The following is a 57,671-nucleotide window of genomic DNA, read 5'->3' as shown; positions in this document are numbered from 1 at the left end:
GGAGTCCAGAAGAGCTTCCACTCCTACAGTGGGTTGGACCGGAAACGACGTAGCGTGGAAAACGGCGGAGCCTTTTCCACGCGGATCGGATGTCTAGGCGACCGTGCTAGGCCTGGCTTGGATCGGCCTTCGGTGGCTGGTCGGTTTCGGCGCTCAGCATCTCGTCATGCTCTTCCATCTTCCACGGCAGGCTGCCCGGCGATATGTGCAGGAAGTGCATGTACTTCTCGAACTGATCGAGGATGTCGCTGATGATGTCGGCCTGGTCGTAGCCGAAAATATCGTACTGTTGACCGCCGCGACGCAGGAAAACCTCAGCGCGATAGTACTGTTCATCAATGTCAGGATCTTCGGCCAATGCAAAGGCGGGCATGGCGTAGCCGACCATGCGAATCTCATAGATGAAGTCGACTTGATCTTCTTTGATGACCTCAAGGTAGACCCGCGAATGGGTTTCGTCCGTGTGTACCTGAGCATCCCACTCTTGGGCACTGAGCTCACGCTGCACGCGCCGCATGGCCTTCAGCACGGTGGAGTTCACAAAGCCCTCGACATGGGCTCTGTCGGGGAAGCTGACCATACCGGCGAGGCGCTTCTTCCAGAGTCCCGGTCCGGCATTGCTGGCCAGCCGACTACCCTGCATATGATTCTGCAGGCTGGTTTGATGATGGCCCTCGATAACCAGTGCCCGCCACATGCCCAATGCTGCAAGCAGCATGATGATCGCGAAGGGCAGTGCAGTGGCAATAGTCATGGTCTGCAAGGCGCTCAGCCCGCCCGCCAAGAGCAATGCAGCTGCGACAACCCCTTCGATCGACGCCCAGAAAACACGCTGCCAAATCGGCGTGCGAGCTGCGCCGCCTGCGGCCAGCGAGTCGATGACCAGTGAGCCGGAGTCCGACGAGGTTACGAAGAAGGTGATGATCAGCAGTACCGCAATAAACGAAGCTATCGAGGTCAGTGGCAGCAACTCGAAGAGCTTGAACAAGGCGATGGCGTTATCGGCCTGCACGTCGGAAATTAACGAGGTGTACCCCTCCATCATGATCAGGTGCAGGGCGGTATCGCCAAACACCGAAAACCAGAGGAACGTGAAGATGGTCGGTACGAACATCACGCCAAAGACAAATTGGCGAATAGTACGGCCGCGGCTGATCTTGGCGATGAAGAGGCCCACAAAGGGCGACCAGGCGATGGTCCAGCCGAAGATGAACAGCGTCCAGTTGCCGATCCAGTCACTGCGCGTGTAAGCCTGCAGGTTAAAGGTTCGCTCAATGATGTTATTCAAGTAGCTGCCGGTGTTTTGCAGGAACGTTTCCAGAATGAAGATGGTTGGGCCAACGGCGAAAACGAACAGCATCAAGCCGATGGCCAGAATCATGTTCAACAGCGACAGGTTCTTTACGCCCTTGTCGAGGCCGGCTACCACCGAGCAGATCGCCAAGGCCGTGATAATCACGATGGCGATGATCTGTACCATCGTGCTGACAGGGATCGATGGCCACAGATAGTTGAGCCCCGCGTTGATCTGGGTAACCGACAAGCCCAGCGTCGTGGCAATACCGAAAAGGGTGCCGAGAATGGCGAACACATCCACGATGTGGCCGATCGGCCCGTAGATACGTTCGCCAATGAGTGGATACAGGGCAGAGCGCATCGACAGCGGCAAACCATGGCGGAAGGAAAAGTACGCCAGCACCAGCCCGGTTAGGCCATAGATGGCCCAGATATGAAAGCCCCAATGAAAGAACGCAATCTGCATGGCCTGCTTGGCCGCATCCACGGTCTCCGCAGCTCCCGCGGGCGGCGATGCGTAGTGCAAGACCGGCTCAGCAACGCCGAAGAACAGAAGTGCAACACCGTAGCCTGCTGAGAACAGCATCGCGAACCATGCGGGGAAGCTGTATTGCGGCTCCGCATGGTCCGGGCCCAGTTTAATTGCACCCCAAGGCGTCAAGGCGATGCCGACGACGAACACGAGAAAGAACGCCACGGAAAGCATGTAGAACCAACCGAAGTTGGTGGTTATGAATGCCAACGTGGTATCGAACAATTCTCCAGCCAGCGCAGGATTACTAATGGTCCCGATCACCAGCAGTAGCGTGATGACTACTGCCGGAATGAAGACCGGAAAAAGGATGATGGCTCTTGGCAGCTTCTTGTCTGCTTCCATAATTTAGGTCTGGTTCCCTTAGCGAATAGATGGAGCCCCCACTGCCTACTTAAGCGGAGGGAGCAAATTGCTATCAGTAGATAGACGCTTATCTAACGCGAAATACTCACCAGATTATCTAGGTGGAAGGCTGATCTTGCCCTCTGCGGGCGTAGTCGGAGGATGAAATCCCGAAGGGCTTGCAGCGTTTAACTACGTTCTTTTTGCCCCGGAAATCATGGCCGAATCAGCGCGCGCACAGCATTGGCAGGCAACCATGCCGTACCGCCATCTTCGAGTCGTAGGGTGAGCGCATCACCAAACGACCAGACTACGTGCACGTCTTCGAGTACACAGTTGGGTGAGCTCGGAAGTAGGGCGCCGCAGGAGGTGTCGCAGTAGGCCGTGTCCAGCACGATGGCTTTTGCCTGGTAATTGCCTAGGCCCAAGGCGTTGACAACGGTGTCCGGCAGCGTAGTCAGCGCGCCGCTGTAGCCGGCCATGAGCAGCGCGAAGAAGGTGGCGAAAAGCATCACGGCTCTCCAACCTGCGACGAAGAGCATTCCGCAAAGCGCTGCAATGAACGCAATTGCCGGCGGTGCAGCCAGCACAACACCCCATTTAGCAGGCCAGTACCAATGCTCCACCACCGGGTACGCTTTGATCCACATCCATACGATGAAGTAGCCGGTGATGACCGTTGGGATGTAGGCGTTCCAGAGGTATTTCCAAAAGCTGAAACGCCCCAGTTCGAAGAGACACTGAATGATCAGCCCTGCGACGAGAAGGATCATGACGGGAGTGAGAAACCCTATCCACTTGAGCATGGATGGCGCCACGAAAATGCTGGCGACCAACGCCGTACCTGCCAGCAAGTACGGTAGAAAAAACGTAAGTCCCATTAACAAGAATACCTTCCGTACCCGCGAATCGCCGCGATAGGGCAGGGCGTACGTGATGTCTTCCTTTATGGTTTTCGTATTGAGAAATCCATAAAAAATCCAAGCGCCAGGCATGAACAGAACTGCGACAAAGGCCCCGACCACCGCGAATCCCAGGCACGACGCCGCCAATAACAAGGAAGAAAACTGAAAAAGATCGAAGCTCGGATAGAAGTGATGCCGGGCGAAATAGGCGAGAAAGATTCCAAACCCGAATGCCGGTGGCAGTACTTTTGCGATCAGCGAGGCATGTCGCCGTAGAAAGGTGCTGGCAAAGGCCAGGATGAAGTCGAGTACATCTTCCGAATCGGTCGCGGGTTGGTCAGTCCATTTTTGCATTGAATGTCGTCCGTGGTGGTTCATGGGGCGCTTATTGCGAGCGCTGTGTCGATAGCGGGGTAAGGGGCGGGCCGAGAGCGCCTTGACAGTCGTCAGGGCGCCGTCGATTTTGGCGGGCTAACGACAGCAATCCCTGTCCACATACGTCTTGTTGCCATTGCGATTGATGTAATAGCAACCGCCTTTCGGACCCTGCTGCAGTGCCGCCCCGCTTGGGCCGCACCCTTTTGCGAGCGAGTCCTGAGGAAGTGTAAGCGCCGCGAGACCCAGCAGCGCTGCAGTGCACATGGGCAGTAGAGATCGAGTTTTGAACAGCGTGGCAAGCTTCATCTTGAGCGCTCCGTAGCAAAGTCTGCGAGCGGACGTTCCCTCGCAGCCAATGCCTTATCGGCAGAACCGCTAATCCCGTTAGCAAGTGGGGTGGAAAACTGCGACGCCTTTTCCACTTGATATAGATCTCTGGGCTAAGTTGATGAATGGCCTGTTGGCGGCAACTCATTGTCTAGGATTCTTAGCGGATACGATCGGCAATGAGCAAAAGCGGGTAGGTCACACTGTCTCGAACGTAGTTGAAGTAGTGACCGAAGCGTTCGGATGGAACTGTTGGACTTGCCGGAGCCACCTATCCGAGATCGAAGTCCGGCTGGGCCAACCAACATGAACGTTGCCATCACTCGACCTCTTCAATCAAAGGCCTTGATCGCATCAGCCGTGACCATCGGCTAAACCGAAAATCCAGCGTGCGCACGTAAGTGCATTCGGTGAAGGTCGGCTTTATGTCTAGAAAAGCGACCTCAAACATTCGTGTTTATTACGGGGGCTGAAGCGATGTCTGAGACCAGGTTAAGTCACGATGTTTTGGAGTCACACCGTCAACTCAACAGCGTATGGAAGATGGTGATTGACGATTTGGGCGATGGTGAAGTGCGGGATGCACAAAACCTATTTATTAGATGGGCAGACAATGCTTTTCCGTTCTGGAATACGTTGGCTAACGCCGAAGTCGGGGAAGACGAACAGCGTTTTCTGTCGTCGCTACAAGACGCCAGCAACTACATGAAGTCTCATAAAGAACCGGGATTTCTATGGTTATTCGAAGACCTCGTTCCTAGCACTTTACGAGAAAAGCTCTCCCACCTCGTAAGTGAAGCAGGCTTATATCTAGGTTTTAACGGCTTTGGAATGGCGGCGGATATAGAGCTCTCAAGCTTAAACGCGGCCCATCCTGAACTCGAATTTGTTCGGGTTAGTACGGATGAGCATGTTGCGGCCTATGCAGATTTAAACTGCCGTGCCTATGACTTTCCCTCTAGCGCATCACTGAACTTTAGCGGTCCGACATTCTGGACGGAGCGAGCGTACGCCTATCTCGGGTTAAGGGACGGCGTACCGGTTACCGCTGCTGCGACGGTGGAATCGAATGGTTGTTTATTTTTGATCTTGGTTGCAACGGCTCCGGAACATCAGCGCAAGGGCTATGGAGGAGCAATAACGAGAAAAGCGATCCTGGAAGGAATCAAGGCGACCGGCTCCCAACATGTGACCTTGCATGCAACAGAAGCCGGCGCGCTGATCTATGAAAAGATGGGTTTTAAAAGAATAACCCCCATTGGTTTCTACGCGCTAAACCGCTGACAGGTGAAAGGGGCCACGCGGTGCGCTGCCGGTTACGACTGTCAACGGCGGCGATTTAGCATCCGACAGCGATTGGATTAACGGCCAGGTTGTCTATGCAAGCGGCGGCATTCCATGAGGAGGCCATCATGAGTCTGATAGCACTTGTTACCGGCGCGTCTAGCGGCTTTGGCCAAATGATCGCACGCGACCTCGCGCGGGCTGGCCACGTCGCATATGCCTCCATGCGGGGCTTAAAGGGAAAGAATGCCGACAAAGTGCACGACAACGCGGAATTCGCGAAAGAACACGGCGTTGACTTGCGCTCGATCGAGCTCGACGTTCAGGACGAAGTCTCGATCGCGACGGCGGTCCAGCAAATCGTAGACGAACAAGGCCGTATCGACGTACTGGTTCAGAATGCCGGCCATATGGTCTTCGGTCCGGCGGAAGCGTTTACGCCTGAACAGCTCGCTCAGCTCTACGATATCAATGTGCTGGGCACCCAACGGGTTAACCGAGCCGTGCTTCCGCACATGCGCAGGGCCAAGTCAGGTCTTCTAGTCTGGGTATCCAGCAGCAGCGTAGCGGGCGGTGTACCGCCCCTGTTAGGTCCTTACTTCGCAGCTAAGGCAGGAATGGATGCGTTAGCGGTGTGCTATGCGAAGGAGCTCGCACCGCTCGGCATTGAGACGTCTATTGTCGTACCCGGCGCCTTCACCAGCGGTACCAATCATTTTGCTAACGCCGGTCAGCCCCACGATGACGCAATCGCCACGGCATATGCGGAGGCATGGCCGATAGGCTTCGCTGATCGGATGCAGAGCGCGCTAAACAGCACCGTACCGGATGATGCCGACCCCAGTGAAGTCGGACGCGCAGTAGTAAATCTCGTCGCAATACCCTGCGGAAAACGCCCGCTACGCATTCATATCGATCCAGCATCCGACGGGGCAGCCGTTACCTTTGCTGTCATGGACCGCGTACGGGAACAGTTCCTAGATCGCATCAGTTTTCCGGAATTGATGCATCCGGCTGTCCCGGACCTACATTCAGGAGCTGACGGTAAGGAAATATGAGGGCCGATCGTTTCCCATACGTGGGCTTGGCTCGAACCTTTCAACTCACACCTGAATGCCAGAATTGGATCGTGCTCGGGCCCAGGTCGCAGTGGCTGCTATAAGGGCACCGTCGCGGCGAACAGGTTTGGCCGTCGACAGACGAAGCGTATTGCCCTCAAGAACCGCCAAGCGCGTTTGCGTCTGTTCCTGCCAATTGGGGAAGAACGCGACGGCCATTTCATGGGTTAACACGGAGGTTTTAGCGTCTACCCAATATCTGCCCGAATAAGCGATGTAGGTGCGGCCAGCAACCGCGTACTCGGTATCCGTACCTCGGTTCAGATCGTCTTGCGCAAAAGGTTGCCTGTCCGGGAGCTGAAGCTGCGCCGACATATAGCCGTCGGGTGTATAGAGCAGCAGCCCCTTCGGATCGCTACCAAAGGGGTAAGCGATCTGGCGGGTTTCCACGTCGAGCTCGTTGTACGAAATAAGCGACCAAGCGCCAAATAACTGCTGGCGGAGCTCAAGTACCGGGGTCATTGATCAGCTCCTACGATTCAATCACGTGGTGACGGCCTCGTAGATAAGTGGCCAACAAAATCGATTCGGCTGGTGGCTGTCTGCGGAAGTAGACGAATGGAAGCAGCGGAAGGAAAGGGCGGTCGGCCTTCTGATCTCACACTAGCGCCTGGCCCATGGCTCGCTGTCGCCACGGACTTGCTCGTGAGCGTTACGGTGGCGACATCCGGTCTCTCACGATGCGCGATTGCGAGGTGGAAAACGGAGGCTTTCCCTTTGATGTGAAATTCCCCCAAACCTCGCCAGGATCACCCACGGACTAATCCGCCTACGAGACTGATGGCCTCGATTTTCAGCCGTTAGGGTGATTCCAGTCCGAGAAGAATGCCTCCTATGCTTTCGAGCCGGATGGGTCATGGAAGTGACCCGTTTCGGTGGAGTGCGAAACGTTCACGGCTAATCGATAAACGTCCCCAAAGCATGGAGAACTCAAATGAGTAAGCTACGACCGCTTGTAGGCATTGTCCTTCTGACTGTCAGCTATACCGCCTTTGCGGATTACCAAAACGCGAGCGTGTTGCAAGAAGGCGACAACAACTCCGCCTCCGTGTCCCAGACGAACGTGGCGCATAGCGCCGCTATCAGCCAATACGGTTCGAACCTGGACACCAACATTACCCAGTCCGACGTGGCGCACCGCGCGAGCATCTACCAAACCGCAGCAATGGACAGCACAACCGACGTAACGCAGTCGGGTGGGTTCAACTTCACCGATATCCACCAGGACTTCGCCCACGACACGACCATTAGCGTCGTGCAGGGCGGGGCGGATAACAGCGCCACCATTACGCAGCTCGGGACGATATATGGTGGTTACAACAACACCATCAATATCGAGCAGACCGGCGCGGAGCTGACCGCCCGGGTTTACCAGGAAGGCAATGACCTGATCACCCGCATCAAATCGGAAGGGTACGGCAATAGCGTCGAGACCAGTCAGCTTGCGCTGACCGGGACCGTGCTGGTCGAACAACAAGGCGATCAGAACAACATCTATTCCCGCCAGAACGGTTATGCAACGCACGCATCGTTAAGTCAGATCGGCTCCAACAATGACATTCAATATGAAATAGATGCCTTCGGAGACGGGGTGTCGAACGCCAGTATCGAGCAGCAAGGTGATGAAAACCGCGTGTCCTATCGAGTAGGCAATGGCCCGGTCGACCTGGCGGTCAGTCAGCTCGGCAATGGCAACGTCATAGAAGGAAATCTGGGGACCGGGGGCAGGGTGGTGGCAAGTCAGGATGGCGATTACAACGTCGCGTCGATTGATAGCGAGATTGGTAGCGTCACGCTTCAGCAGACAGGCAGCTACAACATCGGAACGATCGATACGTCGGGCGATGCGGTCCTTGTTCAAACAGGCTATGCCAACGAGGCGTCTATCGTCAGCGCTGCCACGAGCGGTGTGGATGCGTTGCACTACGCGACCGCGGCTCAGGCGGGCAGTAACAACATTGCGTCGATCGTTCAGCAGTAAGAGATTCCCGGCACTGGAAGAGCTTTCTAGTGCCGGGTAGCGATCTTCGAACTCAAGTAATGCCCTGGTGCTTGGTCTCACCAGCACAGCCGTTTTACTGACGCGCGGGTCATAGCTGCCGGAAACAGGGTTTCAGTACTAACTGAAATAATCTCGAGGGGTGGAAAACGGCGAGGGCTTTTCCACTCCGTACTGCTATCCAGGCTACCTCGCTTATTTCTTCAGAACTTCCATCACAGGCTTGCCTTTCTCGACCACGAAGGTAGACACAACCACGGTCTTGTGAGGACCGTTCTTGAAGCCATGCGGGGTTTTCGGCGGCACGATAGTGGTCATGCCCGGCTTCACCTCTTCATCCGGCTGCCCCTCTATCAGTGAAGTGCCGCCGCCTTCCAATACGTAAACCGACTCGATACCTGGATGCTGGTGCACTGGAATCTGGACGTTGGCCGGAATCTCGATGCGTAGCACGGACGTTGTGTAACCCTCTGGATAGTCCATTTTGGCCAGCAGCGTCCGGGCAACGGCGGTTGGCTTGTCCGCAATGGCGGGCGTTGAGGCGAAAAGTGCTAACAGCGTTAATGCCCCGCCCAGTGCCGCACGGTTGATCGCTAACGCCATGGGTGTACTCCTTTAGATATCTGACGATGAAAGCCTGCGCTTCCTGGGATAAACCTTCTAGCTTTATTAAGCGAGTAGGGTGGAAAACGGCAACGCCTTTTCCACGTGCTACGGATATCCAGTCTATGCCGCTCCTGCGCATACCTGAGCAAAAGTCGGTTCGTGAATAGCGTGCTGAGGATTACCTCGTTCATGTCATGCGGCATGTGATACCGCGCTACTGCATTTCAGATTCATCAAATATTTTATTATTTGCGTAAATCGCCTTCGCTACATAGTAGCGACTAGGCTCTCTAAAAAAGTGCGTCCGCTCAGACACTTCCTGCTTAATCCGAAGCGCTGCTCCAGGGCGAAGTCTTTTTAGTCGTTTGATGGTTGGAAGATCGTTTTTAGGTAATACAAGGACGTCTGATCCTTTAAGCCTTACAAAATAAACAGTGTTGCCGCCGTACTTGTTTGAATAATGATATGTCTCAAGCCTTTCGAATGCGGCCCAATATTCACGTGTTTCGACAGCTTCCGAAACCGAACGGTATAGCAGCGTACCTGCTATAAAAATTAAAAAGGGTAGTAAGGCAATGGTTGCTGTCCGAAATGAAACGGTATTTTGCGTTTGGTTGGGCACCGGCTAAACCTTCGATATAGCAAGAGACTTCTAGCAACAGGTAGCGTAAAAGCGCATTCATAAGGTTGATTTGCCAGGCTAACCCGTGGGCAGGGCCACGATGCCACGCGTTTTGTTATAGGCGTGCCACTGCGCCAATAACCAGCCCCCTTGGCCGGTAAAGCGTTCGGTTGAGCGCACGCAGCGATTGATTCGTTCGAGGCGAAAGTGTCGGAAGCCTCCTCGCAGATCGCACCACGCGGCCAACACCTGAAAGCCGTCGAAGTAGCCCAAGGCCACAGGACGAACCGTACGTTGGGTCAGCGATTTGCGCTCGTCGACATAGTCGATCACGACCTTATGTTCATCGCGAATGGCTTCACGTAGCGACTGGGCGGTAGCGCCTTCATCCACGGCGATTGACCCAGGCCCCGCGAACAACGGTGTTTTCTCTAGGTGCTCCAGTGCCTGAGCGCCAAGTACCGACCTCAGCTTGCCCTGCACGCTTTGCGCCGCCACGCTAAGTGCTGGATCGGTCCTGCGTTCGACCCAGCGTAAACCGAGCAGCAATGCCTCGAGCTCCTCCGAGGTGAACATCAGTGTTGGCAGCAGATAGCCTGGTTTTAATACGTAGCCAAAACCTGGCTCGCCCTGGATATCTGCCCCTTGCCCCTGCAGCGTAGCGATGTCCCGATACAGCGTTCTTAGGCTTACGCCCAAGTCACTCGCCAGCACCTGACCACTGACGGGCAAGCGGTGGCCGCGCAAGATCTGCAGCAATTTCAACAATCGTTCAGTACGTGTCATCGATACATGCTGACAGGAACTGACAGTAGGGTCGACTAACGTGGGTTTTCCAATACAAAGGAAGCCATCCATGAACCATCCCAATCTGCTCATCCTCTACGTCGCCGACCCAGCGACCAGCTGCGCGTTCTACAAGCAGCTTTTACAACAGGAGCCTTCGATCGAATTTCCTAACTTCGCATCCTTCGCACTGGGCGACCGCCTGCATCTGGGACTGTGGTCCGAGCAGGCGGCGAATTTTAAGTCTTCGGGTACTGGCCACCGTATGGAATTTGGGTACATCGTCGAGAGCGAGGCCGATGTCGAGGCGCTGTATACCCGTTGGCAAGCGTTGAGCGTCGAGATCGAGCAACCACTGGCCCGCGCCGTATTCGGGCTGACCTTCGTGGCGCTCGATCCAGACGGGCATCGGCTACGGGTTTGTATGCGTGGTGTCGGGTGACTATCCATTAGCGTTAAGAACCGTTGAGTGGAATCCCCGTAGGCTTCCACCCGACTGCCTCATGTAGGGTGGAAAACGGAGAAGCCTTTTCCACGCGGTGCGGATATCCAGGCTACCTCGCTAAAGTATTACCGATGCGATGGCTTCTTTCGGAATAAGCACTTCAAGAATACATTTGTTAAATTCCGCACAACGCTCAGTCCGCTGGGCAGCGTCATTCAGTACATAAGGCTGATGTTCAACCTTTATTTTCCACGTATCACCTTGGCCCCAAATTATAAATGGCTTTTCAAGTGAGCAGTGATTGTCTTTTTGTAAGCTCTCACCGATAGATTTGCAGTGGTCTGAATTTAAGACTATTTGTTTGGCCTGGTAGTTACCAAGCCCAAGCATAGATACGATTTTTCCTGGTAAAGTTTGTTGCATTCCTGAGAGAATAAATAACATGGCTACAAGAATGGTGCGAAATATCAGCGCTATCCGCCATTCTAATCGAGAGAAAAGAGCTGAGAGTGAAATGGTTACGATAATGGCTATTGCAGAGACAATAAAAGCGCTTTTTGTTTCTAGATTATGAATTTGGCGTAAAGATATGGAAGTTAATAGCCAGGTTAAATTAGAAAAGACGAGAATTAAAGATGAAACAAAACTCTGCTCAACGAAAAAAGAAATTTTCAGTCCATAGCGTAGCTTAAGTATAAATGAAGACGCCAACGTTACTAGCAGGGTGAAGGATGTAGCTAAAATAAAAAAATAAAATAGGCTGTCTAGCTGCGTGGCAAAAAGACATGTGGCAGTTATCGTGAGGGCAAGAGGTACACATAGGTGAAGGAAAATTGCTGCGATTTGGTGAGGAATTTTACTTTCTTGGCTTTCTTTAAGTTCTTTAGATAAAGCGGCTTTTAAATAGGCTTTGTCTCGAAAAGTCGAGTCTGTCCACGCCCAGCCTGGAAACCAAAAACATGAGGCAACGGTTAGAATTAATAGAGAGCCAATCAAAAATGCAGAAATTAGAAGTGATGCTAAATTAAAAAGGTCTAACGCTGGGAAGTACGAAATACTTAAGAAGTACGCAAAGAAAATTAAAAATCCAAAAAAGATTGGTGATCGTTGGATAAAAGGAGTTCTAATTAGTTTTAAGATTTGATCAAGTGCGTTTGAATGACTGTCGCTGGCCAATTAAGATACTCCTCAATCCTGTTGTTGTTAAATATGGTAGGTTGTTTACGAGAATAAGAATGCCCTTTTTAGCTTAGATTAGGTGGGTCAAGAGACTCGTCGAATCTCCTTATGTCGCTCGGTGGATAAGCGAAGCGTTATCCACCCTACAGAGATTAAGCCATCGTGCCCGCCGACCATTCCGTGTTGCCGAACGTAGGATGGAAAACGGCGAAGCCTTTTCCAAGCGCCTCATCCAGGCTACCTCGCTTCGCTGTAGAAGTAAGGTTTTGTTTAAATAGTGCTAGTTGGCCTCCTGCAATAGGTAGAGTTCGTCTTTATAAGCTAAAGGGGCTTCGTAAAGTTGATAAAATCCACGTCCTACAGCTCCCTTGAATTGAATGAGCTTTGGAGGGTTTATGCCGGCGGCGATGATATGTTCGGTAGCAATCCCCGGGTACGGATCAATGTAAATTATTTCCTTTATCCCTAGATGGTATGCTTTTTTAGCGCATAATTCGCAAGGGCTTGCGGTTGTAAATAATTTACCTCCAGAAATACCAGTGCTCCCAAATTTTGCTAGTTGTAGAAACGCATTTTCTTCTGCATGCAGCGCACGAGTGTGAACTTGGTTTCCTGATTTTGACTGGTTGCTGGGTAACGAGTTATTTATGTCTTTAAAACAATATGATAGAGGGCGCCCGGCGGTTGACTCTAAGCTTTTAAGCTTAATGAGTTCCTTGTTGGCATGTTCTCTAAACTCTGAATTGGTTCTTTCATACTGACTGTAAGTAATCTCGTCGAACGAGTGTGCGAGTCCGTCGAGTGAACGTAGATTGCAGGGTACCTGACCTTGTGCTACATCATTCCATCCTATGGATTTGATGGAGTAGTCTGCTTCTGTAACTACTGCTCCGACCTGCCTAGAAATGCATCCAGAGTTACTCTTAGCGGTATGAGCCATTTGCATGACTCTTTCCATCGGCGTCGGCGTAACAAGACCTGGATGCATAATAAGCGCAACATACCAGGTCAACTGTGCACGAAGGATATTGTGGTTAGACAGCTCATTCCTAGGGTTGAATATATGAATGTCCGACGCCTGAATACACTGCTTTACATTTTGTTTGATGAATTCAGAATGTTTTGATTTGTCTTTTCCGGACTCGTGACGGTCCAGATCAAGCAGCTCTTGATGTGAAAATTTATGTACTTCTTGTAAGTATGTCTTTCGGTCTTCGTCAGGTGTATTTATAGATACGAGATAAAACGCTGAATACCGGTCTCTAAAGTATCGAGCCTCGTAGGGATTTCGTATGGCATCAATGACAACAAGGGTGCGATCCTGAGTTTTTCGCAGGATTTTTATGACTCTATTTATAGTTTCAGGTAGGTGAAAAACACTGTCTGGGTTCGCTTGTTCGGATTCTGCGTTCTTTGAAACTCGGCCAACTTTCCTTATCGAGTTTCCCGCTGCTTGATATGCGGATACATATAGGTCGTTGTTTATTTCTTGAAGTTCTTTCTTGAAATCCCTGGTAAACTTTCGGATTAACGTAAGAAATCGTATAAAGTTTTTCTTTTCTGGTTCTGTAGGGTTTAGCTCTAGATTGTGGTTTAAGAGTTTTTGGCTTAAACCCTTAAACTGACGATTAAGTCGATTTTGACTCAAAGCACCAAGCGTCAAGACTTTATCTAATTTATCTTCATCAATAGCTTTTCTGCTAGCGCATTTGATAAAGTCGAAAGCTTCTTCGGTAGATAAATCTAAGATGTATGCAGATATTAGGTCGCTAACTTTTATAGCTATGAATTTATGGTTATTCTTTTCTCGGTATCTTTTTAGAATCTCGTACCGATTTTGGTCAAGGGAGTCGTAAAATGGCTTACCTTTGTATTTTATTTCATCTAGGCTGGGAAGTCGGGTCTCACCGCTCTCTAAAATACTTGCAGCTGTAGTGCATCCGGAGCCAGTTCTCCCAGTTAGGCCTACTACGACAAACTTGCTTCTTTCCATGAAAACGTTTGAAATCATAACATCGTTGTACTTCATATGACTTCTCTCAAAAAAAGCCCCGTTTAAACGGGGCTTAATTATTGGCTCGTAATTATTAATCCCAGCTCAAAGCCCCACCAGTCTGGTACTCAATAACCCGCGTCTCGAAGAAGTTCTTCTCTTTCTTCAAGTCCATGATTTCGCTCATCCATGGGAATGGGTTGGCGGTGCCTGGGTATTCTTCTTTCAGGCCGATCTGGGTGAGGCGGCGATTGGCGATGAATTTGAGGTAGTCCTCCATCATCGCGGCGTTCATGCCGAGGACGCCGCGGGGCATGGTGTCGCGGGCGTATTCAATTTCGAGCTGCGTGCCCTGGAGGATCATCTGGGTCGCTTCGTCTTTCATGTCGGCGTCCCACAGGTGTGGGTTTTCGATCTTGATCTGGTTGATCACGTCGATGCCGAAGTTCAGGTGCATGGACTCGTCGCGCAGGATGTATTGGAACTGCTCGGCGGTGCCGGTCATCTTGTTGCGGCGGCCCATGGAGAGGATCTGGGTGAAGCCGCAGTAGAAGAAGATGCCTTCGAGTACGCAGTAGTAGGCGATGAGGTTGCGCAGGAACTGGCGGTCGGTGTCCGGGGTGCCGGTCTTGAATTCCGGGTCGGAGATCGAGCGGGTGTACTTGAGGCCCCAGGAGGCTTTCTTCGCGACGCTCGGGATCTCGTGGTACATGTTGAAGATCTCGCCTTCGTCCATGCCCAGCGATTCGATGCAGTACTGGTAGGCGTGGGTGTGGATCGCTTCTTCGAACGCCTGACGCAGGATGTACTGGCGGCACTCGGGGTTGGTGATCAGGCGGTAGACGGCCAGGACCAGGTTGTTGGCGACGAGGCTGTCGGCGGTGGAGAAGAAGCCGAGATTGCGCATGACGATGCGGCGCTCGTCTTCGCTGAGGCCGTCTTTGCTCTTCCACAGAGCAATGTCGGCGTTCATGTTCACTTCCTGCGGCATCCAGTGGTTGGCGCAACCATCCAGATATTTCTGCCAGGCCCAGTCGTACTTGAAGGGTACGAGCTGGTTGAGGTCGGCGCGGGCGTTGATCATCTGCTTGTCGCCGACGTGTACGCGGGCGGCGGAGCCTTCAAGGTCATCCAGGCCTTCCTGGATGTCGAGGTCGTTCAACGCGGCTTTGGCACGAGCAACGGCGGAGGAGTCGCTGGCGTCGACGGCACGGGCTTCCTGCACGGCGCTGGCGGCTTCGTGGTCGAGTTTGTCGAAGTTGCCGGCAGCGGCCTGTGGCGCGGCTTTTTGTGGCGCGACGGGGGTGGTGCCTTCTTCAGGTGCGTCGAATTCGTCCCAGCTCAGCATGGTGAGGTCTCCTGGTCGGGGCCGGCGGTGTGGCCGGTCGTGAATGTTGGTTGCGTTGGTGTTGCACGCAAAAAAGCTAATCATGGTGGCGAGGAGGGCAGTTGGCCGGTCTTCGCGGAGCCCGGCGGTGATGCGGCCGGGGGTGGTTCGAATGTGGGCGACGGGGCGTAGAGCCAGTGGGTCGCGGGGTGGTGCGTTTTAGGTGGTTCGGGTGTTTCGTTTTAGTGGTAGGAGCGAGGGCAGAAGCAAGAGCGATCGCCCACAAGTGGGCTCCTACAGAAGAGCGAAGCAATCGCCAGCAAGCTGGCTCCTACAGGGGTTGCTATGACTGAGCGTGAAGCCGGGCGAGTGGTCGCTAGGCGCCTGGCGGAGCGGAGCCCCTGAGCGTACTTGAGTACGTGATGGGGGCCGCTCCGTCGGGCAACGACGCGAACGCGGTCCGGATTCTCGCGTCCTGCCTAACTACTTACTGGCAGGCTTCGCAGTCGGGGTTGTCGATGGAGCACGCCAGGGGCACTGGTGCCGGCTTCGGCTCGGCCGCTTCGACCGGGGCCGGTGCGGCCTGACGGCCTTCGTTGCCACTGCCACTGGAAACCGCGTTGAGCTTGCCGGTGTTGATGGTGGACTTCTCGGTGCTGGTCGCGGCCAGGGCACGGAGGTAGTAGGTGGTTTTCAGGCCACGGTACCAGGCCATGCGGTAGGTCACGTCGAGCTTCTTGCCCGAGGCGCCGGCGATGTAGAGGTTCAGCGACTGCGCTTGGTCAATCCACTTCTGGCGGCGGCTGGCGGCATCGACGATCCATTTGGTCTCGACTTCGAACGCGGTGGCGTAGAGGTCCTTGAGGTCCTGCGGGATGCGCTCGATCTGCTGTACGGAACCGTCGTAGTACTTGAGGTCGTTGACCATGACCGGGTCCCACAGGTCGCGGGCTTTGAGGTCGCGAACGAGGTAGGGATTGATCACGGTGAATTCGCCCGAGAGGTTCGATTTCACGTACAGGTTCTGGTAGGTCGGCTCGATGGACTGCGATACGCCGGTGATGTTGGCGATGGTCGCGGTCGGCGCGATGGCCATGATGTTCGAGTTACGGATGCCGCCTTTGACGCGTTCGCGGATCGGTGCCCAGTCGAGGGATTCGGTGAGGTCGACATCGATGTACTTCTGGCCACGGGCCTCGATGAGGATCTGCTGGGAATCCAGCGGCAGGATGCCTTTGCTCCACAGGGAGCCTTCGAACGTGGAGTACGCGCCGCGCTCGTCGGCCAGGTCACAGGAGGCCTGGATGGCGAAGTAGCTGATGGCTTCCATGGACTTGTCGGCGAAGTCGATGGCGGCATCGGAACCGTAGGCGATGTGCTGCAGGTACAGGGCGTCCTGGAAGCCCATCAGGCCGAGGCCGACCGGACGGTGCTTGAAGTTGGAGTTCTTCGCCTGCGGCACGCTGTAGTAGTTGATGTCGATGACGTTATCGAGCATGCGCACAGCGGTGCGGACGGTCTTCTCGAGCTTGGCCAGATCCAGTTTGCCGTCGACGATGTGGTTCACCAGGTTCACCGAACCCAGGTTGCAGACCGCGATCTCGTCCTTGTTGGTGTTCAAGGTGATCTCGGTGCACAGGTTGGAGCTGTGAACCACGCCCACGTGCTGCTGCGGGCTACGCAGGTTGCATGGGTCCTTGAAGGTCAGCCATGGGTGGCCGGTCTCGAACAGCATCGAGAGCATCTTGCGCCACAGGTCTTTGGCCGGCAGGGTCTTGAACAGCTTGATCTTGCCGTACTTGGTCAGCTCTTCGTAGTACTCGTAGCGCTCTTCGAAGGCGCGGCCGGTGAGGTCGTGCAGATCCGGTACGTCGGAAGGCGAGAACAGGGTCCACTGGCCGTCATCGAAGACGCGCTTCATGAACAGGTCCGGAATCCAGTTCGCGGTGTTCATGTCGTGGGTACGGCGACGGTCGTCACCGGTGTTCTTGCGCAGCTCGATGAACTCTTCGATGTCCATGTGCCAGGTTTCGAGGTACGCGCAAACGGCGCCCTTGCGCTTGCCACCCTGGTTCACGGCAACGGCGGTGTCGTTGACCACTTTCAGGAATGGGACGACGCCCTGGGATTTGCCGTTGGTGCCCTTGATGTAAGAGCCGAGCGCACGGACTGGAGTCCAGTCGTTGCCCAGGCCACCGGCGAACTTGGAAAGCATGGCGTTATCGTGGATCGCGCCGTAGATGCCTGACAGGTCGTCCGGAACGGTGGTCAGGTAGCACGAGGACAGCTGCGGACGCAGGGTGCCGGCGTTGAACAGCGTCGGGGTGGACGACATGTAGTCGAACGAGGAGAGCAGGTTGTAGAACTCGATCGCGCGAGCTTCGCGGTCCGACTTCTCTTCGATGGCGAGGCCCATGGCAACGCGCATGAAGAAGATCTGCGGCAGTTCGAAACGCACACCATCCTTGTGGATGAAGTAGCGGTCGTACAGGGTTTGCAGGCCGAGGTAGGTGAACTGCTGGTCGCGCTCGTGGTTCAGCGCAGCGCCCAGGCGGTTCAGGTCGTAGCCTTTGAGCTTGGAGTCGATCAGTTCGAACTCGGAGCCTTTTTCGACGTAGGCGAGCAGGGCCTTACCGTACAGATCGGCCATTTCGTGGTGAGTGGCGGATTCGGCCACGCCAAGGAAGCTCAGAGCTTCGGCGCGCAGGGTGTCCATCAGCAGGCGGGCAGTCACCTGGCTGTAGTTCGGCTCGCGCTCGACGAGCGTACGGGCGGTCATCACCAGAGCGGTGTTGACGTCCTTCTCGGCGACGCCGTCGTACAGGTTCTTCAGGGTTTCACGCTCGATCAGCGCGCCGTCGACTTCCGCCAGACCTTCGCAGGCTTCGGAAATGATGGTTTGCAGGCGGCCCATGTCCAGCGGCTGGGTGCTGCCGTCGGCCTTGGTGACGCGAATGGTCGGGTGCGGTTGGGCGATGTCGCTGCCGCTGTTTTCCTGCTTGCGCTTGGCGGTCTGTGCTTCACGGTAGATGACGTAGTCACGAGCGACTTTCTGCTCGCCGGCACGCATCAGGGCCAGTTCGACCTGATCCTGGATTTCTTCGATGTGAATAGTGCCGCCGGAAGGCATGCGGCGCTTGAAGGTCGCGGTGACTTGTTCAGTCAGGCGGCGAACGGTGTCGTGGATACGCGACGACGCGGCGGCATTGCCGCCTTCCACTGCGAGGAACGCCTTGGTGATCGCAACGGTGATCTTGTCATCGGTGTAGGCGACGACGGTGCCGTTGCGTTTGATCACACGCAGCTGCCCTGGGGCGGTGGCGTTCAGGTCGAGGCCGTTGTCGGCGGACCTTGGCGCTCCGGCCTGCGGGTTTTCGCGAGTGGTGTCTGTCTGCATGAGGAGGTTCTCCACGTTCCAAATAGAGGCAGGGCGCTTGTGACGCCCCTGTTCATTTCAAAAATTCATTGCCGCGTACTGCCGTCTGGCCAACACGCGTTAATCGGTACGGCGGACGCCGGATATCGACGTCTATGGATTGCTATGGCTATGTACGTCAGATCAGTCGAACACAACCCCTAGTGTTTACGAAGAACGACGTAAAATTGCCTCACCGGTTACGCATGTACGCGCACATGACGCGAAACCGGCCTGAAAATAACGGCTTTCTATACAAAAAATGCCCAAAACCACTTGCCCAACGGCCTGTTGATAGCTTATGGCGCGTCAAGTTCACTATGGGTGAAATTTTGCTAGAGACACCATATGTAGTTGGCGTTTCCCGATGGCGCTACAAGATAGTGGTTGTTCCGATCAGTGGCAAGGTGTCGAAACCCGGTCGGCTTGTGGATAAGTCTGTGGGTTACCTTTGTGTACTTCGCTGTAGCGGGCGCGCTTTCTGGCATCCACCGAGATAGGCCGTTCGTCGTGCCTTTTTAGCGAATGAATATGAAAGTTTGGCGCAGCCCCTACCACTATATGTTGTGTTCGTTTGTCAATCCGTCAATGCGACGCAGAGGGGCTGTTGGCTGCGTTTGTACGGGATGCGGGCGTTGCCGTGTCAGCCACCAGGAGGCAATAGGCAACGCGTAATGGGTAAGGCGGATTTCCGCCGCCAGGAGTAAGCGGCACTTATGGCAGTGGCGGGGAATCGCCATTGGTCACGTATCCACCGCATAAGCGAATGAGCTGGGGCGCCCGTAAATAGGGCTCTCGACGCGATTTCCCAAGTTGGGCACAGCGTTTGCTATCTACACCTTCAGACCGACGCCACCCGTTGGGATAAAACAAATCCTTCCAGAGCAGGAAGGTGTAAGCATTCAGGTCATGTGTGTACGAAGGATTCGAGCGCACGCACCATCGAGGTTCTGCCATGTCCGCTGAAGCCCCCATTCGCCAACCGTTCTACAAGATCCTGTACGTTCAGGTTCTCTTTGCGATCGTCATTGGTGTCCTGATCGGCCACTTCTACCCTGAAACCGGCGCGGCGCTGAAACCGCTGGGCGATGGTTTCATCAAGCTGATCAAGATGGTCATCGCGCCTATCATCTTCTGTACGGTCGTTACCGGTATCGCGGGCATGCAAAGCATGAAAGCGGTCGGCAAGACCGGCGGTTATGCGTTGCTGTATTTCGAGATCGTTTCCACCGTCGCGCTCGTCATTGGGCTCGTGGTCGTCAACATCGTCCAGCCAGGTGCGGGTATGCATGTCGACGCCAGCACGCTCGATGCATCGGGCATCGCGGCCTATGCCGCTGCCGGTGAGAAGCAAAGCACCATCGACTTCCTGATGAACGTCATTCCAGGCACCGTCGTCGGCGCCTTCGCCAATGGTGACATTCTGCAGGTGCTGTTCTTCTCGGTACTGTTCGGTTACGCGCTGCATCGCCTGGGTGACTACGGTCGTCCGGTGTTCGAGTTCATCGAGCGTGTTTCGCAGGTGATGTTCAACATTATCGGCGTCGTAATGAAGGTCGCTCCGCTCGGCGCGATGGGCGCGATGGCCTTTACCATTGGTAAGTACGGCGTAGGTTCGCTGGTCCAGCTCGGCCAGCTGATGATCTGCTTCTACGTGACCTGCGTACTGTTCGTGCTCGTGGTGCTTGGCGGTATCGCGCGCGCCCACGGCTTCAGCATCATCAAGTTCATCAAGTTCATCCGCGAAGAACTGCTGATCGTTCTGGGTACGTCGTCTTCGGAGACCGCGCTGCCACGCATGATCGACAAGATGCAAAAGCTGGGTGCGCAGAAGTCTGTCGTCGGTCTGGTTATCCCCACTGGCTACTCGTTCAACCTGGACGGTACTTCCATCTACCTGACGATGGCTGCGGTGTTCATCGCCCAGGCCACCGACACGCCAATGGACATTACCCACCAGATCACACTGCTGCTGGTTCTGCTGATTGCGTCCAAGGGTGCTGCTGGCGTCACGGGTAGCGGCTTCATCGTGCTGGCGGCTACGCTGTCTGCCGTTGGCCATCTGCCGGTTGCTGGTCTGGCGCTGATCCTGGGTATCGACCGCTTTATGTCGGAAGCGCGCGCACTGACCAACCTTGTCGGCAACGGCGTTGCCACCATCGTGGTTGCCAAGTGGTGCGGTCAGCTGGACGAGAAAGCCTTGCAGAAAGGTCTGGCCGAAGGTCCTGCGGTAGCGGCTGCAACGCCGCCGGAGACACCAGTCACTGAAGCACCGGCTCGCACCTGAGCGAAGCGGTAAAGAAAAGCCCGTCTTTGTGACGGGCTTTTTTTGTTTGGGCGGAGTGGTGGGCCGTTCGTTCGAACCTGGGCTTTCTGTTGGCGCGAGCGGTGCTCGCGATCGCGGGCATGGCCCGCTCCCACAGTTTGGTGGTTTGGACCGGACAGAGCGGCGTAGTTAATGAAACGCGGCGAGCTAGGCAGGTATAGCGATCAGGCTGAGCATGTGCTCATCGATAACGGCGTACTGGCCGGTGACGGTGGTGCCATGGGACCACTCTTTAGAAAGATCGCAGAGCAATTGCAGGTGCACGTCGCCGCTGTCGTCGATGTCGATCACTTCAGCATCCTGAAAATAAAACCGTGTCCTGCAAAGCGGATAGAGCGCTTTGAAAAGGCTCTCCTTGAGCGAGAAGACCAGTGTCGTCAGGAAGGCGGGTTCAAGGGTGCGAAAACGGGCTTGCTCGGTGGGCGTCAATATTTCGCCCGCCAATCGCTGTGCCCGAGAGGAGGTCAGGATCAATTCAAGGTCGGCGCCTATAGAGCGCCAGCTATTAGTTCTTGCACACACGGCCGCCACGCGGCCTTTGCTGTGGGTGATGGATCCACAATAACCGGAAGGCCATTGCGGTACGTTTTCGTCATCGGCTGAAAGCACTTGCGATGGCGAGCCCAGCGCTGCAAGCGTCGTCGCAGCGCAGAAGCGACCTGCTAGGTACTCGGCCTGACGTTTTTTGACCGCGCCGCGGATAGGGTTCGGACAGGGGATCGACAACGAATCGAATGCAGAAAGCTCGAATCGCTCGCTATCTACGGTGACCAGGGTGCAGCCGGCATTCGGCAATACGCGTGGCAACGGCCACTGCTGAGCCGGCGGACTAAGCCAGGGGGGAACGTCATGGGGAGGAGTCATGCCGGCATTGTGCCGAGCCGAGCGGCTAAAGCCAATGCATGACACGACTCGTTGTGGAGGATGTTCGTGCGTTAAAACCTGCCAGGCAGAACGCGCCCTACGGAGCGGGGCGCGTGGAGGGTCTGCTTACAGTGATGCCTTTGGGTCGCTGACTGCACCAGGCGGCGGAACGACCAATGAGTCGTGTCCGGCAACGGTCGTGCCGCGGACGGCTGTCGCTGAGCTGTGCGCCAGCCGCGCGTCCTCTCGCTCGTTCAGGGCTTCCGCAATGGCGCGTTTCGCTGCGCATTTACCGCTAAAGCCGCGTGCTACAGCCATTCCACCCATCGCCAATTGCAGCATGCCGCCGAGGCCGCCTTTGCGAACGCCTTTGCCGAGCAATAGCAGCCCGCCGGCAATCGACGCGGCGCGTTCCCAGCCATGAACGTTGGGATCTACAGGTTTACTCATGTCGTAACTCTCCACATGCTTTTTTTGGAATGTCGTCTCTACGCGCGTATGGTTTCGATCCGAACTTAAGTTCGAACCAGCTGCGCTCGCTCCTGTTCCATTCGCTGGATAACTGGACAGCGCGGGTAGGCGGCGTCCGCAGCCAGAACTTGGCGGGTGCCGCTGGGTCCGAACATCAACACCTACAGTCGCTTTGCCAAGGATCGTCATGCTCGGCTATCTCACACGAGGACAGCGTCCTTTTTCCCTGATCAAACGCACGGTCAACGAATTCATCGATGACGAGATGCCGACGTACGCGGCGGCACTGGCGTACCAGATGTTCTTCTCGCTTTTCCCATTTCTGCTGTTTCTGATCGCGCTGCTGGGCTACTTCGACCTGCAGAATTTCTTCGACTGGCTGCGTGAACAGGCGCGGCTGTTACTGCCCGGCCAGGCCATGGAGCAGGTGGATACCACGCTCGCCCAGCTGCAACAGCAGCAGGCGGGATTGTTCTCCATCAGCATCGTGGTGGCGCTGTGGACGGCGTCTGCCGGGGTTCGCTCGGCTATGGACGCGATGAACAAGGCCTATGACGTCAAGGAAGGACGTCCCGTTTGGAAGCGCGTGCCACTGTCGATCGCGTACACGATCGGGCTGGCGATTCTTCTGCAGCTTTCTGCCGGTTTCATGCTGATCGGGCCGCAGGTGTTGAACTGGATGGCGCACTACGTAGGCCTCGATCAGGTCACGGTGTTGCTGTGGTCGGTCTTGCGCTGGCCGGCGGCGATTGGGTTGAGCGTGTTCGCGGTGGCATTGGTGTATTGGGCTGCGCCCGACGTGCGACAGAAGTTTCGCTTTATCACGCCAGGGTCGGTGCTGTCGGTATTCGTCTGGATCGTCGCTTCCGTAGGATTCGGCTATTACGTACAGAATTTCTCGAACTACAACGCCATGTACGGAAGTATCGGCGCGATTATCGTGCTGATGCTGTATTTCTATATTTCGGCGGCGGTGATGCTGTTCGGTGCGGAGTTGAATGCGGTGATCGAGCATTCCCATCCTGACGGGAAGGATCCGGGTGACAAGGTGCCGGAAGAGGATTTGGAGGCGTCTGTGCGCCGTTGATTTGAGCGCGATAAGTGAAGATGCATAAGAGCGATCGCCCACAAGTGGGCTCCTACAGTAGAGCGCGCTTTGTGTAGGAGCCCACTTGTGGGCGATCGCTCTTCAAGATCTAAAAAAAGCCCGCGTTCCTCATTGCCGGAACGCGGGCTTTTCTTCAACGCACTTACGCCGCCAGCAATGACCGCAGCACGTAGTGCAGGATGCCGCCCGCCTTGAAGTACTCCACTTCGTTCAGCGTATCGATCCGGCAGAGCAGTTCGGTTTGCTCGCGCGAGCCGTCTTCACGGGTGATTTCCAGCCCAATCGGCATGTGCGGGCGTAACTCGACGCCGTCGATACCAGTCAGGGTGATCGTTTCCTTACCAGTCAACTGAAGGCTCTTGCGGTCTTGACCGTCCTTGAATTGCAGCGGCAACACGCCCATGCCAACCAGGTTGGAACGGTGAATACGCTCGAAGCTTTCCGCGATCACCGCTTTCACGCCGAGCAGGTTGGTGCCCTTTGCGGCCCAGTCGCGCGAGGAACCGGTGCCGTACTCCTTGCCAGCGAAGATCACTAACGGCGTGTTCGCTTCCTGATACTTCATGGCGGCATCGTAGATGGCCATTTTCTCGCCGCTGGGCACGTGAATCGTCACGCCGCCTTCGTCTTCCAGCATCTCGTTGCGGATGCGGATATTGGCGAAGGTGCCGCGCATCATCACCTCATGGTTGCCCCGCCGTGAGCCGTAGGAGTTGAAGTCCCGCGGCTCCACGCCGTGTTCGCGGAGATAGCGGCCCGCTGGGCTGTCCGCCTTGATGTTGCCAGCGGGCGAGATGTGGTCCGTTGTAACGGAATCCCCTAGCAACGCGAGGATGCGGGCGTCGTGGATATCCTGTACGCGGGGGGGATCGCCGGCGATGCCTTCGAAGAATGGCGGGTGCTGGATGTAGGTGGAGTCGTCCTGCCAAACATAGGTTTCGGCCTCGGGCACCGAAATCGCCTGCCATTTCTCATCGCCCGCGAAGACATCGGCGTATTCCTTGCGGAACATGGTGGCATCGACTTTCTGTACGGCGTCGGCAATTTCCTTCTGGGTCGGCCAGATGTCGCGCAGGTACACCGGATTGCCGTCTTTATCGTTGCCCAGCGATTCACTGGACAGATCGACCTTCACCGTACCAGCAAGGGCATAAGCCACGACCAGCGGCGGAGACGCCAACCAATTGGTGCGAACGAGAGGATGGACACGTCCCTCGAAATTTCGGTTACCGGACAGCACGGAAGCGACGGTGAGGTCACCTTGTTGCACGGCCTTTTCGATCGGGTCGGGCAGGGGGCCGGAGTTGCCAATGCAAGTCGTACATCCGTAACCCACGAGCTCGAAGCCAAGCGTGTCCAGATACGACGTAAGCCCCGCAGCCTGGAAGTACTCGGTCACGACCTTGGAGCCGGGTGCGAGCGAGCTCTTCACCCATGGCTTGCGCTGCAGTCCTTTTTCCACGGCTTTTTTCGCGACCAGGCCTGCGGCCATCATGACGCTGGGGTTGGAGGTGTTCGTGCAGGATGTAATGGCTGCGATCACGACCGCTCCATCACGCAGGCGATGGGTGCTGCCTTCGTATTCGTAATCGATACCGTCGACCTGATCGGCATTGCCGACTGCTACGCCGCCACCGCCTTCGTTTTCCAATCGGCCTTCTTCCTTGGGCGCGGGCTTCAAGCGCAGGCCGAGAAAGTCATTGAAGGCCGCAGGGACTTTGGGCAACTCGACACGATCCTGAGGCCGCTTCGGGCCGGCGAGGCTGGCTTCGACGGTACTCATGTCCAGCGACAGGCTATCCGTGAAGACCGGCTCATGGCCTTGTTCGCGCCACAAGCCCTGGGCTTTGCAATAGGTTTCCACGAGCTCGATGGCTTCCTGCGGACGGCCGCTCAGGCGCAGGTAATCCAGCGTAATGTCGTCGACCGGAAAGAATCCGCAGGTCGCGCCGTATTCAGGCGCCATGTTGGCGATGGTGGCGCGGTCGGCCAGCGGCAAATCCGCAAGACCATCACCGTAGAATTCGACGAATTTGCCGACCACGCCTTTCTTGCGCAGCATCTGCGTCACGGTCAGTACGAGGTCGGTGGCGGTGATGCCTTCGCGCAACTTGCCGGTCAGTTTGAAACCAATCACTTCCGGGATCAGCATCGACACGGGCTGGCCGAGCATGGCGGCTTCCGCTTCGATGCCGCCGACGCCCCAGCCCAAGACGCCCAGGCCGTTGATCATCGTGGTATGCGAGTCGGTGCCAACCAGGGTGTCGAGGAAGGCGAACGTCTTACCGTCTTCTTCTTTGGTCCAGACGGTACGGCCGAGGTACTCGAGGTTTACCTGGTGACAAATGCCGGTGCCGGGCGGCACGACCTGGAAGTTATCGAAGGCCTTCTGGCCCCAACGCAGGAACGCATAGCGCTCGCCGTTACGCTCCATTTCGATTTCGACGTTTTCTTCGAATGCACTGGGCGTAGCGAATTTATCCACCATCACTGAATGGTCGATCACCAGGTCGACGGGGGATAACGGATTGATCTTTTGTGGGTCGCCGCCGGCTTCGGCAACGGCAGCGCGCATGGCTGCCAGGTCAACGACAGCGGGGACGCCAGTGAAATCCTGCATCAGCACCCGGGCAGGGCGGTACTGGATCTCACGGTCGGAGCGGCGCTCTTTCAGCCAGTCGGCCAGTGCGCTCAGGTCGTCGCGGGTGACGGTGACGTCGTCTTCCCAGCGCAGCAGGTTCTCGAGCAGCACTTTGAGGGACATGGGTAACTTATCGAGGTCGCCAAGCGTCTTGGCGGCGTCCGGCAAGCTGAAGTAGTGATAGGTCTTGCCACCGGCATCGAGCGTCCGTTGGCTTTTCAGGCTGTCCAAAGAGGGCATATCTACTCCTTGTGGCCCGCACGGTCGGGCCGTTCAGTTCGCGGTGTGGCTCGCGCGACGGCAAAGCCACCCATACTTTTTCCTCTATAAACTGGACTGATGACGAAGCGCGCAGGTTCCCGCCTCAGCTATCATGCGCGGCTTTGCGATGCCCCGTTGGAGCCGTCCATGAATACGCTGTTGTTCCATTGCCGCCCAGGTTTCGAGGGTGAGGTCTGCGCTGAAGTCTCCTCGCTAGCGGCGCGTCTGGACGTCTCTGGATATGCGCGCGGCAAACCAGACAGTGCTTATGCCGAGTTCATTTGCCAAACGGCCGAAGAGGCGCAACGGTTCATGGCGAAAGTGCGTTTCGATGATTTGATCTTTCCTCGCCAGTGGGCTCGCGGGATGCACCTGGCCCTGCCGGAGACCGATCGCGTTGGCGTGCTGGTGGAGGCGCTCGAAGCGTGCCCGCCAGTGGGCAGCGTCTGGCTGGAAGTGTTCGATACCAACGACGGCAAAGCGCTTTCGAACTTCTGCAAGAAATTCGAGCGGCCACTCACCACTGCGCTGAAAAAGACTGGGCGTCTCGTCGACGATAGCCGCGCGCCACGTCTATTGCTGACGTTCAAGAGTGGTCGAGAGGTCTTCATTGGCATTGCCGATCCTGACAACGCTGCGCGTTGGCCAATGGGTGTGCCGCGGCTGAAGTTTCCCCGTCGTGCGCCCAGCCGTTCCACCTTGAAATTGGAAGAGGCTTGGCACCATTTCATCCCTAGGGATCAATGGGACCAGCGCTTGGCCCCGGACATGCGCGCAGTGGACCTCGGCGCGTCGCCCGGCGGCTGGACGTGGCAGTTGGTGAATCGCGAGATGCGCGTGATGGCGATCGACAACGGACCGATGGACGTGGATCTGATGGACTCCGGCTTGGTCGAACATTACCGCGCGGACGGATTCTCCTTCCGGCCGCGCCAGGCGGTCGATTGGATGGTTTGCGATATCGTTGAGAAGCCTGCGCGCAATGCGGCATTACTGGAAACATGGATCGGCGAGGGCTTGTGTCGCGAAGCGATCGTCAATCTGAAACTCCCGATGAAGCAGCGTTACGCCGAAGTCGAGCGTCTGCTGCAACGTATCCGAGACGGACTCAAGAGCCGCAATGTGAAAGGGAGCCTGGCCTGCAAGCAGCTGTATCACGACCGAGAAGAAGTGACCTGCCACCTGCGCCGCTTGTGATAACCGAGGAAAGCCGATGACCCCAGAGTTGAATACCCCTGATGCCGTGCTCGATGCCACTGGCCTGAATTGCCCTGAACCCGTGATGATGCTGCACAACAAGGTGCGTGATCTGTCCGGCGGCGCGTTGCTGAAAGTCATCGCGACCGATCCTTCCACGACACGTGACATCCCGAAATTCTGCACCTTTCTCGGGCACGAATTGGTCGGTCAGCAGGAAGAAAACGGCACCTACCTGTATTGGATACGCAAGAGCGAAGGGTGACCTTCGCGCTTCGCCGTAGAGGCGACGGCTGAACGATCACGCATTTCGCTTTTTTGTAGGAGCCAGCTTGCTGGCGATCCTCTTGATCCAACGACATCGGGCCTGCCTGAAGGCCTGATCGCCAGCAAGCTGGCTCCTACAGGGAGGGGCTGGTTTCGTAGGAGGCTGGCTGGGCCTGGGTTTCGGGTAGAAGCCTACCGGGCTGCGATCAACTTGTGGGCGATTAGCGTTCAGGCAATGCGTGTCTAGATATGGATTGGTGTGGCCCCGGATCGCCCATGAGCTGACCGCAACCCAATGGGCGCCTACGAGGGCAAGATCGTGTGGCTGGAAGTGGCGTTTAAGCGACGTCTCGATACCCGATGCAGCCGGACACCTAGCATCGTCGCGGCGCAGGTCAGGCCGGCCAGCAAGCCTAGCCAGAAACCGGCGGGCCCGGACGGCGGCCCCATCCATTCGGTCAATCCCAACCCATACCCCATGGGCAACCCGACAACCCAATAGGCGAGAAGCGTGATCAGCATCGTTATCCGGGTGTCCTGATAGCCACGCAGCGCACCGGCGGCGGTGACCTGGATGGCATCTGATATCTGGTAGAGCGCCGCATAGGCGATCAAGGAGGCCGCGAGCGCCAGTAGGGCGGGATCGGTGGTGTACCAGCGTGCGATTTCATCGCGGAAGACCAGCATGGAAAGCGTGACGACCACTGCGTAGGTCACGCCAGTCGCAATTCCTGTCTTAGCGGCGAAACGCGCATCGCCAGGCGCCTCTTTGCCGAGTGCTTGCCCGACCCTGACCGTCACCGCCATTCCCAATGAAAGGGGAATCATGAACGCCAAGGATGAAAAGCTGAGCGCGATTTGATGGCTGGCTACCACGTTAGCGCCGAGATTGCCGATGAGTAGGGCAATAACGGAAAAGATGCTGGCTTCGGCAAAGATGGCGATGCCGATGGGAATGCCGATCGCAATCAGTTCACGCAGAGCGGTCCAGCGGGGCCACTCGAAGCGCGCGAAAAGGCCCGCATTCCCGTAAGCCGGCCCGCGCCGAACCCAGAACACCATCATGGCAAGCATGCACCACATCACTAGCGCACTGGCGACGCCACAGCCGACGCCCCCTAATGGGGTAAGTCCGAACTTTCCATAGATGAAGACGTAGTTGAGCGGGATGTTGAGTGCGAGCCCAAGTAGACCCACAAGCATGCTGGGTCGGGTGCGACCCATACCGTCGCTGAAACAGCGCAGGACGTAATAGAGCGCCATGGCCGGAAAACCCATTGCGGCCGCGCGTAGATAACGCATGCTGAGGTCCGCCAGCCCAGGTTCGATTTCCATCCAGTGCATGACCGGTTTTGCCGAACAGAGCAGGGCAGCTGCACTGCAGCCCAAGGCTAACGCGAGCCATAGTGCTTGCCGCACGAGCGGGCCGATGCGGGCATCCTGCTTGGCGCCGTGGTATTGCGCGACCTTGGGCGTAGTTGCCAGCAAGATGCCCGTCATCAACAGGTAGGTCGGCATCCACAGCGAGTTGCCCAAGGCGACCGCGGCCAGATCCGTGGAGCTGTAGTGGCCTGCCATCAAGGTATCGGCGAAGCCGATGGCCGAGGACGCGAGCTGCGCGATCACCAGTGGGATGGCTAGACCGTGGAGGGCTTTGAGTTCGTCTAGTGCTCGACGAAAACGTTGGCTGACGTACATCGATCCACCTGCGCGGCGCGAAAAAGCGGCGTAGTCTACGCGCCGTCGAGTCATTGCAGAAGCCAAGACGCTTGCGCTGTTTGTCATGACCGTTGATGCCTTCAACGTTGAACTGTATGTGGAACTAGCGCCATGCGTATCGTCGCCGATGAAAACATTCCCTTGGTCGAGACATTCTTTGGATCGTTCGGGGAAATCGTTCGGTATCCCGGGCGGCTGATCAAGCCTGATGATCTGAAGGGGGCCGATGCGTTGCTCGTGCGGTCGGTCACGACCGTCGATGAAGCGTTGCTCGCACAAAGTACGGTGCGCTTCGTCGGGACCTGCACCATCGGCACGGACCACATCGACAAGAACTACTGCGCGGATGCTGGAATTACCTGGGCCAGCGCGCCCGGCTGCAATGCGCGAGGCGTCGTGGATTACGTGCTGTCCACCGTGCTCACACTTGCCGAACGCACCGATACGGACCCCGCCGAGCAGGTGTATGGCATCGTGGGTGTGGGCGAGGTGGGTGGGCGTCTGTGGCACGTGTTGAAAGGTCTAGGCTGGAAGGTGCTTGTGTGCGATCCACTCAAGGCCGATGTGCTGGGAGGCGACCACACGCCGCTGGATGTGCTGCTGGCGCGTTGCGATGTCATCAGTCTGCACACGCCTCTGATCCGCCACGGCGAGCACGCGACTCATGGATTAATGAGCGCGGCGCGTATCGAAGGGCTCAAGCCGGGCACTTGGCTGATCAACGCGAGCCGCGGAGAAGTTGTCGATGGCGCCGCGTTGCGTGCGCGTCTGCAGCGGGACGATGATCTACAGGTCGCGCTGGACGTATGGGAAAGCGAGCCAGCGATCGATCCTGCCCTCGCCCTGCGTTGCGCCATCGCGACCCCGCATATTGCAGGTTACAGCCTGGAAGGAAAGTTGAGAGGAACGGCGCAGATCTACGCGGCGTTCTGCCGCTTTCTCGGGCAACCCGCCACGCTTTCGCTGGAAGATGTAATGCCGCGGCCATGGTTGTCACTACGACTTGCGGCTGATACGCCGCTCGATGTCGCACTCCGTATGACGTGCCGAGCGGTCTACGATCCCCGTGACGACGATGCGATGTTCAGAAACACGCTTGGTCTGCCAGCAGAAGAGCGCAAGCGCGCGTTCGACCGGCTGCGTCGAGATTACCGTGTACGGCGTGAGCTAGAAGGGCTGAAGGTGGAGCTGACGGGAGCGCATGCATCCGGTGATGTTGGGCTCGGCGAGCTGTTGTCGGCGCTGGGGGTGCATTGGCGGCGGGAGTGACGGCAGATTAGCTGCGCGTCGTTGTTCAGCGCACCATCCTTACGGTTGAGTTCGATCGTCCCTGTCTTACCTGTAAGAGCCGCAATCCGCGTGTTCCCGAGGTAGTTGTTCAGACACTGCACTTTTGTAGGAGCCATTCATGGGCGATCCGGTAGCAGCCGCGACGTAAGGATTGAGGTGTTGCTACCGACGCTGATCGCCCACAAGTAGGCTCCTACACGAGCATCGCGTTCTCACGGTAGCTATTTGGAGACTGCGCCTTCGTAGGAGCCCATTAATGGGCGATCCGGTAGTAGCCGCGACGCAAGGGTTGAGGTGTTGCTACCGACGCTGATCGCCCACAAGCCGAGCGCAGCCCGGTGAGCTCCTACAAAAAGCTTTGTCAGTGCTTCGAATCAGCGTTCGCCTTGCCCAGGCTCGTGTCTTCGAGCTCCTCGCAGGCTTGCTGGATCATGTCCTCGGTAATCGGGACCTCTTCGCCGTTGCGGTCGATTACGGAGCCGGTGAGGGTGCAGTTGTAGGTGTCCGAATCTTGCTGTGGATCGTTCATGGGAACTCCTCATCCAGTGTGTTCAGGCGCGAGCGCCGGTGCCGAATGAAAACAGGTCGGGTTTCGCTAGCGCCCAGAGGGCATTCGCGTCCTGTTCAATGGACAGCAACCGCAAGAAACGAGTTCGGGATCTGTGCGGGCCGCGCTGCGGCCTAAGCGACAGCGCGGCGTAGAGAGAGGCTTAGCGGTATTCGCAGAGGTAGGCGGTTTCGATGTCGACTTTGACCTGGAACTTGCTATTGGCGGGTACTTCAAAACGGCTGCCCGCGTCGTAGGTGGTCCAGTCGTCACTGCCGGGCAACTTCACGGTCAGCGCGCCCGATACGACATGCATGATCTCGTGCTGGCTGGTGCCGAATTCGTATTCACCCACGGCCATTGCGCCGATCGTCGCCGGTCCGTTCGCTGTGGAAAAGGCGATGGATTTGACGGTGCCGTCGAAGTATTCGTTGACCTTGAACATTAAACATCCTCGGGATTTGGGTGAAGTAAGCAAGTATGCCCAACGGCGTAGGGCGCGTCACGATAGCGACGGTAGAACGCTCGGTAGCAGCTTGGCGGTGTTACGCGCGTCAGTTAGGGCGCGGTGCTGCTCGCCGAAAAACGAGGTGCCTGCAAGCTCTAATGCGCGGTTGAGCCCAACGGGCTTTTCAAGCTGGCGTATTTTTGCGAATCGCTGCTTCAGGTTGATGTGTGGCAGCTGTGACAGCGTGCTATCGATACCAAGGCGACGCCAGTCGTTGACGAGTTGCTGCCGATCGTAATCGCCCCAGCTGACCCAGGCTTGAAGGCGCCCATGATAAGGCTCGATCCAGCGCTCCAGTTCCTGCCAAACAACGTCCAGATGGGCGGCGCCATCGATGTCTGCCTGTTCGATGTGCGTGAGCTCACGGCAGAAAAGGGTTAGAAGCGGTCGTTGCCGAGGGCGCACGAAGCGTTGGAATCGGTCGAGCTCGGCGCCATCGCGTGTGACGAGGCTAACACCGATCTCGATGATCTCCATGTCTTCGACCGGCCAGCCGCCTTCTTCGGTAGTCGATTCGAGATCAATGACGAGCCAGAGGGCCATGGAATGTCCTGGTAGGGGAGTCGTTTCGTCATCTTTCGAGTGGTAAGGCCATCACGCCGTTCCCAGCCGTGCGCTTTTGCAACGGGACGTGCACGAGCGCATCGATTTGTACGGCGCGTTTTCTGGAGCCGTCTAGACTCAATTGGAATCGTTCATTCGGCGGCATGCACTTATGCCGTTCGGCGGCTGGCGAGTCCAAATCTATGGCTTTCAAAGTCTATCTACAGTGGCGTTCGACGGATGTCGGCAGTTCTTCAATCGTGATAGTTGGGCGGTAGTCATGGAAGAAATAGAGACGAACGTAACGTTCGAGCAGGCGGACACCAGGCCCGCGGTCTGGCAGGTCCTGGCAGTTGATGACGACGCGGATTTCCAGAACGCGATGGCGTTCGCGTTGGCTGACTTGGAATTGCTCGGGGCACCCATCGAGTTGACCCAGGCTTACAGTTACCGCGAAGCCGCGATGATCCTGGGTGAGCGACATGACATCGCAGTCGTATTGCTCGATGTAGTGATGGAAACCGAGGATGCGGGTTTCCGCTTGGTGCGAACCCTGCGGGAGGTCATTGGCAACGCCGAGGCGCGGGTGGTGATGCTAACCGGGGAGCCGGGCATGGCGCCGGCCCGCGCGGTGATGCAGGAATGCGACATCAACGATTACTGGACCAAGAGCGAGCTTAGCAGCGAGCGCTTGTCCACGGTGCTGACGGCAGCGTTTCGCAGCTATTCACAATTGCGTTCCATGTCGCGGGCGCGACGCGGATTGCACACCATCGTCGAGTCCAGCAACGCACTTTTTACCTCTAAAGACACCCGTGAACTGTCCGCGAAGATCCTAACGGAGATTGCCGCGCTGCTTGAGGTCAAGACCGAGGGCATCGTTTGCGTGAGGATGGAAGGCAGCGACAGCGGACAGGACGTGTTGCGCATTATCAGTGCGAACGGACGTTTCTATCGCAACGTGGGTGAACATGTTGAAACGCTGGACCACCCGGTCGTGCGAGATCGCCTCAAGGAAAGCCTGCGTCTGCATCAATCGCTGCGGTTCGAGGACGGCGCGGTGCTGTTGTTCCCCAGCCTGCAGGCGGGCGCCGATTACGCTTGTTATGTGGCGACCGGCCGTACGTTGGACGATACGGAGATGGAGCTGCTGAGGGTTTTCAGCGCGAGCATCAGCCACGGCTTCTACAACGTTTCCCTGTTCAGCCGCCTGGAGGAGATGGCGTACCAGGACGACTTGTTGAAAATCCCGAACCGGAACGCACTTATCCGCACACTGGACATGCTGTTGCGCAGTGATGCGAAAAACGACCATGCACTGCTGCTGATCGATATTGATAACTTTTCAGGTGCAAACACCGCATTCGGTACTGGCTACGGGGACTTTATTCTCGGCTTGGTCGCGAGCCGTTTGCGCGACCATTTCCCTACCAACGTGCTGGTCGCACGTGTCAAAGATGATCTGTTTGCCGTGGTAGGTCCGACCTCCGAGGTGAAGGCTGCGGAGGTCGTCCACTTGTTTCGGCGACAAAGCCGGCCGTACGAACTTGGTCAGGTCTACAGCCTGAGCACCGTTACCCTTGACCTCAAATCGTTCGAAGGCGATGCGAAGGTCGCGTTGCAAGGCGCTCAACTGACGTTGAAGGACAACAAACGGCATGGCCAGGATCGCCATAGTGTCCACGATGCGCGGTTGCTTGCTCATCACGCCGAGTCCTATCGCATGTTACTGGCGCTGCGGGACGCCGCGTCGGCTGGGGGTATTCAGCTGGAATTCCAGCCGCAAGTCGAGCTCGCTTCACGCCGAGTTGTCGGGGTAGAGGCGTTAGCCCGCTGGCGGACGCCCGAAGGCGTCTCGATCTCACCGGCACGCTTCATTCCGCTGGCTGAGGCGACCGGCTACATCCTGCCGCTGGGTGATTTGCTCATGCGCTTGGCAATGGAGGCTGCGAAGCGTCTTGCGGATGCCGGAAGGCCCGACGTGCGCGTAGCCGTAAACGTATCGTCAGTGCAGATGCTGCAACCGGATTTTCTGGAGCGCTTCAACGCGAACCTGCAAGGCAGCGAGGTCTCGGCAAGTCAGATTGAGGTGGAAATTACCGAGTCGGTGGCCATGAATTCGTTCGACGCCATTAGCCGGCAGCTGGAAGGTCTGCGAGAGATGGGCACCACGGTTTCCATCGATGACTTCGGTACGGGATTCTCGTCATTGAATTACCTGCGACACCTGCCAGCCGATCGGCTGAAGATTGACCGCAGCTTCATCGACGAAATAGGGCGGGTAGAGGAGGCGAAGTTAATCGCCGGCGCAGTGATCGAAATCGCGTCTCGGGTGGGTATGGAGGTGATTGCCGAGGGTGTCGAAAACCTTCATCAGCTCGAATGGCTACGGGCGAACGCCTGTTCTGAAGTCCAGGGCTACTTTGTGGCTAAACCAATGCCACTGGAAGCGCTGCTGGATTGGCTGGCTCGCTGGGCGGTGGATGACGGCCGGTCTGTGATGCCATGACGCCGCGGCGATCCGGTGCGTTATCACGCAACCTCGTCGTGTTGTTTCTACCTTGGGCAATTATCGTTCTGGGGATGTGCGGCCTGCTACGTGAGCACTTGCTCGATTCGAAGTTACAGCCACTATGGACCGCGCAAAACGCTGCGTTGGAAGAGGGGCAGATCGCTCTTAGTCGGCGCTTGGCAATTGCGCGCGGCAACCTATCATTCTTGAGCCAACAGCCTTCGGTGCGGGCGTTTCTAGCGTCGGGAGACAGCCCGGTGGAGTCGCCGCACGAGCTCATACACGAGTTCATCGCGACGGCCGACTACTACCGGACGGTCTGGCTGCTCGATCGGCAGGGCAACATTCGGGCGTCAGTCGAAAAGGATGGCAGACAGATGCCAGAGGCACCCCTTTCGGCCGATACCATTCGTGAAATAAGCGAACTGAACTGGGGCGAAGCGTTTTTATCGAGCCTGGGAGGTAGTATCGCGCGCGATCCCGCGACGCCTGAGATGCTATTGGCAATACCGGCTTTCGATGAGGACGGCACACGGCTGGGCGCGATCGTATTCAGCTATCGCGTCGAGCTTATCGCAGGGCGACTACAAGAAATTGCGGCTAATTATGGTGTACCACTTGGTCTGGTGAGCGGGCGGGGACGCTGGATTTTCGGTCCTTATCCCGAGGCGGCAGTGCCGGTTTCCGATGTCGATGGAGATCTACTCGAAAAGGATGCGCCGGAGCACGCTTTTGACGGTCTTCCGGGGAACTGGGCCGTTGAATGGTTCGATCCAGCGTTGGTACTACCCGTCCAAGAAACGCTACAGAACAGTCCTGAAGCGCTTTACCTCGCCTCGGTATTACCTGCGCCTACACTGGCTGCGATCCAGCGTGAGGTGTGGCTGCTCGTTGGCGCGTTGGCAGCGTTCATGTTGCTTGCAGGTGCGGCGGTCGTCGTATTGCTGTCGCAGGCCGAGGTCGCGCGTGATCAGGCCATGCGGGCGCTTGCCGCGCGCAGCGATGAATTGATGGAGCGGAATCTTGAGGTGAACCGTGCGATGGAAACGCTCCATCGCACCCAGTCAGCGCTGGTGCAGGCTGAAAAGCTGTCTTCGCTGGGTACGCTCGTTGCCGGTGTTGCGCATGAGCTGAACACGCCGATCGGCGCCGCAAGCATGGCAGCGAGTTCTTTGCGTGGGGACGCCGAAAAAGCCTTAGCAGCGATCCAGCGTGTAGACGATCGTGACGTGCAGCGCTTTCTCAAGCGTAGCGGCCCTGGTCTGGCCATCGTGCAGACAAATCTGGAGCGCCTTGCGACATTCACTCGCGCGTTCAAGAAGCTTGCCAGCGACCGCGCCAGCACCGAACGGCGTGAATTCGATCTGGCGGAGCTTCTCGACGAAGTGGTGCTGGTGCTAGGGCCGCGGTTGAAGGGCACGCCCCATGTCGTTCGGCGCGAGGTGCCGTCGCCGTTCTTTCTCAACAGCTTTCCTGGCCCCATCAGCCAGATCCTCCAGAACCTGATAGATAACGCCTTGGTGCATGCGTTTGAGCCGGGGGTGAACGGTGAGGTCGAGGTGAAAGCCTGGCACGGTGATCACGGCCATATTTGCATCGATGTCAGCGACGATGGCTGCGGTATGGACAAGGATCAGCTCTCGCGGATCTTCGATCCGTTTTATACGACCAAACGTGGGCGGGGCGGTACGGGGCTTGGGTTGCATATCACGCATCAACTTGCCGTGGGGATTTTGGGTGGGAAGATCGAGGTGCACAGTACGCCGGGGGAGGGAACGCGCTTTCGATTGGAAGTGCCCGGCTAAGCGGTACTGCCATGCCTATATGGCTGGGGTATGCTCTGCGCCCTTTTTTCTGGAGTATCGCCATGCAATGCCGAAGCGGCTGTGGTGCATGCTGCATCGCGCCGTCCATCTCGTCGCCAATACCGGGCCTTCCGAATGGAAAGCCGGCCGGTATGCGCTGTCCGCACTTATCAAGCGAGCTACGTTGCCTGATTTTCAATCAGCCAGAGCGACCGGCTGTGTGTTCGGCATTTTTGGCGGAAGCGGCGATATGTGGCACGAGCCAAGCGCAAGCGCTTGCTACGCTGAAATGGTTGGAGGGTGAGACCGCGACGCCTCCGGCCGCGAGTGCATGTCTAGCATCATGAAAAAAGGCCGCCATTTGGCAGCCTTTTTTCCCATTGCGGGGTCGCTTACTTGCGGTTTTGCAGGTCGACGAACTCGCGCGAGGTTTCGCCGGTATACAACTGGCGAGGGCGGCCGATCTTGTAAGGGCTGGAGAGCATTTCCTTCCAGTGAGCGATCCAGCCGACGGTACGCGCCAACGCGAAGATCACGGTGAACATGCTGGTCGGAATGCCGATCGCCTTCAGAATGATGCCGGAGTAGAAGTCAACGTTCGGGTACAGATTGCGCTCCTTGAAGTAAGGGTCGCTACGCGCAATTTCGTCCAGCTTCATCGCCAGTTCGAGCTGCGGGTCGTTGATGCCGAGTTCGGCCAGCACTTCGTCGCAGGTCTGCTTCATCACTTGCGCGCGAGGATCGAAGTTCTTGTAGACGCGGTGTCCAAAACCCATGAGTTTGAATGGGTCATCCTTGTCCTTGGCCTTGGCGATGAATTTGTCGATGTTCGACACGTCGCCAATTTCATCCAGCATCGCCAGTACCGCTTCGTTCGCACCCCCGTGCGCAGGGCCCCACAGCGCCGCGATACCTGCCGCAATACATGCGAATGGGTTTGCGCCCGAGGAACCGGCAAGACGTACGGTGGAGGTAGAGGCGTTCTGCTCGTGGTCGGCGTGAAGGATGAATATCCGATCCATCGCTTTCGCCAGAACAGGGCTGATCGGTTTAATCTCGCATGGCGTATTGAACATCATGTGGAGGAAGTTCTCCGCATAGTTCAGGTCGTTACGCGGGTACATCATGGGCTGGCCCATGGAGTACTTGTAGACCATCGCGGCCAGCGTCGGCATCTTGGCAACCAGACGCATCGCGGAGATATCGCGGTGCTGCGGGTTCTTGATGTCAAGGGAGTCGTGATAGAACGCGGACAGAGCACCGACCACACCGCACATAATGGCCATTGGGTGCGCATCACGACGGAAGCCGTTGAAAAACGTCTTGAGCTGTTCGTGAACCATCGTGTGATTTTTGATGGTGCTCACGAAGGCGGCTTTCTGGTCGGCGGTAGGCAGTTCGCCGTTCAGCAGCAGGTAGCAGGTTTCGAGATAGTCGGATTGCTCCGCTAGTTGCTCGATAGGATAACCGCGGTGAAGCAGTACACCTTTTTCACCATCGATGTAGGTGATCTTCGACTCGCACGAGGCAGTCGACATGAAGCCAGGGTCGAATGTGAATCGGCCGGTGGATGTGAGGCCGCGAACGTCGATTACATCAGGACCTACGGTGCCGGTAAGAATGGGCAGCTCGACGGGGGCTGCGCCCTCGATGATTAACTGCGCTTTTTTGTCAGCCATGCAGGCCTCCTATCTTATTGCTTCGGAATCATCAGCCAGCCCCCCACGCAGGGCCGGACCCACTATAGATAGATACGTCGCAAAGTCAATTTGCCTGCCTCATCTGCGGTTTCGTGCAACCGCACGGCCCAGACAGGCTTGAGCGACGTCAATGCTTCTTTTCGTCACAGCATGGCGCGGTCTTGTCGCATTGTCATTAGTAACCTAACTGTCTATACTCGGCGACCGATCGCCCGGGGTATCTGAACCCATTAAAAAAGTGATCGTCACTCCTGGGAGATGTGTACCTGACCAATGCGCTCCCCCGACAAATCGCCCTGCTGCCTGAGGGCACTTCAAGTGTGAAAAAAGCCGTGAATAGCCAACGACCTGTAAACCTAGACCTTAGGACAATAAAACTCCCCGTCACTGCTTACACGTCCATCCTTCATCGTATCTCTGGCGTCATTCTGTTCCTCGGCATAGCAGTGCTGCTTCTGGCACTCGATATGTCCCTGGGTTCGGAAGAAGGCTTCGAGGCGGTCAAGGGGTACCTGGCCAGTCCGCTGGTCAAGTTCGTGATCTGGGCGCTGCTGTCTGCGTTGCTGTACCACCTCGTAGCTGGCGTGCGTCACCTCATCATGGACATGGGCGTAGGTGAGACGCTGCAAGGCGGCAAGCTGGGCTCTCAAATCGTGATCGTCGTATCGGCGGTTCTGATTCTGGCGGCAGGGGTGTGGATATGGTAACCAACGTCACTAACTTTTCCCGTTCGGGCCTCTATGACTGGATGGCGCAGCGGGTTTCGGCGATCGTGCTCGCAGCATACGTCGTCTTCCTTCTCGGCTATGTCATTGCCCATCCTGGGCTGACGTTCGCCGAGTGGCATGGTCTGTTTTCGCACACCGCCATGCGTATCTTCAGCTTGCTCGCTCTCGTCGCCCTCAGCGTTCACGCGTGGGTCGGCATGTGGACTATTTCCACCGACTATCTGACGCCGATGGCGTTAGGTAAGGGTGCAACTGTCGTGCGTTTTCTGTTCCAGGCTATCTGCGGCATTCTGATGTTCGCGTTTTTTGTCTGGGGCGTGCAGATTCTCTGGGGTGTGTGATCAATGACCAGCATTCGTACTCTTTCTTTTGACGCCATCATCATCGGTGGCGGCGGTGCTGGCATGCGTGCCGCGCTGCAGCTGTCGCAGTCGGGTTATAAAACAGCGGTCGTCACCAAAGTATTCCCGACGCGCTCCCATACCGTATCTGCTCAGGGCGGCATCACCTGCGCTATCGCTTCAGCGGATCCAAACGACGACTGGCGCTGGCACATGTACGACACCGTCAAGGGGTCGGACTACATTGGTGACCAAGACGCCATCGAGTATATGTGCACGGTCGGCCCCGAGGCCGTCTTCGAACTCGAGCACATGGGACTTCCGTTCTCCCGTACCGAAAGTGGCCGTATCTATCAGCGCCCCTTCGGTGGCCAGTCGAAAGACTTTGGTAAGGGTGGTCAGGCGGCACGGACCTGCGCCGCGGCCGACCGTACGGGTCATGCGCTGCTGCATACGCTCTATCAAGCCAACCTTAAGAACGACACCACCTTCCTGAATGAGTGGTATGCGGTCGACCTGGTGAAGAACCAAGATGGCGCGGTAGTTGGCGTCATCGCCATCTGCATCGAAACAGGCGAAACCGTCTATATCCGTTCCAAGGCCACCGTTCTGGCCACTGGCGGTGCTGGCCGTATCTACGCGTCTACGACTAACGCCCTGATCAATACGGGCGATGGCGTAGGGATGGCGCTGCGTGCAGGTGTGCCGGTTCAAGACATCGAAATGTGGCAGTTCCACCCAACGGGTATCGCGGGTGCCGGTGTACTGGTTACCGAAGGCTGCCGCGGTGAAGGCGGGTACTTGATCAACGCCCACGGCGAACGTTTCATGGAACGCTATGCGCCGAACGCGAAAGACCTGGCGGGTCGTGACGTCGTTGCGCGCTCGATGGTGAAAGAGGTCATTGCAGGCAATGGCGTCGGTCCTGACAAGGATCACGTACTGCTGAAGCTGGACCACTTGGGCGAAGAAGTACTGCACAGCCGTCTGCCGGGTATCTGTGAACTGTCCAAGACGTTTGCGCACGTTGACCCGGTTACCGCGCCGATCCCGGTTATTCCAACCTGTCACTATATGATGGGCGGCGTTGCTACTAACATTCATGGACAGGCGATCACGCAAGACGCCAATGGCAACGACAAGGTTGTCGAGGGTCTGTTCGCGGTAGGTGAAGTGGCTTGCGTTTCCGTACACGGTGCCAACCGCCTGGGTGGTAACTCACTGCTTGATCTCGTGGTGTTCGGTCGTGCGGCGGGTATCCATCTGGAGAAAGCGCTCAAGGAAGGTATCGAATACCGCAACGCTACGGAAACCGACCTCGAGGTGTCCCTCAAGCGTCTTTCCGGCGTTAACGAGCGTACCAGTGGCGAAGACGTTGCGCCGCTGCGCAAGGAACTGCAGAGTTGCATGCAGAACTACTTCGGCGTGTTCCGTACTGGCGAATATATGCAGAAGGGTATCGCCCAGCTCGCCGAACTGCGCGGCCGCATCGGCGAAATCAAGATTGCGGACAAGAGCCAGGCGTTCAACACGGCGCGTATCGAAGCGCTGGAGCTGCAGAACCTGTTGGAAGTAGCTGAAGCTACCGCCATCGCTGCAGAAGTCCGCAAAGAGTCGCGCGGTGCTCATGCTCGTGAAGACTTCGAAGATCGTGACGACGAGAACTGGCTGTGCCACACCTTGTATTTCCCAGGGGATAAGCGCGTTACCAAGCGCTCCGTCAACTTCGCGCCGAAGACAGTTCCAGCGTTTGAACCGAAGATTCGGACTTATTGAGGATGACCACTATGTTGCAAGTTAGTGTTTATCGCTATAACCCCGATCAGGACGCCGCACCGGCGATGCAGACCTTCCAGGTCGATACCGGCGGCAAAGACCTGATGGTCCTCGATGTTCTCGCTCTGATCAAAGAGCAGGATGTTGGCTTTTCCTATCGTCGCTCTTGCCGCGAGGGTGTCTGCGGCTCGGATGGCATGAACATCAATGGCAAAAACGGCCTTGCATGCATTACGCCGCTTTCGGCTGTCGTCAAAGGCGACAAGCTCGTTCTGCGACCGCTGCCAGGTTTGCCAGTGATTCGCGACCTTGTCGTCGATATGAGCATCTTCTACAAGCAGTACGAGAAGGTTAAGCCGTTCCTGCAGAACGACGAGCCTGCGCCTGCGATCGAGCGTCTACAGGCGCCCGAAGAGCGTGAAAAGCTCGATGGCTTGTATGAGTGCATCCTGTGCGCCTGCTGCTCGACCAGCTGCCCTTCGTTCTGGTGGAATCCGGACAAGTTCCTCGGTCCGGCAGCGCTGCTGCAGGCTTATCGCTTCCTGGCTGACAGTCGCGATACGAAAACCGAGGAGCGTCTGGCTGCAATGGACGATCCGTTCAGCGTGTTCCGCTGCCGTGGCATCATGAACTGCGTGAACGTTTGCCCCAAGGGTTTGAACCCAACGAAGGCAATTGGTCACGTTCGCAACATGCTGCTGCAAAGCGGTACCTGATTTTTGGAGCAATACCCGCGGCGCTCTAGGATCATTCCTGGTGTGTTGCGGTCGAAAGGAACCGCTGCCGTAAAACGCGGCGGTTCATGTAAAAGAACATGACGACCAGCAGGGGTATCCGGGACGGCGCCGGACATCGTTGGGAATCGTGGTAGCTTTTCGAGTCAATGCTCTAGGACTCGGCAACGGCTGGCTGCGCTTCACGCCGGTGAGTATCCCCTAATCGAGGGTGATGAAGCATGCAAGAAAGCGATATGCAGCGCATGTGGAGCAGTGCGCACCTATCCGGTGGTAACGCTGCCTACGTGGAGGAGCTCTATGAGCTTTACCTGCACGATCCCAATACAGTGCCCGAAGAATGGCGCACCTATTTCCAGAAATTGCCCGCAAATGGTAGCGCTGCCGCTACCGACGTTTCTCATTCCACCGTTCGCGATCAGTTCGTTCTTTTAGCGAAGAACCAGCGTCGTGCGCAGCCTGTTTCGGCTGGCAGCGTCAGTAGTGAGCATGAGAAAAAGCAGGTCGAAGTACTTCGGCTTATCCATGCCCATCGACTGCAAGGGCATCAGGTCGCGAAGCTCGATCCGCTGGGGCTGGCACAGCGCCCAGTTCCTACCGATCTTTCCCTCTACAGCTACTCTCTTACCGACTCGGACCTGGACACCACGTTCCGCACCGGTGGGTTGGCTATAGGAAAAGAAGAAGCAACTTTGCGGGAAATCCTGCAGGCGCTACAAGAGACATATTGTCGCACCATCGGTTCTGAGTTCACTCACATTGTCGATTCCAGTCAGCGCGAATGGTTTCAGCAGCGGCTCGAAAGTGTGCGCGGTCGCCCTAATTATTCATCGGAGATCAAAGGCCATCTCTTAGAGCGCCTGACTGCAGCAGAAGGTCTCGAGAAGTATTTGGGTACTAAGTACCCAGGTACCAAACGTTTCGGCCTCGAAGGCGGTGAAAGCCTGATTCCGATGTTGGATGAGATCATCCAGCGCAGTGGTTCGTATGGCACCAAGGAAGTCGTCATTGGTATGGCGCACCGGGGTCGTCTGAACGTACTGGTGAACACCTTCGGTAAGAACCCGCGGGATCTGTTCGACGAGTTCGAAGGTAAGAAAGTCGAAGGCTTGAGCTCGGGTGACGTGAAGTACCACCAGGGCTTTTCGTCGAATGTCATGACGCAGGGCGGTGAAGTCCACCTCGCACTTGCCTTCAATCCGTCGCACCTCGAAATCGTTTCGCCTGTGGTCGAAGGCTCCGTCCGCGCGCGCCAGGATCGTCGGGGTGATGTGTCGGGTGACAAGGTGCTGCCAGTTTCCATCCACGGCGATGCGGCCTTCGCGGGTCAGGGCGTTGTCATGGAAACCTTCCAGATGTCGCAAACTCGCGGCTACAAGACTGGCGGTACGGTGCACATCGTCATCAATAACCAGGTCGGTTTCACCACCAGCCGCCAGGACGATGCTCGGTCGACTGAATACGCGACGGACGTCGCGAAGATGATTCAAGCGCCGATCCTGCACGTGAATGGTGATGACCCGGAAGCGGTGTTGTTCGTCACCCAGCTGGCGATCGACTATCGCATGCAGTTCAAACGCGACGTCGTCATCGATCTAGTGTGCTATCGCCGTCGCGGCCACAACGAGGCCGACGAGCCGAGCGGTACGCAGCCGTTGATGTACCAGCAGATCGCCAAGCAGCGCACGACCCGTGAGCAGTACGCCGATGCGCTCGTGCAAACCAGCGCGCTCGCGCAAGACGCGGTACAGGCCCGTATCGATGAATACCGGGATGCGCTCGACAATGGCTTGCACGTGGTCAAAAGCCTGGTCAAAGAGCCGAACAAAGAGTTGTTCGTCGACTGGCGCCCATACCTCGGTCATGCCTGGACGGCGCGTCACGATACCCGTTTCGATCTGAAGACCTTGCAAGAGCTGTCGAACAAGCTACTTGCGGTGCCAGAAGGTGTCGTCGTTCAGCGTCAGGTTTCGAAAATCATCGAAGACCGCCAGAAGATGGCTGCGGGCGGACTACCCATCAATTGGGGCTTCGCCGAAACGATGGCCTACGCCACGTTGCTGTTCGAAGGCCACCCTGTAAGGATGACTGGGCAGGATATCGGTCGCGGTACCTTCTCGCACCGCCACGCGGTCTTGCACAACCAGAAAGATGGCGCGGCGTATGTTCCGCTGCAAAATCTCTTCGAGGGTCAGCCCCGCTTCGATATCTACGACTCGTACCTCTCGGAGGAAGCGGTCGTGGCGTTCGAATACGGCTACGCCACCACGACGCCGAATGCGCTGGTTATCTGGGAAGCCCAGTTCGGTGATTTCGCGAACGGCGCCCAGGTCGTGATGGACCAGTTCATTTCGAGTGGCGAGCACAAGTGGGGCCGTCTCTGTGGCCTGACGATGTTGCTGCCCCATGGCTATGAAGGGCAGGGCCCTGAACACTCGTCGGCACGTCTCGAGCGTTACCTGCAGTTGTGTGCCGAGCAGAATATTCAGGTGTGCGTGCCCACCACGCCTGCGCAGGTGTACCACATGCTTCGTCGGCAGGTGATCCGTCCGCTGCGCAAACCACTGGTGGTATTGACGCCAAAATCTCTACTGCGCCACAAGGCCGCGGTTTCAACGCTGGAAGACCTCGCCGATGGTTCGTTCCAAACGGTTATCGGGGAAATCGACGCGATCGAAGCAGCCAAGGTCGAGCGCCTGATCCTGTGCAGTGGCAAGGTCTATTACGACTTGCTCGACAAGCGCCGAAACGAGGGTCGTGAGGACATTGCAATCGTTCGGATCGAGCAGCTTTATCCGTTCCCGGAAGACGACCTGACCGAGATTCTCGCGCCTTATTCGAATCTCAAGCACGTCGTATGGTGCCAGGAAGAGCCGATGAACCAGGGTGCATGGTATTGCAGCCAGCATCACATGCGCCGCGTCATTGCGGCACACGATAGCTCGCTCTTCCTTGAGTACGCCGGTCGCGCTGCTTCGGCCTCGCCAGCGGTAGGGTACGCCTCGCTGCACGCTGAGCAGCAGGAGAAGCTACTCCAGGATGCGTTCACCGTTTGACGCTTGCGCAAGAGATTATGGGGTGGCCATGTGGCCACCCTCCGTTTTCGAAGTAGAAACCGCACAAAATTAGGACATTAGATAATGGCTATTGAGATCAAAGCCCCTACGTTTCCTGAATCGGTCGCCGACGGCACCGTCGCTACTTGGCACAAGAAACCCGGCGAAGCCGTCAAGCGTGACGAGCTGATCGTCGACATCGAAACCGACAAGGTGGTGATGGAAGTTCTAGCCGAAGCGGATGGCGTCCTTTCCGAAATCGTCAAAAACGAAGGCGATACGGTCCTGAGTGGCGAACTGCTTGGTAAGTTGGACGAAGGCGCGACTGCCTCTGCTGCACCCGCTGCTGCACCCGCGGCCGAAGCACCCGCTGCTTCGTCTTCCGCCCCCGCTCAAGCGCCTGCCGGCGAAGCCGCTGGCGAAGATGCAATTCTTTCACCCGCAGCACGCAAGATCGCCGAAGAAAACGGTATCAATGTCGCTTCGCTGCGCGGTACCGGCAAAGACGGTCGTGTCACCAAGGAAGATGTCGTTGCGGCTGTCGAAGCGAAGAAAAACGCGCCTGCTGCTGCCCCGACTCAGTCCGCCGCTGGTGCGGCTCCTGCACTGCAGGCAGGGGACCGCGTCGAGAAGCGCGTTCCGATGACCCGCCTGCGTGCCAAGGTTGCCTCGCGCCTGGTCGAAGCCCAGTCGTCGATGGCGATGTTGACGACGTTCAACGAAGTGAACATGAAGCCGGTCATGGAGCTGCGCTCCAAGTACAAGGACCTCTTCGAGAAGACTCACAACGGCGTGCGTCTGGGATTCATGTCCTTCTTCGTTAAAGCGGCCGTAGAGGCACTGAAGCGTCAGCCGGGTGTGAACGCTTCGATCGACGGCAACGACATCGTTTACCACGGCTACCAGGATATTGGTGTCGCGGTTTCCAGTGATCGTGGACTGGTCGTGCCGGTTCTACGTAATGCCGAGTTCATGAGCTTGGCCGAAATTGAAGGCGGGATCTCGGACTACGGCAAGAAAGCCAAGGCCGGTAAGCTGACCCTGGAAGAGATGCAGGGCGGCACGTTCACGATTTCGAACGGAGGCGTGTTCGGTTCGCTGTTGTCGACGCCGATTGTGAATCCGCCGCAAACCGCGATTCTCGGTATGCACAAGATTCAAGAGCGTCCGATGGCGGTCAACGGTCAGGTCGTCATCCTTCCGATGATGTATCTTGCGCTGTCCTACGATCACCGTCTCATCGATGGCAAGGAAGCGGTAACCTTCCTCGTCACCATGAAGGACCTGCTCGAAGATCCAGCGCGTCTGTTGCTGGATATCTGATTGCCGTAAGCGGTCAGGGATGCGCCGTTCTCGGCGTATCCCGTTCTGATACGTCTCACCGCATTTCGCTTCACAAAGAGGATTCGCTATGTCTCAGAAATTCGACGTCGTCGTCGTCGGCGCCGGCCCGGGTGGATACGTTGCCGCGATTCGCGCAGCACAGCTAGGCTTGAAGACCGCCTGTATCGAAAAGTACCAGGGTAAGGAAGGCAAGACCGCGTTGGGCGGCACCTGCCTGAACGTGGGCTGCATTCCTTCGAAGGCATTGCTGGACAGCTCGTACAAGTACCACGAAGCGCACGAAGGCTTCAAAGTCCACGGCATCAATGCGGGCGAAGTCACTATCGACGTGCCTGCGATGGTTGGTCGCAAGGACCAGATCGTCAAAAACCTCACAGGCGGTGTCGCTGCGCTGTTCAAGGCCAATGGCGTCACGTTACTGGAAGGTCATGGCAAGCTGCTTTCGAACAAGCGTGTCGAAGTGACTGGCAAAGACGGTAACAGCGAAGTCGTCGAAGCCGAGAACATCATTCTCGCTTCCGGCTCCCGTCCTGTTGACATTCCACCTGCGCCGGTCGACCAGAAGGTGATTGTCGACTCTACCGGTGCATTGGATTTCCAAACTGTTCCTAAGCGTTTGGGTGTGATCGGCGCCGGCGTAATTGGCCTCGAACTCGGTTCGGTGTGGGCGCGTCTTGGTTCCGAAGTAACAGTCCTCGAAGCATTGGACAAGTTCCTGCCAGCAGCCGACGAGCAAGTTGCGAAGGAAGCCTTCAAGGTACTGACCAAGCAAGGACTCACGATTCGCCTCGGTGCCCGCGTGACGGGCTCTGAAGTCAACGGTGATCAGGTTACCGTGAGCTATACCGATGCCGAAGGCGAGCAAAAGATCGAATTCGATCGCTTGATCGTCGCCGTAGGGCGCCGACCGGTGACTACCGATTTGCTTGCTGCTGATTCGGGTGTCGACAGCGATGAGCGCGGCTTCATCTTCGTTGACGATTATTGCGCAACCAGCGTCCCTGGCGTTTATGCCATTGGTGACGTGGTACGCGGTGCCATGCTTGCGCACAAAGCCTCGGAAGAGGGCGTCATGGTTGCCGAGCGTATCGCTGGGCACAAAGCGCAGATGAATTACGACCTGATTCCTTCGGTCATCTACACCCATCCGGAAATTGCATGGGTGGGCAAGAGCGAGCAGGTGCTGAAAGCCGAAGGCGTTGAAGTGAACGTCGGTACCTTCCCATTCGCGGCCAGCGGTCGTGCAATGGCGGCCAATGACACCACCGGTTTCGTGAAGGTCATTGCCGATGCCAAAAGCGATCGCGTGCTGGGTGTTCACGTGATTGGCCCAAGCGCGGCCGAACTCGTTCAGCAGGGCGCGATCGGTATGGAGTTCGGCACAAGTGCCGAGGATCTGGGCATGATGGTCTTCTCGCACCCGACGCTGTCCGAAGCGCTGCACGAAGCGGCGCTGGCTGTGAGTGGTCATGCCATTCACGTGGCGAACCGTAAGAAGCGTTGAAGTATCCGGAGGCAGACGTCTCCGGCGGTAACCACGGCGAGGTGCCCGTCGCATGTTCACGCAACGTGCCGCGGAAAGCTCGCCGGATCTCCCGCACGCCGGGTGATCACAGGTGGCGCGGCATATCCGCAGCGCCGAAATGCGCAATACCTAAACGAAGACGGTAGATAAGCATGAATCTTCACGAATATCAGGGTAAGCAGCTGTTCGCTGAGTACGGCCTGCCTGTATCCAAAGGCTTCGCTGTTGATACGCCTCAGGAGGCCTACGAGGCCTGTGGCCGTATCGGCGGTGACGAGTGGGTCGTCAAGGCCCAGGTCCACGCTGGTGGCCGCGGTAAAGCGGGTGGCGTCAAGCTCGTCAAGAGCAAAGAAGAAGCTAAAGAATTCGCGGCCAAGTGGCTCGGCCAGCGTCTGGTGACCTACCAGACGGATGCCAACGGTCAGCCTGTCGCCAAAATTCTCGTCGAGTCGTGCACCGATATCGACAAAGAGCTGTACCTAGGTGCGGTTGTCGATCGCTCCAGCCGTCGCATCGTGTTCATGGCCTCCACCGAAGGTGGTGTGGACATCGAGAAGGTTGCCCACGACACCCCTGAGAAGATCCTCAAGGCCACCATCGACCCGCTGGTTGGCGCGCAGCCTTACCAAGGCCGCGAGCTGGCCTTCCAGCTGGGCTTGAAAGGTGACCAGGTCAAGCAGTTCACCCATATCTTCGTCGGTCTCGCCAAGCTGTTCCAGGACTATGACCTGGCACTGCTGGAAGTGAACCCGCTGGTGATCAAGAAAGACGGCAACCTGCATTGCCTGGACGCCAAGATCAACATCGACAGCAACGCAATGTTCCGCCAGCCCAAGCTGCGCGCCATGCACGATCCGTCGCAGGACGATGCTCGTGAAGCGCATGCGCAGAAGTGGGAGCTGAACTACGTCGCTCTGGAAGGCAACATCGGTTGCATGGTCAACGGCGCCGGTCTCGCGATGGGCACCATGGACATCGTCAACCTGCACGGTGGCAAGCCCGCCAACTTCTTGGACGTAGGCGGTGGCGCGACCAAAGAGCGCGTGACTGAGGCGTTCAAGATCATCCTGTCCGACAGCAACGTCGCTGCCGTTCTGGTGAACATCTTCGGCGGTATCGTCCGTTGCGACATGATTGCCGAAGGGATCATCGGTGCAGTGAAGGAAGTTGGTGTGAAGGTACCTGTGGTCGTTCGCCTTGAAGGCAACAACGCCGAACTCGGCGCCAAGGTCCTGGCCGAAAGCGGCCTGAACATCATCGCGGCAACCAGCCTGACCGACGCTGCCCAGCAGGTCGTCAAGGCCGCGGAGGGCAAGTAATGAGCGTTTTGATCAATAAAGATACCAAGGTCATCTGCCAAGGCTTCACTGGCTCGCAGGGCACCTTTCACAGCGAACAGGCCATCGCCTACGGCACACAAATGGTCGGTGGCGTAACGCCCGGTAAAGGCGGCACCACTCATCTGGGCCTGCCCGTATTCAATACGGTCAAAGAAGCAGTAGAGACCACCGGCGCCGATGCCTCCGTGATCTACGTTCCGGCACCCTTCTGCAAGGACTCGATCCTGGAAGCGGCCTTCGGCGGCATCAAGCTGATCGTCTGCATCACCGAAGGTATCCCGACCATCGACATGCTGGAAGCCAAGGTCAAGTGCGACGAGTTGGGCGTACGCCTGATCGGCCCGAACTGCCCAGGTGTGATTACCCCCGGCGAATGCAAGATCGGCATCATGCCAGGTCACATTCACCAGCCTGGCAAAGTAGGCATCGTGTCCCGCTCAGGTACCCTGACCTATGAAGCCGTCAAGCAGACCACGGATGCTGGTTTCGGTCAGTCCACGTGCGTGGGCATCGGTGGCGACCCGATCCCAGGTTCCAACTTCATCGATATCCTGAAGTTGTTCCAGGAAGATCCGAAGACCGAAGCGATCGTCATGATCGGTGAGATTGGCGGTTCGGCTGAAGAAGAGGCAGCGGCCTACATCAAGGCCAACGTCACCAAGCCTGTTGTTTCCTACATCGCTGGTGTTACCGCACCTCCTGGAAAGCGCATGGGCCACGCCGGCGCGATCATTTCCGGTGGTAAAGGTACTGCAGACGAGAAGTTCGCAGCGCTGCAGGACGCAGGTGTCAAAACCGTGCGTTCTTTGGCTGACATTGGCAAGGCTCTGGCCGAGCTGACCGGCTGGGAAGTCAAGAAGGCGTAAGCCGTCTCGACTCTGAAAAAGCCACCTCCGGGTGGCTTTTTCATGCGTGAAATTTGGTCAAAAAAAACCGGCTCGATGAGCCGGTTTCTCGCTGCTTAGCGCGCTTACTTGCGGCTAGCACGTTCCAGCATGCGCAGGGCGCGCTCGTTTGCTTCGTCAGCAGTCTGCTGAGCTTTCTGAGCCGCTGCCATCGCGTCATCGGCTTTGCGGCTAGCTTCTTCGGCAGTGGCTTGAGCGCGGGCTGCTGCGTCTTCGGTCGCGGTCAGGCGCGCTTCGGTTTCCGTGGATACGCTGCTGCAACCGGCCAGAACTGCTGCCAGAGCCAAAGCAGAGAATTTCAGAGCGCTGTTCATCGTGTTCCCCTTAGAGGTAATAATGTTTCCGATCGTTATAAGATCGGCGGTTACATACTACCCATAACCCGCATTAAGTAAACTCGATATGTCCAGCGAGAACAGGGTTTATCGCAACGAACGAACCAGAAGTGTTATTGCCGCAAACATAGGTGCGCAATGAATACTCATTCCTTGCCAATATATAGGCGCCTTGATGAAGGATGCCCGCAGAGAGGAGTTTCCGGACGTCCTGCCTATGGCCGCGTAATTGAATTTACCGCTAGAGTATAACCACTCACAGTCCGATGATTGGTGGCGAACAGCCATAAAGCCACCGGGTCTGATCAGTAGCACTGCCAACAACAATAAAAGAATCGAGCGGACGTGTTCCGCCTAGGAAAGATGATGAACGACGCGCTGCCCATTCACCATGACCAAGCCGGTCATCAATTCGAAGTGACTCTCGATGGGCACCGCGCCTATCTCGTTTACATGGATTTAGGTAAACAAACGCTGGACCTTTACCGCACCTTCGTACCTAACGAAATCCGCGGACGAGGGGTTGCTGCGGCATTAGCGGCGGCGGCGTTGGCTTACGCCGATCGCATTGGGTATACGGTCATACCCTCGTGTTCTTATGTCGAGAGCTATCTGGCAAAGCGTGACGAAGAACATAACGCCGCATCCTAGCCGTATCGAAAAGCCGGTGTGCCTTTGGACTGCGGCACACCGGGCATCTCAAAAGGGAAATCAGGTCCTTGGGCGGGTAGGCAATACGCTCTTGAGTTTCGTATGCATGCTGCGCACCGCTTTCTCAGTCGTGTCCCAATCAATGCACGCATCTGTGATTGAAACGCCGTATTGAAGATCGCATAGGTTTTCAGGGATCGACTGGCTTCCCCAACCCAGATGGCTTTCGACCATCAAGCCAACGATCGAGCGGTTGCCTTCGAGAATCTGGTTCGACACATTCTCCATCACCAGCGGCTGCAGGGACGGATCCTTGTTCGAATTCGCGTGGCTGCAATCGATCATGATGTTAGGGCGAATCTTTGCCTTGGCGAGTTGCTGCTCGCAGACAGCGACGCTAACCGAATCGTAGTTCGGCTTGCCGTTACCGCCTCGCAGGACCACATGCCCGTAAGGGTTGCCTTTCGTCGAGACGATCGATACGCCACCTTGCTGGTTGATCCCCAGGAACCGATGAGGTTGGGAGACAGATTGCAGCGCGTTGATGGCGACAGTCAGGCTCCCGTCTGTACCGTTCTTGAATCCCACCGCCGAGGAGAGGCCGGAGGCCATTTCGCGGTGTGTCTGAGACTCGGTCGTACGTGCGCCGATGGCCGACCAGCTGATCAGATCCTGAAGGTACTGTGGTGAAATGGGATCCAGTGCTTCGGTCGCAGTGGGCAGGCCCAGTTCTGCAAGGTCGAGTAGCAGTTGGCGTCCGATATGCAGACCGTCTTGAATCTTGAAGGAATCATCCAAATAGGGATCGTTGATCAGGCCTTTCCAGCCCACGGTCGTTCTGGGCTTTTCGAAATAAACACGCATTACCAGTAAAAGCGTATCGCTGACCTCTTCAGCTAACGCCTTCAGACGTTGTGCGTACTCCTTGGCCGCTTTCAGGTCGTGTATCGAGCAAGGACCGATCACGATGAAGAGCCTGTGATCGCTGCCGTCCAGGATGTTGCGCACCGCTGCACGGCCTGCAGTCACGGTTCGTTCGGCAGCAGTTGTGAGAGGAATTTCACGCTTTAGCTGTTCGGGCGTGATCAGCGTTTCATTGGACGCGACGTTCAGGTCGTCTATCGGTAAATCAGCCATCGTTTTCTCGTCAGGGTCACGGGCCAGCTACCCCCCGTCTAGCGAAGATAGGCCGATGTGTCGGAGCGGGGGAGGCGAACCTTAACGTGTTCCGGCGCGCCAGTACAATGCCCGCCCGACCCGCTGATGGTCACTGGGCGTAGGCGGCAGACCAAAACCGCGTAACGGCCCACATACCTAGAGCGTAAGTCATCGATTGACATGCGCCATGCCGCGGCCCTGCTAAGCTTATCCAAGCGGGGCCGCACCAGATCAGGTGTCGAGGAGGCCGTAATGATTCGATCCATACTGTATGCGACCGATTTGGGGTTTTACGCCCCGTACGTATTACAACATGCGCTTTCACAGTCCCAAGCCTTCAAAGCAGAACTGTATGTGGTTCATGCGGTTGAGCCGTTGGGACTTCTAGCGCATTCGGTCCTGCGGACGTATCTCGGCGATGCGCAGTTGCAGGATCTTCAAGCGCAGGGCCTCGATGCTGTTCTTACGTCTATCGAAGCGCGTGTACTGGAATCTTTCAAAGAAGAGCTCGATAGCATGCAGCAGGGGCACGACCTCATTCGTGCCGTTCAGGCGATCCAAGGCGATCCGGCTGATGTGATCACCACTCAAGCCAAGGCGCTTGGAGTGGATCTGGTCGTAATCGGCACCCGCAGCCAGGGTGGCGATGCCCCAACACCGCTCGGCCGTACTGCACACCGGGTCGTACAAACATGCACCGTACCGGTTCATGTCGTGCCGATGCTGCCACCCCTATGACCGTACACAAAGCATCGTCGGGTATTTGCTGCCTATTATCTGCGTTAGTTCGCGTACGCCCACTCATGGTCTAAAAGATTAATAATGATCTAACGTTGGACGACATAGTGTTGTTTTGGTTATAAACGCTTTTTCGCCATCGTGCCGCCAAGGAGTTCTGAATGAAGCTTCAGCAATTGCGTTACATCTGGGAAGTGGCGCATCACGATCTGAACGTATCCGCTACCGCGCAGAGCCTCTACACCTCACAGCCCGGTATCAGTAAACAGATCAGGTTGCTGGAAGACGAACTTGGCGTCGAAGTGTTCGCCCGTAGCGGCAAGCACCTTACGCGGGTCACGCCTGCAGGGGAGCGAATCATTCAGACCGCGGGTGAAATTCTGCGTAAGTGCGAAAGCATCAAGCAGATCGCCCAAGAGTTCTCCAATGAAAAGAAGGGCACGCTATCGATCGCGACAACGCACACCCAGGCACGCTATGCGCTTCCATCGGTCATAAAAGCCTTCATCAAGCGCTACCCGGACGTTTCGTTGCATATGCAGCAGGGAACGCCGACGCAGATCGCGGAGATGGCCGCAGACGGGTCTGCGGACTTTGCCATCGCTACCGAAGGGTTGGAGCAATTTGGCGATTTGATCATGATGCCGTGCTATCGCTGGAACCGTTGCGTCATCGTGCCCAAGGACCATCCGCTCGCAAGCGTTTCGAAATTGACCCTTGAGGTCCTGGCTGAGCAACCGCTGGTGACGTACGTGTTCGGGTTTACCGGACGTTCGAAGCTGGACGAGGCTTTCCACCGTAAAGGGCTGCAACCCAAGGTCGTATTCACCGCCGCAGACGCGGACGTGATCAAGACGTACGTACGGCTCGGCCTGGGTGTTGGCATCGTTGCGCGAATGGCGGTGGACGAGGTAAATGACAGCGATCTCGTGGTACTCGATGCCAGCGCACTGTTCGAGTCGAGTATTACCAAGATCGGTTTCCGTAGAGGAACGTTCCTACGGGGCTTCATGTGCGACTTCATTGAGACGTTCGCGCCTCATCTCACTCGCGACGTGATGGCGAAGGCCGTGCAATGCCACGGCCGTGCCGAATTGGAGTCGCTGTTCACCGGTGTCGAGTTGCCGACCTATTGAGGCTGGACGCTGGCCGCAGGTCCATCGGCTATCAGTGGCTTAGATGAAGACCGCACTCGCGGTTTTCTTCGCCCTTGGTGGGATCGACGTAATCGAAGTTGTTCGGTAGATCATGCTTGACCAAGTACTCGTACAGGTCTTTCGATGACCAATGCAGCAATGGCGCTACTTTGATCAGGCCATCCTGATTGAGGCTGACCGGGTCCATCTGCGCCCGTACCGCGGTGTCGGATGCACGCAGTGCGGTGAACCAGACTTCCGGTGCCTTTTCCCGCAGCGCGCGGGCAAACGGCTCGAGTTTCACCTCTTCGGTAAAGGCAGCGTGCTTTGGATCGTCCAGTGCCGGAACCAACCCTTCTACGGCTTCACGATGGGCACGCGTGCGCTTGGGTAGATAGATATCCAGATTGAGGTCGAGCTTCTTGGTCACCTCGTCCGCGAAACGATAGGTGGCCTCGGTGTTGTAGCCGTTGTCCATCCATACAACCGGAATGTCCGGCTTGACTCGGGTCACCATGTGCAGGATCACCGCCTCGAACGGACGGAAATTCGTCGTGCAGATGGCGGATTTGCCAAGGCCTAATGCCCATTCAACGAGTTTTTCGGCATCTCGGCCGAGCTCGGAATTGATGCGCTGCAGGTCGAAGGTCATGTAAGGCTCCTGTCATTTGCACGGTGGGGGCGCGATGTTAGCAGCGCGGGTGTCTTGCGAACCACCCGGCTCCGCGACGAATTGGGAGAGCGTCTCCAGCAACACTCGCACTTTGGTGATCGATTCTTCGTATTCACTACGCCATTCAGAGTCAGCCACGATGCCGCCGCCGCCCCAGCAATGGATTTGCCCGTTCCAAGCGAGTAGCGTCCGGATGCTGATCGAACTGTCCATGCGCCCGCGTACATCGAGGTAAAGGATCGAGCCGCAGTAAGGACCGCGACAGGTTGGTTCGAGCTCATCGATGATTTCCATCGCGCGGATCTTCGGGGCGCCGGTGATCGAGCCGCCTGGAAAACTGCCGGCCAACAGATCGAACACATCTTTATCCGGTGCCAGCATGCCCTGAACGCTACTTACCAGATGGTGCACATTGGGATAACTTTCAAGTGAAAACAGCTCCGGCACGCGCACGGTTCCTGGTGCACAGCTGCGGCCCAGATCATTGCGGAGCAGGTCCACGATCATCAGATTTTCCGCGCGATCCTTCTCGCTGTGAAGCAGGTCGTCGGCGAAGGCTCGATCGTCCTCCGGCGTCACGCCACGTGGCCGCGTACCCTTGATCGGTCGCGTTTCGACATGGCCGCTATCCGCTGCAATGAAACGCTCGGGCGATAAACTAAGGATCGCTTGATCATCTCCCAGCGACAGATACGCCGAGAACGGCGTCGGGCACGCTGATCGTAGCGCTTGGTATGCGTACCAGGGGTCGCCACCGTACTCGCTGCTGAAGCGCTGCGCGTAGTTGACCTGATAGCAGTCGCCCGCGGTGATGTACGCCTGGATTTGCTCGATAGCGGTTCGGTACTGGCCTTCGGTAATGACACGCGAGAAGGCACGACGCAGACGGAAATCGGTTTTTGCCGGGGCCGACGCTTGAAGTCGGGTGCATAGATCGGCCTGGCGCTCTGCGGTTGCCGATGGATGAAAGACGACGTAGGTCGCGCGCGTGCAGTGATCGGTCACTAGCGCCCAGTCATACAGCCCCATCTGCGCAGGCGGCAGGTGGAGGTCATCACTGGCTGTTTCTGGAAGGCGCTCGAGCCGCGTTCCAAAATCATACGAGAGATAGCCGATCAGACCGCCACAGAAGGGGATGTCCATGCCTAGGGGCGGTGCCGCAGGCCCCAGCTGCTCAAGCGCCTCTTTCAGGCGTGTGAAAAACATCGATCCCGCTTCCAGATCTTCCGGCATGAACTGCTCGATCGGCCATGCGCTTGCAATGTCGAACCTGCCGCGCTCGGCCTCTGGCCGGCCAGAATCCAGCAAAACCGCACCCGGTGCGTCTGAAAGCGCAGCGAAAAGCGCGGCCGCGTTCGACTGGTAGGGCAACGGTAGGGCGGTGCAAATCGGCATGTTGAATGTCCATGGCAACGCGGATCTGAGAATCGCAGTGCGTTGGCGTGAAAGAAGTAATGGCTGGCGCCAACTAGACAGTGTTTTGCGGCGATGAGTGCCGGATTGCCCCGGCACCTGATCGTCGGATGCCATGCGCCGGTGTTACCGCGCTAAGCCTGACGTCCGAACAGCCCCTGAGCAAATGCTACGCGTGTGGGGACATCTTCGGTCAATCCTCGCTGCGAAAGCGTCCCGAGATGCGCTTCTACCGCGTGCGTGCGCAGGGTCAGACCGCAGTCATTGGCAATCTGTATGTTCAAGCCCGGTCTGGCGTTGAGTTCAAGGATCAACGGCCCTCGTTCCTGATCCAGCACCATATCCACGCCAATGTAACCCAGCCCACAGAGCTCGTAGCAGCTGGCGGCCAGGTGCATGAAACCCGCCCAGTCCGGTAGCTGTACGTCAGCGACCGGGTTGCCCGTATCTGGGTGCTTGCTGATCTTGTCGTTCAGCCAGGATCCCTGCAATGTCAGGCCGGACGCGAGATCGACGCCGACGCCAATGGCCCCTTGGTGCAAATTGGCCTTGCCATGGGATTGGCGGGTGGGCAGGCGCAGCATGGCCATGACGGGATATCCCATCAAGACGATGATACGAATGTCAGGCACGCCCTCGTAGCTGATGCTTTTGAAGATCGGGTCCGGCGTTACGCGGTATTCGATCAGTGCACGGTCCCGGTGCCCGCCAAGGGAATAAAGGCCCGTCAGAATGCTCGAAATCTGATGTTCGATATCGTCATGGCTGACCAGCTTGCCTGAGACCGTCTTGTAGCGACCCTCGAATCGATCGGCGATCACGAGAATGCCGTCACCACCGGCGCCCTGCGCGGGCTTCACCACGAAGTCCGAGCGGCCGCCGACGATTTCATGCAGGCGTTCGATCTGCTTTTCGGTCTCGATGATTCCGTACAGTTCCGGTACTTGTATGCCGGCATCGATCGCGCGCTGCTTGGTAATGATCTTGTCATCCACGATGGGATACAGGCTGCGCCGGTTGTACTTCAGCACGTAGTCTGCGTTACGCCGGTTGATGCCCATGATGCCCTTGGCTTCAAGGGCCTTCCAGGTTCTCCAGAGTCCGATCATGTCTGCCTGCTCACTCCTTGAGGAACGCTTTGAAGCGGATCAGCTCGGTAAGTCGATAACCGCGGTAGCGCCCCATTGCCAGCATGAAGCCAACCAGGATCAGCAGCGTGGCCGGGAAGGTGAACATGAAGTACGTCAGCGCAGCGATGTTCATCACCAGGTGCGCGAGCGTGGCGGCGATGAGCGTGCCGGCGGCCACTTTCATGGCATGCCCGGCGCCGCGTTCTTCCCAGGTGATCGACAGTCGTTCGATAGTCATCGTCAGGATGACCATCGGGAACAGCGCGACCGACAGCCCTTGTTCCAACCCGAGTTTATGACTGAACAGGCTGATGACCGCGATCAGCACCACCACGAAGGTCAGCACCACGGAAAGCCTAGGCAGCATCTGCA

The 57,671-nt window shown here is 57.0% G+C and carries 48 protein-coding genes (1 of these 48 only partly in view); 24 read left to right on the top strand and 24 right to left on the bottom strand.

The window, feature by feature from the left end; translation table 11 throughout:
* Window positions 1-106: 106 nt before the first annotated feature.
* Together IEY47_RS17705 and IEY47_RS17700 are read right to left on the bottom strand one after the other, a co-directional pair.
* Entirely contained in the window at window positions 107-2,173 is a 2,067-nt protein-coding gene (locus IEY47_RS17705) for a BCCT family transporter (protein WP_188985132.1), read from the bottom strand.
* A gap of 215 nt (window positions 2,174-2,388) precedes the next feature.
* Complete coding sequence (locus tag IEY47_RS17700; protein ID WP_188985130.1) at window positions 2,389-3,432, bottom strand: hypothetical protein; 1,044 nt, start codon at window positions 3,430-3,432, stop codon at window positions 2,389-2,391.
* Window positions 3,433-4,326: 894 nt separating this feature from the next.
* On the opposite strand from IEY47_RS17700, the gene IEY47_RS17695 reads away from it, so the two are divergent.
* Both IEY47_RS17695 and IEY47_RS17690 read left to right on the top strand, forming a co-directional pair.
* Window positions 4,327-5,067 carry a GNAT family N-acetyltransferase gene (locus IEY47_RS17695; protein WP_229779508.1) on the top strand — a complete coding sequence of 247 codons (741 nt, stop codon included), beginning with the start codon at window positions 4,327-4,329 and terminating at the stop codon, window positions 5,065-5,067.
* Window positions 5,068-5,195: 128 nt separating this feature from the next.
* Complete coding sequence (locus IEY47_RS17690; RefSeq protein ID WP_229779507.1) at window positions 5,196-6,125, top strand: SDR family oxidoreductase; 930 nt, start codon at window positions 5,196-5,198, stop codon at window positions 6,123-6,125.
* Window positions 6,126-6,170: 45 nt separating this feature from the next.
* On the opposite strand, the gene IEY47_RS17685 is transcribed toward IEY47_RS17690, so the two are convergent.
* Window positions 6,171-6,647 carry a lipocalin-like domain-containing protein gene (locus IEY47_RS17685; protein WP_188985126.1) on the bottom strand — a complete coding sequence of 159 codons (477 nt, stop codon included), beginning with the start codon at window positions 6,645-6,647 and terminating at the stop codon, window positions 6,171-6,173.
* A gap of 472 nt (window positions 6,648-7,119) precedes the next feature.
* Here IEY47_RS17685 and IEY47_RS17680 point away from each other — a divergent pair, with 472 nt between their 5' ends.
* Entirely contained in the window at window positions 7,120-8,166 is a 1,047-nt protein-coding gene (locus tag IEY47_RS17680; RefSeq protein ID WP_188985124.1) for a hypothetical protein, read from the top strand.
* Between the two features lie 213 nt (window positions 8,167-8,379).
* Here IEY47_RS17680 and IEY47_RS17675 read toward each other — a convergent pair whose 3' ends face one another.
* The 3 genes from IEY47_RS17675 to IEY47_RS17665 form a co-directional block, all read right to left on the bottom strand.
* Window positions 8,380-8,787, bottom strand: a complete 408-nt coding sequence (locus IEY47_RS17675; RefSeq protein ID WP_188985122.1) for a cupin domain-containing protein — start codon at window positions 8,785-8,787, stop codon at window positions 8,380-8,382.
* Between the two features lie 217 nt (window positions 8,788-9,004).
* Window positions 9,005-9,412: a hypothetical protein gene (locus tag IEY47_RS17670; RefSeq protein ID WP_188985120.1), complete on the bottom strand. Its 408-nt coding sequence runs from the start codon at window positions 9,410-9,412 to the stop codon at window positions 9,005-9,007.
* A 78-nt stretch (window positions 9,413-9,490) separates the two neighbouring features.
* Window positions 9,491-10,198 (bottom strand): helix-turn-helix transcriptional regulator, encoded by a 708-nt coding sequence (locus IEY47_RS17665; protein WP_188985118.1) that lies wholly within the window; start codon window positions 10,196-10,198, stop codon window positions 9,491-9,493.
* 70 nt (window positions 10,199-10,268) lie between these two features.
* On the opposite strand from IEY47_RS17665, the gene IEY47_RS17660 reads away from it, so the two are divergent.
* Complete coding sequence (locus tag IEY47_RS17660) at window positions 10,269-10,640, top strand: VOC family protein (protein WP_188985116.1); 372 nt, start codon at window positions 10,269-10,271, stop codon at window positions 10,638-10,640.
* Window positions 10,641-10,760: 120 nt separating this feature from the next.
* On the opposite strand, the gene IEY47_RS17655 is transcribed toward IEY47_RS17660, so the two are convergent.
* The 4 genes from IEY47_RS17655 to IEY47_RS17640 form a co-directional block, all read right to left on the bottom strand.
* On the bottom strand, window positions 10,761-11,819 hold the full coding sequence (locus IEY47_RS17655; protein WP_188985114.1) for a hypothetical protein: 1,059 nt from the start codon (window positions 11,817-11,819) through the stop codon (window positions 10,761-10,763).
* A gap of 283 nt (window positions 11,820-12,102) precedes the next feature.
* On the bottom strand, window positions 12,103-13,851 hold the full coding sequence (locus IEY47_RS17650; protein ID WP_188985112.1) for an anti-phage dCTP deaminase: 1,749 nt from the start codon (window positions 13,849-13,851) through the stop codon (window positions 12,103-12,105).
* A 58-nt stretch (window positions 13,852-13,909) separates the two neighbouring features.
* On the bottom strand, window positions 13,910-15,163 hold the full coding sequence (locus IEY47_RS17645; protein WP_188985110.1) for a ribonucleotide-diphosphate reductase subunit beta: 1,254 nt from the start codon (window positions 15,161-15,163) through the stop codon (window positions 13,910-13,912).
* Window positions 15,164-15,629: 466 nt separating this feature from the next.
* Window positions 15,630-18,539: a ribonucleoside-diphosphate reductase subunit alpha gene (locus IEY47_RS17640; protein ID WP_188985108.1), complete on the bottom strand. Its 2,910-nt coding sequence runs from the start codon at window positions 18,537-18,539 to the stop codon at window positions 15,630-15,632.
* Between the two features lie 973 nt (window positions 18,540-19,512).
* On the opposite strand from IEY47_RS17640, the gene IEY47_RS17635 reads away from it, so the two are divergent.
* Complete coding sequence (locus tag IEY47_RS17635; protein WP_188985106.1) at window positions 19,513-20,844, top strand: dicarboxylate/amino acid:cation symporter; 1,332 nt, start codon at window positions 19,513-19,515, stop codon at window positions 20,842-20,844.
* 186 nt (window positions 20,845-21,030) lie between these two features.
* Here IEY47_RS17635 and IEY47_RS17630 read toward each other — a convergent pair whose 3' ends face one another.
* Together IEY47_RS17630 and IEY47_RS17625 are read right to left on the bottom strand one after the other, a co-directional pair.
* A complete protein-coding gene (locus IEY47_RS17630; protein WP_188985103.1) occupies window positions 21,031-21,747 on the bottom strand; it encodes a 4'-phosphopantetheinyl transferase family protein in 717 nt (238 codons plus the stop codon).
* A 126-nt stretch (window positions 21,748-21,873) separates the two neighbouring features.
* A complete protein-coding gene (locus IEY47_RS17625) occupies window positions 21,874-22,197 on the bottom strand; it encodes a YgaP-like transmembrane domain (RefSeq protein ID WP_188985101.1) in 324 nt (107 codons plus the stop codon).
* Window positions 22,198-22,405: 208 nt separating this feature from the next.
* Here IEY47_RS17625 and IEY47_RS17620 point away from each other — a divergent pair, with 208 nt between their 5' ends.
* Window positions 22,406-23,305 (top strand): YihY/virulence factor BrkB family protein, encoded by a 900-nt coding sequence (locus IEY47_RS17620; RefSeq protein ID WP_188985099.1) that lies wholly within the window; start codon window positions 22,406-22,408, stop codon window positions 23,303-23,305.
* 163 nt (window positions 23,306-23,468) lie between these two features.
* Here the strand turns inward: IEY47_RS17620 and acnA are convergent, their stop codons facing one another.
* On the bottom strand, window positions 23,469-26,207 hold the full coding sequence (gene acnA / locus IEY47_RS17615) for an aconitate hydratase AcnA (RefSeq protein ID WP_188985097.1): 2,739 nt from the start codon (window positions 26,205-26,207) through the stop codon (window positions 23,469-23,471).
* A gap of 168 nt (window positions 26,208-26,375) precedes the next feature.
* On the opposite strand from acnA, the gene rlmM reads away from it, so the two are divergent.
* Both rlmM and tusA read left to right on the top strand, forming a co-directional pair.
* Window positions 26,376-27,425, top strand: coding sequence for a 23S rRNA (cytidine(2498)-2'-O)-methyltransferase RlmM (gene rlmM / locus IEY47_RS17610; RefSeq protein WP_188985095.1), 1,050 nt, complete (start codon window positions 26,376-26,378; stop codon window positions 27,423-27,425).
* Between the two features lie 16 nt (window positions 27,426-27,441).
* Entirely contained in the window at window positions 27,442-27,690 is a 249-nt protein-coding gene (gene tusA, locus IEY47_RS17605) for a sulfurtransferase TusA (RefSeq protein ID WP_188985093.1), read from the top strand.
* A gap of 305 nt (window positions 27,691-27,995) precedes the next feature.
* Here the strand turns inward: tusA and IEY47_RS17600 are convergent, their stop codons facing one another.
* Complete coding sequence (locus tag IEY47_RS17600; protein WP_188985091.1) at window positions 27,996-29,390, bottom strand: MATE family efflux transporter; 1,395 nt, start codon at window positions 29,388-29,390, stop codon at window positions 27,996-27,998.
* Window positions 29,391-29,522: 132 nt separating this feature from the next.
* Here IEY47_RS17600 and pdxB point away from each other — a divergent pair, with 132 nt between their 5' ends.
* Window positions 29,523-30,680, top strand: coding sequence for a 4-phosphoerythronate dehydrogenase PdxB (gene pdxB, locus IEY47_RS17595; RefSeq protein ID WP_188985089.1), 1,158 nt, complete (start codon window positions 29,523-29,525; stop codon window positions 30,678-30,680).
* A 382-nt stretch (window positions 30,681-31,062) separates the two neighbouring features.
* Here the strand turns inward: pdxB and IEY47_RS17590 are convergent, their stop codons facing one another.
* The 3 genes from IEY47_RS17590 to IEY47_RS17580 all read right to left on the bottom strand — a co-directional run bounded on the left by IEY47_RS17590 (window position 31,063) and on the right by IEY47_RS17580 (window position 32,299).
* Window positions 31,063-31,230: a PA1571 family protein gene (locus IEY47_RS17590; RefSeq protein ID WP_188985087.1), complete on the bottom strand. Its 168-nt coding sequence runs from the start codon at window positions 31,228-31,230 to the stop codon at window positions 31,063-31,065.
* A gap of 181 nt (window positions 31,231-31,411) precedes the next feature.
* Window positions 31,412-31,693 (bottom strand): pyrimidine/purine nucleoside phosphorylase, encoded by a 282-nt coding sequence (gene ppnP / locus IEY47_RS17585; RefSeq protein ID WP_188985085.1) that lies wholly within the window; start codon window positions 31,691-31,693, stop codon window positions 31,412-31,414.
* Window positions 31,694-31,750: 57 nt separating this feature from the next.
* Window positions 31,751-32,299, bottom strand: a complete 549-nt coding sequence (locus tag IEY47_RS17580) for a 3'-5' exonuclease (RefSeq protein WP_188985083.1) — start codon at window positions 32,297-32,299, stop codon at window positions 31,751-31,753.
* A gap of 280 nt (window positions 32,300-32,579) precedes the next feature.
* Here IEY47_RS17580 and IEY47_RS17575 point away from each other — a divergent pair, with 280 nt between their 5' ends.
* From IEY47_RS17575 to IEY47_RS20570, 3 genes are all read left to right on the top strand, one after another.
* A complete protein-coding gene (locus IEY47_RS17575) occupies window positions 32,580-34,808 on the top strand; it encodes a GGDEF/EAL domain-containing response regulator (RefSeq protein ID WP_188985081.1) in 2,229 nt (742 codons plus the stop codon).
* The gene (locus tag IEY47_RS17570; RefSeq protein ID WP_188985079.1) at window positions 34,805-36,616 is read left to right on the top strand and encodes a sensor histidine kinase; all 1,812 of its coding nucleotides are present in this window, start codon (window positions 34,805-34,807) and stop codon (window positions 36,614-36,616) included. The genes IEY47_RS17575 and IEY47_RS17570 overlap by 4 nt, the downstream gene beginning before the upstream one ends.
* A 62-nt stretch (window positions 36,617-36,678) precedes the next feature.
* Window positions 36,679-36,963: a YkgJ family cysteine cluster protein gene (locus IEY47_RS20570; protein ID WP_229779506.1), complete on the top strand. Its 285-nt coding sequence runs from the start codon at window positions 36,679-36,681 to the stop codon at window positions 36,961-36,963.
* A gap of 45 nt (window positions 36,964-37,008) precedes the next feature.
* Here the strand turns inward: IEY47_RS20570 and gltA are convergent, their stop codons facing one another.
* The gene (gene gltA, locus IEY47_RS17565; protein ID WP_188985076.1) at window positions 37,009-38,295 is read right to left on the bottom strand and encodes a citrate synthase; all 1,287 of its coding nucleotides are present in this window, start codon (window positions 38,293-38,295) and stop codon (window positions 37,009-37,011) included.
* A gap of 341 nt (window positions 38,296-38,636) precedes the next feature.
* On the opposite strand from gltA, the gene sdhC reads away from it, so the two are divergent.
* The 9 genes from sdhC to sucD all read left to right on the top strand — a co-directional run bounded on the left by sdhC (window position 38,637) and on the right by sucD (window position 50,026).
* Entirely contained in the window at window positions 38,637-39,023 is a 387-nt protein-coding gene (sdhC, locus tag IEY47_RS17560; protein WP_188985074.1) for a succinate dehydrogenase, cytochrome b556 subunit, read from the top strand.
* Window positions 39,017-39,385: a succinate dehydrogenase, hydrophobic membrane anchor protein gene (gene sdhD, locus IEY47_RS17555; protein ID WP_188985072.1), complete on the top strand. Its 369-nt coding sequence runs from the start codon at window positions 39,017-39,019 to the stop codon at window positions 39,383-39,385. Before sdhC ends, sdhD begins: the two co-directional genes overlap by 7 nt.
* Window positions 39,386-39,388: 3 nt before the next feature.
* Window positions 39,389-41,161 carry a succinate dehydrogenase flavoprotein subunit gene (gene sdhA, locus IEY47_RS17550; protein ID WP_188985071.1) on the top strand — a complete coding sequence of 591 codons (1,773 nt, stop codon included), beginning with the start codon at window positions 39,389-39,391 and terminating at the stop codon, window positions 41,159-41,161.
* An 11-nt stretch (window positions 41,162-41,172) separates the two neighbouring features.
* Entirely contained in the window at window positions 41,173-41,877 is a 705-nt protein-coding gene (locus tag IEY47_RS17545) for a succinate dehydrogenase iron-sulfur subunit (protein WP_188985069.1), read from the top strand.
* 239 nt (window positions 41,878-42,116) lie between these two features.
* Window positions 42,117-44,951: a 2-oxoglutarate dehydrogenase E1 component gene (locus IEY47_RS17540; RefSeq protein ID WP_188985067.1), complete on the top strand. Its 2,835-nt coding sequence runs from the start codon at window positions 42,117-42,119 to the stop codon at window positions 44,949-44,951.
* Between the two features lie 84 nt (window positions 44,952-45,035).
* Entirely contained in the window at window positions 45,036-46,274 is a 1,239-nt protein-coding gene (gene odhB / locus IEY47_RS17535; protein WP_188985065.1) for a 2-oxoglutarate dehydrogenase complex dihydrolipoyllysine-residue succinyltransferase, read from the top strand.
* Window positions 46,275-46,362: 88 nt separating this feature from the next.
* Complete coding sequence (gene lpdA / locus IEY47_RS17530) at window positions 46,363-47,799, top strand: dihydrolipoyl dehydrogenase (protein WP_188985063.1); 1,437 nt, start codon at window positions 46,363-46,365, stop codon at window positions 47,797-47,799.
* A 173-nt stretch (window positions 47,800-47,972) separates the two neighbouring features.
* Window positions 47,973-49,139 carry an ADP-forming succinate--CoA ligase subunit beta gene (gene sucC / locus IEY47_RS17525; RefSeq protein ID WP_188985061.1) on the top strand — a complete coding sequence of 389 codons (1,167 nt, stop codon included), beginning with the start codon at window positions 47,973-47,975 and terminating at the stop codon, window positions 49,137-49,139.
* The gene (gene sucD, locus IEY47_RS17520; RefSeq protein ID WP_188985059.1) at window positions 49,139-50,026 is read left to right on the top strand and encodes a succinate--CoA ligase subunit alpha; all 888 of its coding nucleotides are present in this window, start codon (window positions 49,139-49,141) and stop codon (window positions 50,024-50,026) included. Before sucC ends, sucD begins: the two co-directional genes overlap by 1 nt.
* Window positions 50,027-50,130: 104 nt before the next feature.
* On the opposite strand, the gene IEY47_RS17515 is transcribed toward sucD, so the two are convergent.
* A complete protein-coding gene (locus tag IEY47_RS17515; protein ID WP_188985057.1) occupies window positions 50,131-50,379 on the bottom strand; it encodes an Lpp/OprI family alanine-zipper lipoprotein in 249 nt (82 codons plus the stop codon).
* A 387-nt stretch (window positions 50,380-50,766) separates the two neighbouring features.
* Here IEY47_RS17515 and IEY47_RS17510 point away from each other — a divergent pair, with 387 nt between their 5' ends.
* Window positions 50,767-51,051 carry a GNAT family N-acetyltransferase gene (locus IEY47_RS17510; protein WP_188985055.1) on the top strand — a complete coding sequence of 95 codons (285 nt, stop codon included), beginning with the start codon at window positions 50,767-50,769 and terminating at the stop codon, window positions 51,049-51,051.
* Between the two features lie 60 nt (window positions 51,052-51,111).
* Here the strand turns inward: IEY47_RS17510 and IEY47_RS17505 are convergent, their stop codons facing one another.
* Window positions 51,112-52,188, bottom strand: coding sequence for a 3-deoxy-7-phosphoheptulonate synthase (locus tag IEY47_RS17505; protein WP_188985053.1), 1,077 nt, complete (start codon window positions 52,186-52,188; stop codon window positions 51,112-51,114).
* A gap of 273 nt (window positions 52,189-52,461) precedes the next feature.
* Between IEY47_RS17505 and IEY47_RS17500 the strand changes: the two genes are divergently transcribed.
* Both IEY47_RS17500 and cysB read left to right on the top strand, forming a co-directional pair.
* The gene (locus tag IEY47_RS17500) at window positions 52,462-52,947 is read left to right on the top strand and encodes a universal stress protein (protein WP_188985051.1); all 486 of its coding nucleotides are present in this window, start codon (window positions 52,462-52,464) and stop codon (window positions 52,945-52,947) included.
* A 161-nt stretch (window positions 52,948-53,108) separates the two neighbouring features.
* The gene (gene cysB, locus IEY47_RS17495) at window positions 53,109-54,083 is read left to right on the top strand and encodes an HTH-type transcriptional regulator CysB (RefSeq protein ID WP_188985049.1); all 975 of its coding nucleotides are present in this window, start codon (window positions 53,109-53,111) and stop codon (window positions 54,081-54,083) included.
* A gap of 31 nt (window positions 54,084-54,114) precedes the next feature.
* Here cysB and IEY47_RS17490 read toward each other — a convergent pair whose 3' ends face one another.
* From IEY47_RS17490 to rloB, 4 genes are all read right to left on the bottom strand, one after another.
* Entirely contained in the window at window positions 54,115-54,735 is a 621-nt protein-coding gene (locus tag IEY47_RS17490) for a phosphoadenosine phosphosulfate reductase domain-containing protein (protein ID WP_188985047.1), read from the bottom strand.
* A 12-nt stretch (window positions 54,736-54,747) separates the two neighbouring features.
* Entirely contained in the window at window positions 54,748-56,151 is a 1,404-nt protein-coding gene (gene pabB, locus IEY47_RS17485) for an aminodeoxychorismate synthase component I (protein ID WP_188985045.1), read from the bottom strand.
* Between the two features lie 152 nt (window positions 56,152-56,303).
* The gene (locus IEY47_RS17480; protein ID WP_188985359.1) at window positions 56,304-57,275 is read right to left on the bottom strand and encodes an alpha-L-glutamate ligase-like protein; all 972 of its coding nucleotides are present in this window, start codon (window positions 57,273-57,275) and stop codon (window positions 56,304-56,306) included.
* 13 nt (window positions 57,276-57,288) lie between these two features.
* A protein-coding gene (gene rloB, locus IEY47_RS17475; RefSeq protein ID WP_188985043.1) for an osmotic stress tolerance membrane protein RloB crosses the window boundary here: on the bottom strand, window positions 57,289-57,671 show its final stretch. It continues 1,141 nt past the right edge of the window; the window shows 383 of its 1,524 coding nt (coding positions 1,142-1,524); its start codon lies off the right edge, out of view; the stop codon is at window positions 57,289-57,291.

The organism is Pseudomonas matsuisoli, from assembly GCF_014647635.1.
Lineage (GTDB): Bacteria > Pseudomonadota > Gammaproteobacteria > Pseudomonadales > Pseudomonadaceae > Pseudomonas_P > Pseudomonas_P matsuisoli.
Note: the sequence above shows the minus strand (reverse complement) of the source record. Positions and strands in the feature narration are given on the sequence as shown.

What these genes read in the sequence shown, in the direction of transcription:
- IEY47_RS17705 (WP_188985132.1), bottom strand. Translation starts at nt 2,173, where the DNA reads ATGGAAGCAGACAAGAAGCTGCCAAGAGCCATCATCCTTTTTCCGGTC.
- IEY47_RS17700 (WP_188985130.1), bottom strand. Translation starts at nt 3,432, where the DNA reads ATGCAAAAATGGACTGACCAACCCGCGACCGATTCGGAAGATGTACTC.
- IEY47_RS17695 (WP_229779508.1), top strand. Translation starts at nt 4,327, where the DNA reads ATGGTGATTGACGATTTGGGCGATGGTGAAGTGCGGGATGCACAAAAC.
- IEY47_RS17690 (WP_229779507.1), top strand. Translation starts at nt 5,196, where the DNA reads ATGAGTCTGATAGCACTTGTTACCGGCGCGTCTAGCGGCTTTGGCCAA.
- IEY47_RS17685 (WP_188985126.1), bottom strand. Translation starts at nt 6,647, where the DNA reads ATGACCCCGGTACTTGAGCTCCGCCAGCAGTTATTTGGCGCTTGGTCG.
- IEY47_RS17680 (WP_188985124.1), top strand. Translation starts at nt 7,120, where the DNA reads ATGAGTAAGCTACGACCGCTTGTAGGCATTGTCCTTCTGACTGTCAGC.
- IEY47_RS17675 (WP_188985122.1), bottom strand. Translation starts at nt 8,787, where the DNA reads ATGGCGTTAGCGATCAACCGTGCGGCACTGGGCGGGGCATTAACGCTG.
- IEY47_RS17665 (WP_188985118.1), bottom strand. Translation starts at nt 10,198, where the DNA reads ATGACACGTACTGAACGATTGTTGAAATTGCTGCAGATCTTGCGCGGC.
- IEY47_RS17660 (WP_188985116.1), top strand. Translation starts at nt 10,269, where the DNA reads ATGAACCATCCCAATCTGCTCATCCTCTACGTCGCCGACCCAGCGACC.
- IEY47_RS17650 (WP_188985112.1), bottom strand. Translation starts at nt 13,851, where the DNA reads ATGAAGTACAACGATGTTATGATTTCAAACGTTTTCATGGAAAGAAGC.
- IEY47_RS17645 (WP_188985110.1), bottom strand. Translation starts at nt 15,163, where the DNA reads ATGCTGAGCTGGGACGAATTCGACGCACCTGAAGAAGGCACCACCCCC.
- IEY47_RS17640 (WP_188985108.1), bottom strand. Translation starts at nt 18,539, where the DNA reads ATGCAGACAGACACCACTCGCGAAAACCCGCAGGCCGGAGCGCCAAGG.
- IEY47_RS17635 (WP_188985106.1), top strand. Translation starts at nt 19,513, where the DNA reads ATGTCCGCTGAAGCCCCCATTCGCCAACCGTTCTACAAGATCCTGTAC.
- IEY47_RS17630 (WP_188985103.1), bottom strand. Translation starts at nt 21,747, where the DNA reads ATGACTCCTCCCCATGACGTTCCCCCCTGGCTTAGTCCGCCGGCTCAG.
- IEY47_RS17625 (WP_188985101.1), bottom strand. Translation starts at nt 22,197, where the DNA reads ATGAGTAAACCTGTAGATCCCAACGTTCATGGCTGGGAACGCGCCGCG.
- IEY47_RS17620 (WP_188985099.1), top strand. Translation starts at nt 22,406, where the DNA reads ATGCTCGGCTATCTCACACGAGGACAGCGTCCTTTTTCCCTGATCAAA.
- acnA (WP_188985097.1), bottom strand. Translation starts at nt 26,207, where the DNA reads ATGCCCTCTTTGGACAGCCTGAAAAGCCAACGGACGCTCGATGCCGGT.
- rlmM (WP_188985095.1), top strand. Translation starts at nt 26,376, where the DNA reads ATGAATACGCTGTTGTTCCATTGCCGCCCAGGTTTCGAGGGTGAGGTC.
- tusA (WP_188985093.1), top strand. Translation starts at nt 27,442, where the DNA reads ATGACCCCAGAGTTGAATACCCCTGATGCCGTGCTCGATGCCACTGGC.
- IEY47_RS17600 (WP_188985091.1), bottom strand. Translation starts at nt 29,390, where the DNA reads ATGTACGTCAGCCAACGTTTTCGTCGAGCACTAGACGAACTCAAAGCC.
- pdxB (WP_188985089.1), top strand. Translation starts at nt 29,523, where the DNA reads ATGCGTATCGTCGCCGATGAAAACATTCCCTTGGTCGAGACATTCTTT.
- IEY47_RS17590 (WP_188985087.1), bottom strand. Translation starts at nt 31,230, where the DNA reads ATGAACGATCCACAGCAAGATTCGGACACCTACAACTGCACCCTCACC.
- ppnP (WP_188985085.1), bottom strand. Translation starts at nt 31,693, where the DNA reads ATGTTCAAGGTCAACGAATACTTCGACGGCACCGTCAAATCCATCGCC.
- IEY47_RS17580 (WP_188985083.1), bottom strand. Translation starts at nt 32,299, where the DNA reads ATGGCCCTCTGGCTCGTCATTGATCTCGAATCGACTACCGAAGAAGGC.
- IEY47_RS17575 (WP_188985081.1), top strand. Translation starts at nt 32,580, where the DNA reads ATGGAAGAAATAGAGACGAACGTAACGTTCGAGCAGGCGGACACCAGG.
- IEY47_RS17570 (WP_188985079.1), top strand. Translation starts at nt 34,805, where the DNA reads ATGACGCCGCGGCGATCCGGTGCGTTATCACGCAACCTCGTCGTGTTG.
- IEY47_RS20570 (WP_229779506.1), top strand. Translation starts at nt 36,679, where the DNA reads ATGCAATGCCGAAGCGGCTGTGGTGCATGCTGCATCGCGCCGTCCATC.
- gltA (WP_188985076.1), bottom strand. Translation starts at nt 38,295, where the DNA reads ATGGCTGACAAAAAAGCGCAGTTAATCATCGAGGGCGCAGCCCCCGTC.
- sdhD (WP_188985072.1), top strand. Translation starts at nt 39,017, where the DNA reads ATGGTAACCAACGTCACTAACTTTTCCCGTTCGGGCCTCTATGACTGG.
- sdhA (WP_188985071.1), top strand. Translation starts at nt 39,389, where the DNA reads ATGACCAGCATTCGTACTCTTTCTTTTGACGCCATCATCATCGGTGGC.
- IEY47_RS17545 (WP_188985069.1), top strand. Translation starts at nt 41,173, where the DNA reads ATGTTGCAAGTTAGTGTTTATCGCTATAACCCCGATCAGGACGCCGCA.
- IEY47_RS17540 (WP_188985067.1), top strand. Translation starts at nt 42,117, where the DNA reads ATGCAAGAAAGCGATATGCAGCGCATGTGGAGCAGTGCGCACCTATCC.
- odhB (WP_188985065.1), top strand. Translation starts at nt 45,036, where the DNA reads ATGGCTATTGAGATCAAAGCCCCTACGTTTCCTGAATCGGTCGCCGAC.
- lpdA (WP_188985063.1), top strand. Translation starts at nt 46,363, where the DNA reads ATGTCTCAGAAATTCGACGTCGTCGTCGTCGGCGCCGGCCCGGGTGGA.
- sucC (WP_188985061.1), top strand. Translation starts at nt 47,973, where the DNA reads ATGAATCTTCACGAATATCAGGGTAAGCAGCTGTTCGCTGAGTACGGC.
- sucD (WP_188985059.1), top strand. Translation starts at nt 49,139, where the DNA reads ATGAGCGTTTTGATCAATAAAGATACCAAGGTCATCTGCCAAGGCTTC.
- IEY47_RS17515 (WP_188985057.1), bottom strand. Translation starts at nt 50,379, where the DNA reads ATGAACAGCGCTCTGAAATTCTCTGCTTTGGCTCTGGCAGCAGTTCTG.
- IEY47_RS17510 (WP_188985055.1), top strand. Translation starts at nt 50,767, where the DNA reads ATGAACGACGCGCTGCCCATTCACCATGACCAAGCCGGTCATCAATTC.
- IEY47_RS17505 (WP_188985053.1), bottom strand. Translation starts at nt 52,188, where the DNA reads ATGGCTGATTTACCGATAGACGACCTGAACGTCGCGTCCAATGAAACG.
- IEY47_RS17500 (WP_188985051.1), top strand. Translation starts at nt 52,462, where the DNA reads ATGATTCGATCCATACTGTATGCGACCGATTTGGGGTTTTACGCCCCG.
- cysB (WP_188985049.1), top strand. Translation starts at nt 53,109, where the DNA reads ATGAAGCTTCAGCAATTGCGTTACATCTGGGAAGTGGCGCATCACGAT.
- IEY47_RS17490 (WP_188985047.1), bottom strand. Translation starts at nt 54,735, where the DNA reads ATGACCTTCGACCTGCAGCGCATCAATTCCGAGCTCGGCCGAGATGCC.
- pabB (WP_188985045.1), bottom strand. Translation starts at nt 56,151, where the DNA reads ATGCCGATTTGCACCGCCCTACCGTTGCCCTACCAGTCGAACGCGGCC.